A 57,006-nucleotide genomic window follows, 5' to 3' on the forward strand; every position below is an offset into this window, starting at 1 on the left:
GAAGGCGGGAGATTTCCGCCTGCAGGCGAAGCTTGTCGCCGCGGCTTGCGAAATAACGAAGGGCGCTTACGTCAACGACCGGCTGCTGGCCTGCTGCCGTGCCTGCCGGCGGCGGATTGGCCGGCGTTGTGGCGGCACCAGCAGGAGCCGCTGATGGTGTGGTCTGCGGGACGACCGGAACCGGAGCCGGCTGCTGGGGCTGATTTGTCTGGGCTTGGCTTGTCTGGATTAGGTCCGTCTGGGCCGGGCTCTGGGGCCGATCGGCGGAATTATCCTGTGTCGCGGCCTGGATTCGTTCCGCTACGGTCTGCACGTCGATCAGCTGATTGGAGGGCGTATCCGGCCCTTTGATGCGCCCCATCATCATGAGTTCGGGGGTCCTGCCACCAAAGCCGAAACGTTCCTGCAATGCTTCACGGTCCTTCAGCCCGGCGATGAGAGTCGCCACCAGGACTGCTGCCGTTACCGCCACAACAGAAGATTTCACAGACACTCCGGATGCTTCTCCCCGACATAGGCCAGCCCCAGAAGCTGAAGCGTTGATGGATAATAATAGGCGGGCGCAAATTGCAGCGCTTCGGCAGGAAGTTTGGTTCCGTCTAATACACAGGCCACAACGTGGTTAACAATTTCATAACCAGGATCGGAAAGCTCCGTCTTCGGCTGTCCGGTAGTCAGATCGATGGTGGCGGGCATGCCGTTTGCGGTCATGCCTTCTTTGAGACGCGTCAGCAAAGCCCTGTCGGTCACGCCGCCTCGCGCCAGATAGAGCGGGATGCGGATCGCATTGTAGCCGAACTCGACGTCGAAACCTTCGGCCGGCTGCGGCTGGCGCTTCAGGCTCACCCATTCCGCGGGCAGCTTGCGCGGGCCGAACTGCATGGCCTTGAGCAGTGAGAGACCATCGTCGGCGAGTTTCTGCCACTGATCGGACGGTGCAAGTGCTGCCATGACGGGAAGCGCTTCATAGACCCAGTAAGATGGGTTGATGACAGGGCCATCGTCACGATCCGCGCCGGAGAAGCCTTTCGCACCTGGCATCAGTAGGGTGCGGCCAGCAAAATCGGCTACGGTTTCCGACAGCGACGACTGCGCTATGCGGGTGGCGGCGGTGATATAGTCGGTTCGGTTCCAGGCGGAACCCGCCAGCGCAAGGGCATAGGCGATCAATATGTCGCCATCGGAGGCATTGTTGGTGTCGGTCACATGCGGGGTGGCGGACGGATCCCATTTCCAGACAGCAAGGCCGTCATTACGCAGCAGCAGTTCGGTGCGGGTGAAATACCAGATCTGCTCGAAATCGGCCGGGCTTGCAGCGAGATAGGCGAGCAGCAGGCCATAGCCCTGCCCTTCGCTATGGCTGATATTGCCGTTGCCGTTATCGACGATGCGGCCGCTCGGATCGAGGAACTTCGCCTTATAGGCTGCCCATGCCTCGCTGCTGATCCGCGGCTGCTGGGCAGAGGCCGGCCCACCGGCGAGCGCCAGCATTATCGTGCCTGCCAGCAATCTGGCGATCCAACCCCTCATTTCGACCTGCCGAGCCTTGAGAGCATTCTGGAAGTGGCCAGACCGATCAGCAGCGACAACACGACCAAAAGGAAGGAATAAGAGAGAATATTCGTCGACAGCCAATTGGCAGCAATCAGGCGATAGTTGGCGATCGACAAGCCGCCAGTGGGCACGAAATCGAAGCGCGTGACCGGCACGCTCTCGATTTTGCCGGTGCGGCTGGAATAGGTGGTGATATGGCCCGCGATTTGCGGCCAGTTCATCTGGGCGGTGAGCGCATTCAGCCCCTCGCGCAGGTCTTTGGCCGAGGGCGATGTCACGACGGTCCAGGCACCACCGCCATCCGGGCTCTTGCCCTGAGCGATCATCAAGGTCGTCGCATTCGACGGCGTGAATACTTGTTCGGCATTTGGGACGAACTGCAGCGAGCTAGCGGTGATGTCGAAGTTGCGGCGCAGCCATTCGCGGAACGCCTCTATGCGGCCCTGAAGTGCGCCGCCGGTGATGCGCGAGCGCCATTGCTCCAGCGCCTCGCGATTATCGATTTCCGTAGGCTGTGAATCCGTCACCGGACGCCAGGAAGCCTGGCTGGCGGTTGCGACATTGACCTGGGTGAGCACCGTTGCCGGCATTTGTGAAATCGAGCCGATGAAAATGGCGTTGCGGTCACCGATCACGCCCGGCGAGGCGACGGTCTCGATTGCAATCGGGTGGCCGGCCATGATCGCGAGCTGACCGAGCAGGGTCGCCGCAGCCGAGAGTGTGTCGGCATCGGTACGGTCGATGAACAGCGGCGTCGGATCGGGATTGCGCCCATAGGGGTAGGATGTGCCGGCCATGGCCGCGAGATTCGGACGCTGACCGACGCGGGCGAAATCCGGCATATGAAATTCGGACGTGTCAAAAAGCGCAAAGCGCGGCGCCTGCGAGGCCGTCGCACCGGGGACGCAGGCCGCATCGTCCTCAGTCATCAGAACTGCCTCAATGGCGATCGAATTCAGGCCAGGCTTGAAGTGCCGCATGGTCACGCGGATCGGAAGCTGGCGGAAAATACCGCCGTTGGTCGTGGCGATCGGCACCGTGGAGGCGATGTTGCCGTTCACATAGATGTCGATGTGGCTGCCGGGGAGCACTTTGCTGGAATAGGCGGCATCGAGCAGGATTTTCGCCTCGCCATAGGCATTGGCATAGAAATCGGCCGGCACGGCGACATTGAAGCCGGTGCGGAAGCGGCGGCCGGAGAAATCGACGGTGCGTATGCCGAGCTGCGAAAGCGGGATGCGCGTATCGGCAAAGAGAAGCGGCGCGTCGGGCGCCGTCCAGCGCTGCGTTGTCAGCACGTCGCGGCGTATTTCGGGGGCACGGTCGGTCGGAGACACGATGGTATCGATCGCTGTCGAAACCGCCTGCCAGGATGGACCGCTGATCAGCAGGACGGGCGAACCATTGCGCGGGTCAGTGACAAAGGCGGCGAGTGGTGCGCTTTCAGCGCCCTGGGGAAGGCTGGGGAAGATCGGCCGCAGCTCGGCCGCGGTACCGACGAGCACCGCCATTTTGCCGGGACCACCTGCCGGCAGCACGCCGGCACTGAAGGAAAAGACCTGGTTCGGCATGCCGCTCAGGAGCGACAGGCCCTGCGCCAGACGCAGAAGTGGCTTGGTGGTACCGGGCTGCTCCATGGCCGGAACGACCAGATCGAATTCCGTCTTGCCTGCGCTATCGACACCAATGGCGCGGATCGCATCCGTGCCGGAAAGCTGGCCGGCATCGCGACCGGCAAAGCTCAGATAGGTGCCGGCTGGATCGATGTTCGACCAGAGCTCATAGGTGGAGTCGATATTGCAATCCGTGCGGTGGCGCTGATTGGCTTCGAAGGTGATGAGGTTGGCACCGGGTTGCAGCAGGCCCGGAGGAACGTCGAAGCTGACCGCCGATGGGCTGTCGGGTGAACCGACCTGCTGCTGGCCGATAGCACGGTTGTTGATGAACACGGTCAGCTGCGACACTTCGGGAGCAACGACGATAGCGTTCTGATAGGTGAAAGTGAACCGCGCTTTCGCCGCCGCCTGCTCCGTCGTCAGATAGATCGACCATGATCTGCGGTCATATTCACCAGCGAGGCCGAGTTCGGAGAAGGGCACGATATAGCGCCTGAAATCACCGGTCTGCGGAGCGGCCGCGACAGGACGGACGGCAGGTGGCGCGGCCGGTTGCGGCTGAGCTTGTGCCGGGGCGGAAGGCGTTGCCGGCGCCGGTGCCGCAGGAATAGCGCTGACCGACGGCGCTGCCGGCGCGGGTGCGGGAGGCTGCACTGGCTGCGGAGCAACCGTCTGTGGCACGACGGGAACAGGAGCCGGCGCGGGCTGCGCAGGCTGGGCGGGCAGTCTCAGGCGCGGAGCAACCGGCGGCGCACCTGCCGGACGCTCGCCAGACATGTCGAAAGGGCTGATCTGCGCATAAGCGAGAACCGACGTGCCGACCAGAAAAAGGGAAGCGGCGAAGAGCTTTCTCATCCGGCGTTCACCTTTGCCGCCTGCTGCTGTCGATGCGCTTCACGCTCCGGCCGCATGCTGCGGAAGAAATACACCAGGCCACGGCTCGTCTGGTAGAGCGAGAGGCCGAGGAACCAGACGGTGCCCCTGATGAGGCCGGGATTACGACGGCGAGAGGCCTGGAACTGCGTCCACTGATCGGAATTGGCGAAGATCAGGTCGGCGATCAGGCGGTGATCCAGAGCGCTCTTCGGCTGATACTGGCAGCCGACATTGGTGATATCGCCTGACGGCTCGATGTTGCGGACGATGAGCGGCAAGGTTTCGAGATCGGCGCCGCTATAGGGGCGGAAGCGGATTTCGCCGAGCGCGCCGACCTGCACTGCATCGAAATGCTTGCTGAAGATGTGCAGGCGCGCGCCGTGGACGGAGACGTCCTCGATGGAGGCCGTGTACCACTGGTCGCCGACGCCGAATTCGCAGCGGCGGTTGACGCGCACGCGGCGGGAGGACGCCCTCTCCCCGCGCTCGGAGACGACGCCGAGCGCGCAGCCGGCAAGGATGAGGTTGATGATGTTCCAGCCGCCGACGACGAGGGTGACATCCGCCTTATAGGGTTCGGCATAGATCTTGTAGATGGTGATCGCCACCGCGATGATCTGCACCGCAAAGATCACGAAAAAGGGCCTGCTGATTTCCGACAGGCGGCTGATTGCAATGGATTCGTCCTTTGCAGTGACCTTGAAGGTCGGCTTGCGCGGATTGAGCATGACCGAGACGACAGCCGGCAACAGGTGCACTGTCTGCACATATTCGTAGAGTTCGGAAATCCATGGCCAGCGGAACGATCCGTAGAGATAGTTCTGCATCATCAGGTTCACGATCATATAGGCGAGCGTATAGGCCAGGAACTCGCCGCCGGAGGCTGTGAAGATTTCCAGATCGAAGAAGAGATAGAAGAGCGGCGCGAAGAGGAAGATCGTGCGTGGGAACGGAAACAGCCAGAACAGCGATGAGGACATGTAGCAGAAGCGCTGCGGCAGGGTGAGGCCGCGCTTGAGCAGCGGAAAGCGGAAGCGCAGGATCTGCATCATGCCCTGCGCCCAGCGGCTGCGCTGGCCGATGAAGCTTGCGAAGGTGGCCGGCTGCAAGCCGGCGATCAGTGGCTTGTCGAGATAGATGCTGTTCCAGCCGGCACCATGAAGGGCAAGCGCGGTCTCGCAATCCTCGGTGATGCTGACACCGCTGAAACCGTTGGTGGATTGCAGCGCGCGACGGCTCAGCACCGCTGCCGAACCACAGAAGAAGGCGGCGTTCCATTTGTCGAGGCCGCGCTGGATAATGCCGTAGAACATTTCGTTCTCGCTCGGCATCTTTTCGAAGGTGCGCAGGTTGCGCTCCAGCGGGTCCGGATTGATGAAGAAATGCGGTGTCTGGACAAGGAAGAGCTTCGGGTCATCGTCGAAATAGCCGACCGTCTCCAGAAGGAAGTCGCGCGCCGGCGCGTGGTCAGCGTCGAAAACGGCAATCAGCTCGCCGCTCGAATGCTGCATGCCGTTGTTGAGGTTGCCGGCCTTGGCATGTTCGTTGCGGTCGCGCGTCAGGTAATTGACATCGAGATCGATGCAGAGCTGCTTGAGCTCGGCATGGCGGGCCGCAGCGGCCTGCGCTTCGATCAGCTTACCGGAATTGCGCTTCTGCAACGTGCCGCCATCGTCCAGCAGCCAGACGTGCAGCTTGTCGGCCGGATAATCCATCGCCTTGGCGGCGGCGAGCGTATTGGCAAGAAGGCCGGAATCTTCGTTATAGGACGGCACGAAGACATCGACATGGGGGAAACGTTCGAGCTTGCCGGCGCGCGAAGGACGCGGCGGCAGCGGGGTCGCGACAATGAAGAGCGACAGCGCCAGCATCATCACGCTATACATTTCAGCGAGATAGAGCAGCAGGCCGGGAATGAAGTTGGCGAGCTGGTTGACCGGCGGCAGCGTATTGGTCGTGCGCCAGTAGACATAGCGCAGCACGATGGCCGTACCGAAGGCGAGCGCCACGAGACGCCATGTGCCCTCGCCCTTCAGCACCTTGATGAGCGCCATCACCGTGACGACGGTGATGCTAGCGATGAGCTGGGTCTGCAGATTGACGGGCAGCGTGATCAGCGCGATCACACAAAGCGACACCACAGCCCATATGACAACACTGCCAGCCTTACGCATGAACATTCCTTCGAAATGGCTCAACCGCTGCGCATCGGCGCATTGGGCATATTTGCTATCTCTGGCAGGCGGCCGTCATGGCCGCATCGCCTATGCAATCAGGCGAAGGCACGGTCACACCGATCGGCCTCGCCGTTTGTTGGATCGGCGCCGGCGCCTCTGCCGGCGGCTCTATCGCATTCGTCTGCGTGTCGTCGGTCGGCAGCGGCACCCGGGGGCCGACAGGCGGCTGCAGGACCGGGACGGCGGATGCCGGCTGCGCCTGCACGCGGCGTACGGTTACGGCCCGTGACTGGCGGACCGCGGCAGGAGCGGGCTCGTAACCGATCGGCATCGTGGTCGGACGATAGCCGCCTTCATCGGGATAGATCGGAGCGCCGGTCTGGCCGAGCGCCGGATTGGCCGGTGGCGGAGTGCCATAGGGATTCCAGATATCGCCGTCGAAAGTGCCGATGACGGTGTAGCCGTAGACTATACCGAGAAGCTGGCGCTCGGTAGCGCGCGCATCGCAAAGGCGCAGGCGGATCTGGATCATGCCGAAGTTGCGCGCCTGCGTCTGCGCGGACCGGCTGGAGCGGATCTGCTGCCAGGCATAAATGCAGGTATCGCCGGTGCGGCTATAGCCCGAGGCATAACCGAAGGGACCGTAGCTGTTCTGCAGGAAGGTCGCGGATGTCGCCATCGGAACGCCGGGAACCGAGCGCGCCATCTCGCGGGCGATATCCCCTTCCCGGATCATCCTGTAGGAGGCGCTACCGGCCCCGGGATTGGCGCCGGATGCGCCAAGGAATTGAGCTTTCAGGAAATTCTGGCCCTGAACGGATGAGGACGTGAAGAGCGATATCGTCTGCTCCACACCGTTTCCGCGCTTTTGTTCTACGACGCTGACGATCGACGGGCCACCGGGGGGCGGCAGCACAAGCGCCTTTTCCGGCTCCACGGTCTCAGGCCCGGCAGGCTGACGCACTCCACCTGTCGACGTGCAGCCGGCTATCATGGCCGCAACGGCCACCACCGATATCGTCTTCGGAAAATGCATGTCCTGGCCGTTGCTATCGTATTTTTGATCTTTGTCTGAAGGGACAAAGCGCGACGAATTTCCGAATCAACAACCCCTATGTCGTTCATTAGGAATAAACGATGCTTATGGTTAACAAATGGTCAACATCTCGCCCACAGTTGAACCGGGTAAAATTGGCAGACGCTCTACTTTTACGGGCACTACCACAGGAGAGGAAATGAACGGCATCCGGCAAAGGACGGTCCGGAGGCTCTCAATCTTGTCAGCACGGCAATGAGGCTCTTCCCGGGCCTCACGCCTGTTCCGCGGGAGGCTTGCTGTTCAGCACTTCGCGGACCTTGTGGGCCAGCTGTTCCAGGCTGAAGGGCTTGGCAAGCAGCGAGACGCCGTGGTCCAGCACACCATTGTGAACAATGGCGTTGCGGGTGTAACCGGTCGTGTAGAGTATCCGGATCTCCGGCCACTTTTCCATGACGGCATCGGCAAGCTGGCGGCCATTCATCTGCGGCATGACGATATCGGTGAAGATGAGATCGACGCGCTCGTTCTGCAGAACGTCCAGCGCCTCGGGACCTCCGGCGGCCTGCAGCACGCTATAACCGAGTTCGCGCAGGCTTTCGGCCGTCATTTCCCGCACACTCTCGTCATCCTCGACCACGAGGATGGTATCCTCGATGCTCCCCTGCGGGATCGGTGTCATCGACGGCGCCGAAAAACGTGCGTCGCCCGGACCGACATGGCGCGGGAGATAGATCTTTACCGTCGTGCCACGATCGATCTCGGAATAGATCTTGATGTGTCCCCTGCTCTGCTTGACGTAGCCATAGACCTGGCTGAGGCCGAGGCCCGTGCCCTTGCCGGGACCCTTCGTGGTGAAAAAGGGATCAAAGGCGCGTTCCAGAACCTCGGGCGACATGCCGATGCCGGTATCGGTGATGCTGATCATCACATATTGGCCAGCCTCCACCTCCTGGTGCATGCGCGCATAACGATCGTCCAGTTCGGTATTGGCTGTCTCGATGGTCAGATGCCCGCCTTCAGGCATGGCGTCGCGCGCATTGACCGAGAGGTTGAGGATGGCATTTTCAAGCTGGCTCAAATCGGCGAAGGTCGTCCAGAGGCCACCCGCCAGAACCGCTTCGATCCTGATCTGCTCGCCCAGCATCCGGCGCAGCAGTTCCGACATGCCGCCGACCAGCTTGTTTGCATCTATGATTTCCGGCGCCAACGGCTGCTGGCGTGAAAAGGCAAGCAGGCGCGCGGTCAGCACCGCCGCGCGCTGCGCGCCGTCCCTGGCGCTCTGGATCGAGTTCAGGAGGCGTGGATCTTCCTTGCCGTTCAGCCGCCTCTGGGCAAGATCGAGGCTACCGACGATGATCGCCAGCATGTTGTTGAAGTCATGAGCGACGCCGCCGGTCAGCTGGCCGATGGTTTCCATCTTCTGCAACTGGCGCACCTGCGCCTGGGCGGCGGCATGGTCCGCCATCTCGCGTTTCAGTTCGCCGGTGCGCTGCGCAACCGTCTCTTCCAGTTTCCTGTTGAAATCGTTGAGCTCTCCGCGCAGACGCGCCTGCCGGCCGTGCGAGACGACGATCGCCTGCATCAGTCCGACGATGATGAATGCATTGACGACGAAGGTCGACAGGCCGATCCATTGGCCGAAGGTGACGGGCCAGAAGATATCGTGCGGCTCGACGAAGAACTGCTGGACGATGAAACCCGACAGAATGGCGGCGACCGCCCCTGGTCCGGCACCGCCGATGAAACTTGCGATCAGGACGGCGGGCAAGAAGCTCAGAAAGGGAAAGCCAGAGAGATAATCACCGGCAGCAATGCGCAGCAGGAAGGTGAATGCAACGGCGGCGACAGCGAGCGGATAGGTCAAACCCGGCCTATGACGCAGCCAGTCCGTGGCGCTCAACAAATCCATTTCCCAGCCTCTTCCCTTCCGTTACGAAAACGGCCCTCCAGCTTTTGCATATCGAATCCGGCCGGGCAATATGCCGTTTCTCGCACTACGGCGATCCAGCCTTGACGAGCAGCCGGCTCGGGACAGATAAGCCATGACACCCGGCAAAGGGCCTGGCACGGTCTACGCGAGGGTAAAGGGTGGACGAAACCATGAAAGACATATTCATCGTCGAAGACGATGCGCTGATCGCCATGCTCCTTGAGGAGATGCTCGAGGATCTCGGCTACCGCGTCAGTGCGAACGTTCCGGATCTGGAGCAGGCGCTCGATGCAGCCCAGAACAAAGAGTTCGACGCGGCTATCCTCGATGTATCATTGGCCGGAAAGAGTTCGCTGCCGGTCGCAAAGCTGCTCGAGGCGCTCGGCAAGCCCTATGTCTTTGCGACGGGATATGGCAGCGCGCCCGAAGGCAGCAATTCAAGCCAGCCTGTCCTGCGAAAACCGTTCCAGCTCTCCGATCTCGAAAAAGCGCTCAAAGGCATGCAGGCCTAAAGCGAATTGCGATCTTTCAAGTGCGCTTGCCGCGCGTCAGGTTCTTGTCTCACGCATGTCGTTACCGCAAAACCGCTGCGCAGTTTTGCGCGAGCGAGGTGCTTTAGCGCACCTGATCGAGAAGGCGCTTGCATTCCAGGAGATCGTAAAGCGCTTCCTGGAGCAGCGCACGATCCTCCTTACCGACACTCGACTTGCCGACCGAAATTTCCGGCTGATCATCCTCGCCGCTGACGAAATTGAAGAAGCGGCGCGTGATCGGCGGCTTTGCACGGCCGACGATCTGGTCCTCTTCCGCCATGGCGACGCGCGGTTCACCGGTATCATTCACGTTGCCCGAGAGCGCTTCGACGCTTGCAAGATCGCCGTGACCGACCGCGACGACAAACTTGTTGCCGTTGGTCTTCAGGAGCTTCTGCACGCCCTTGATCGTATAACCGTGATCGTAGAGCAGATGGCGGATGCCTTTCAAAAGGTCGACATCTTCTGGCCGGTAATAACGCCGGCCACCGCCACGCTTCATCGGCTTTATCTGCGGAAAACGGGTCTCCCAAAAGCGCAGCACATGCTGCGGCAGGTCGAGATCATCGGCAACTTCGCTGATGGTGCGAAAGGCATCCGGGCTCTTGTCCAACGTCATACTGCTACGCGACCTCGCGGATCGATCCAAACGGCGACTCACCATATTTCAACGGTTTGGAGCCGCGAATTCAAGTCACGTCTTCGCGTTGCGCACAGCAGGTGGAGCTACGCGGCAAAAAATTTCCGTTCAGCGGGAAAAAGATGATCAGGCAGCCGGGTTTTGCGGCTTGGTTTTGCCCTTGCGGGCAACATGGGATTTGAGAATGCGCGTCTTGAGCACATTCGAGGCCTTAAAGGTCATGACGCGGCGGGGAGAAATCGGAACTTCCTCACCGGTCTTCGGGTTGCGGCCGATACGCTCGTTCTTGTCGCGCACCTGGAAGGTTGCAAAGGAGGAAAGTTTGACGGTTTCGCCGCGCACGATGGCGTTGCAGATTTCGTCGATAACCGTTTCAACCAGCTCAGCAGATTCTGTCCGGGAGAGACCGACCTTCCGAAAAACGGATTCCGCCAGGTCTGCTCGCGTCACTGTCTTTCCGGTCATGGTTTCCCCGCCCAATAGAAAATATTTTGTGAAAGTGGACGAAGATTATTTGTCTTGTGCCTCACGGTCAAGCTCTTGTTCGCCGCCAGTTTTTTAGGATTTGTGCCTACCAGCGCAGCAAAACCGCGCCCCAGGTGAAGCCGCCGCCCATGGCTTCCAGCATCACGAGGTCGCCCTTCTTGATGCGTCCGTCGCCGGCAGCGGTCGCGAGTGCCAGCGGAATGGAGGCAGCAGACGTATTGCCGTGCAGATCGACGGTAATGACAACCTTTTCCGGGGCAATGTTCAGCTTCTTGGCCGAACCGTCGATGATGCGGCGATTGGCCTGGTGGGGGACCAGCCAGTCGAGATCATCAGAAGTCGTTCCGGTCGAATCGAAAGCGGCCTGGATGACGTCGGTAATCATGCCCACGGCATATTTGAAGACCTCGCGGCCTTCCATGCGCAGCTTGCCGACCGTACCCGTCGAGGACGGACCGCCGTCGACGTAGAGTTTTTCCTTGTGCGAACCGTCGGAACGCAGATGTGCGGTCAGCACGCCGCGATCTGCCGTCGTCCCCTCGCCTTCGGCCGCCTCCAACACGATCGCGCCGGCGCCGTCGCCAAAAAGCACGCAAGTGGTGCGGTCATTCCAATCGAGGATGCGGGAGAAGGTCTCAGCGCCGATGACGAGCACGCGCTTGGCAAGACCGCCGCGGATATATGCGTCAGCCGTCGTCACCGCATAGACGAAACCCGTGCAGACGGCCTGAACGTCGAAGGCGAAGCCATGCGCCATGCCGAGACGATTCTGGATGTTGACGGATGTCGCCGGGAAGGTGTTGTCAGGCGTCGAGGTGGCACAGATGATCATATCGATATCATCAGGCGTCAGCCCGCCATTTGCGAGCGCGGCACGCGCTGCCGCCTCGCCGAGCGAGGCCGTCGTTTCATCATCGCCGGCAATGTAACGCTGCCGGATGCCGGTACGCTGGACGATCCATTCGTCCGACGTGTCGACGACACCTTCCATTTCGCGGTTGGTCATCACGCGTTTCGGAAGTGCAGCTCCGAAGCCACGAACCACTGATCGGATCATATTGCTTGAATCCCGTCGCTCACGCGGCTTCCGGCCCCATCGGGGGCAGCCGCTTGGCATGATATTTTTTGAGATCGTTTTCTATTTTCTGGGTCAGGCCATTCTTGGCCATGTCATAACCGACTTCGATGGCCGCGGCTATACCTTCGGCATTCGCTCCACCATGGCTCTTGATGACGATGCCGTTCAAGCCAAGAAACACGCCGCCGTTGACCTTGCTCGGATCGAGCTTCTCGCGCAGCATGTCAAAGGCGCTCTTGGCGAAGAGATAGCCGATGCGGGCAAGCAGCGTGCGCGACATGGCGGCGCGCAGATAGGCGCCGATCTGCCGGGCCGTGCCTTCGGCCGCCTTCAGCGCGATATTGCCGGAAAAGCCTTCCACCACCACGACGTCGACCGTGCCCTTGCCGAGATCATCACCCTCGACGAAGCCGGAATATTCGAGCGAATCAAGATTGGCCTCGCGCAGCAGGCGACCGGCCTCCTTGACCTCTTCCTGGCCCTTGATTTCCTCGACGCCGACATTCAGCAGACCAACGGTCGGACGCTCCACTTCGAACAGGGCTCGCGCCATCGCGCCGCCCATGAGAGCAAAATCCATGAGCTGCTGCGAATCGGCGCCGATCGTGGCGCCCACGTCGAGCACGATGCTTTCGCCCTTCATCGTCGGCCAGATGGCGGCGATCGCCGGGCGTTCGATATTGGCCATCGTGCGCAGACAAAACTTGGCCATTGCCATGAGCGCGCCGGTGTTGCCGGCGGAAACGGCGACATCGGCCTCGCCCGACTTCACCGCTTCGATGGTGCGCCACATGGTGGAGACATAGCGGCCGCGGCGCAGCGCCTGGCTCGGCTTCTCTTCCATGCTGACGGCAAGTTCGCAATCGTGAAAGGTCGACTTTTCCCTGAGCTTGGGAAACTTCGCCAGAACCGGGTCGCACTGTTCCTTGATGCCGTAAAAGACGAAGGAAATATCCGGGTGCCTGTCCAGCGCCTTGGCGGCACCGGGGATGACAACCTGGGGACCAAAGTCGCCACCCATGAGGTCGAGAGATATTCTGATCACGCGTCCCTGATCCTTCTCTTTCGCCTCAGGGGCGAAATTTCGGCCAAAATACCGGTTTTGGCGTCGCTTACAACTGAATTATGGCAAATGCCGGGGATGCTTCAGTCCTTTTTCCAGTCCTTGAGCGCGGCGAATGCAGAGGGCTTCCGGTCATTTTCCCCCGTATCCTCGATGTGGGCCGCGAACTCCACGCCTTCCTTGCGCGGATAGGGATCGATGGCAAGTGCTGCGAATTCCGCGACGACCTCACCGGCATCAATCGTATCGCCGGTAAAGATCTCCGGCAGGTCCGGACCATCGGGATCCAGCACCATCTCACCAGTATCATTAGCCGGATGGCGGGCAAGCTTGGAATTTTCAGGCACGAAGATCTGCTCGAAGCTCTCGTCGATCTCGGATTCGACGGGCTCGAGGGTGACGATGCAGGACTGGACGATCTTCGCCTGCACGCGTCCCTTGACGCGGATACCGTCGCGCTTCCACCTGTTGATCTGCAGATCGGCATGGAGATCGTCCACCGATACGACGTTCCAGCTTTCGGCCAGCGCCTTCAGCTCATCCTTGTCGGCGCTCACGCGGACCTCGACCGGATTGGCAGAGATGTGTCCGACCTTGACCGGATAGGAAAAGGGAATCTCGCTCAGATCTTTCTTCATGATTCTACTCCTCAGGCGACCTCAGGAATCGTCGCCGAACCGGTGGCGATCGCCTCTTCGGGAATGGCCGACAGATGGGCTTCCGTCGCCATCATCCATTGCGCGAGACCGCTCATGTCGGCGGCCCCGGCGGTTTCGGGATAGATATTGCGCTGAAGCGCTGCGGAAAGAGCAGCGGCATCAGCGGCATCCATGGCCTTCGAATAGGCTTCCAGCCGGCCATAGAACATGCCCGCGAGCTTCTTCATGCGCTTCGGCACGCTGTTGTCGCCGATGCCGAGTTCGCGAATCGAATAGTCGATATCCTGAAAGAAGGCATCGACGATTTCCTGGGCGATCTCCTGGCCGCTTGTCCCGGAGGTGCGGGTGCGGCGGAAAAACAGGATCATGACAATCGACAGCATCTCGAAGCGGCCCATGACGGTATCGGGCACGTCAAGGCGCTCATAGAGCTCCGGCATGCGGGCAGCGGCCGTAAGAGCCGCATATTGCCGCTCGACGATGGTCTGGTTGCTGTTTCTCTTACCGAAGAGCCCGAAGATCATTTGTTTTTTCCGGAAATGCCGCATTCTTGGCGCCGAGCGGCACCGGGCCTTGTTGCATGATTTCGAAAGCTGGTTTACCGAAGCAGGCGCGAATTGCAATGCTGTTCGTGGCCGGTTTCGGGACAGGTGCGCTCCGGTGCACAACGAGGCGGATCGGGAGAGTTCGACCCCGGAATGGCCACAATGGTTTTGCAGGAGGAAGCACGCAGTATTTGGAATGGCTGCTATCGATACTCAAGGGAGTAGATGTCGTTGAAGAAACGGTATTTCAAGTCAGACATGAAATTCTTCAGCAATGCGGCCATAGCCATCATAATCGCCTCCACCACCGCCCTTTCAGGCTGCCAGACGAGCACCGTGCTGAACGGCGGCTATATCGTCGACCAGCAGTCGCTGGCGCTGGTGCCTGAGGGTTCCAGCCGCGAGCAGGTGCTGCTGTCGCTCGGCACACCGTCCACGACAGCAACCTTCGACGGCGAAGTCTTCTATTACATCTCGCAGCGCCGTCAGCGCTCGATGGCCTACCAGAAGCTGCGCGTCACCGACCAGAGCATTCTCGCCATCTATTTCGACAAGGACGGCGTCGTGACCCGCCGCGCCAACTACACCCTGCAGGACGGCAAGGTATTCGACACGATTGCCCGCGTTACGCCGACCGGCGGCCGCGAACTCACCTTCCTGCAGCAGATGCTGTCCGGCGGTAGCGCGGCCAATGCAGCCAAGAGCCTCTTCGGCGGTGGCGCCGGCGGCACGCCGCAGAACCCGTCCAGCCTGCGCTAAAGCAAGCTGTTTCCGATACAGAAAAACCCGCCGGAGCGATCCGGCGGGTTTTTTCCTTCATTCGCTCAAATGTTTCAGCTTGCGAGAACCGCCAGCAGCAGCAGCGCCACGATATTGGTGATCTTGATCGCGGGGTTGACAGCGGGACCGGCCGTATCCTTGTAGGGATCGCCGACGGTATCGCCCGTCACCGATGCCTTGTGAGCATCCGAGCCCTTCATGTGGCGAACGCCGTCCTTGTCAACGAAGCCGTCTTCGAAGCTCTTCTTGGCATTATCCCATGCACCGCCACCCGAGGTCATCGAGATCGCGACGAAGAGGCCGTTGATGATGACGCCGAGCAGCGATGCGCCAAGTGCTGCAAAGGCTGACGCTTTGGAGCCGGAGATGATGAGCACGCCGAAATAGACGACGATAGGCGCCAGCACCGGCAGCAGCGACGGAATGATCATTTCGCGGATCGCGGCCTTGGTCAGAAGATCGACGGCGCGGCCGTAATCAGGCTTTTCCGTGCCCTGCATGATGCCCGGCTTTTCGCGGAACTGCTTGCGCACTTCCTCGACGATCGCGCCGGCGGCGCGGCCGACAGCGGTCATGGCGATGCCGCCGAAGAGATAGGGAATCAGGCCGCCGAACAGCAGACCGGCAACCACGTAGGGGTTCGACAGATCGAAGGAGATCGGGCCGATATTCTGGAAATACGGATACTGGTCGGGATGCGCGGCAAAATATTGCAGGTCGTTCGCATAGGCCGCAAAGAGCACCAGCGCGCCGAGACCGGCCGAACCAATCGCGTAACCCTTGGTGACGGCCTTCGTCGTATTGCCGACGGCATCGAGCGCGTCGGTGGACTTGCGCACTTCCGGCGGTAGGTGAGCCATTTCGGCGATGCCGCCGGCATTGTCCGTGACCGGGCCGAAGGCATCGAGCGCGACGATCATGCCGGCGAGGCCGAGCATGGCGGTGACCGCGATGCCGGTGCCGAAGAGGCCGCCGAGCTGATAGGTGGCAAGAATGCCGCCGACGATGACGATTGCCGGCAGGGCCGTCGATTCCAGGGATACCGCGAGGCCCTGGATGACGTTGGTGCCGTGGCCGGTGACCGATGCCTGGGCGATCGAGACGACCGGGCGCTTGCCGGTGCCGGTATAATATTCGGTGATGACGACAATCAGCGCTGTGACGACGAGGCCGACGAGACCGCAGAAGAACAGCTTCGTGCCGGTGACATCAAAACCGGCGACCTGACCGAGCGAACCCCAACCGACCGTCAGCGAGGTTGCTGCGCCAAGACCGATGATCGACAGAAGGCCGGTCACGATGAGCCCCTTGTAGAGGGCGCCCATGATCGAACCGTTGGGGCCGAGCTTGACGAAGAAGGTGCCGATGATCGAGGTGATGATGCAGGCGCCGCAGATTGCCAGCGGATAGATCATAGCCGACTGCAGGATAGGTGCCCCGGCAAAGAAGATTGCCGCGAGAACCATCGTGGCGACGACGGACACCGCATAGGTTTCGAAGAGGTCTGCCGCCATGCCGGCGCAATCACCGACGTTGTCACCGACGTTGTCGGCAATGGTTGCGGGGTTGCGCGGATCGTCCTCCGGAATACCGGCTTCGACCTTGCCGACGAGATCGCCGCCGACGTCAGCACCCTTCGTAAAGATGCCGCCGCCGAGGCGGGCGAAGATCGAGATCAGCGAAGCGCCGAAGCCGAGCGACACGAGTGCGTCAATGACTTCGCGCGAGCCGGCCTCATGGCCGAGCACGATCGTCAGCACATAATAATAGATGGAGACGCCGAGCAGCGCGAGGCCGGCAACCAGAAGGCCGGTGATCGCGCCCGACTTGAAGGCAATGTCCAGGCCGGCCTTGAGGCTCGCGGATGCTGCCTGGGCGGTGCGCACATTGGCGCGGACAGAAACGTGCATGCCGATGAAGCCGGCAGCACCCGAGAGGACGGCGCCAATCAGGAAACCGATCGCGGCCGTAGCGGAAAGAAGCAGCCATGCTGCAATGAAAACAACAATGCCTACGATGGCAATGGTTCTATACTGACGCGTCAGATAGGCCTGTGCGCCCTCGCGGATATAGCCCGCGATCTCCTGCATGCGGCTGTTGCCCTGATCGGCAGCAAGCACCGACCGGGTTGCCCAGATGGCATAGACCACCGAGAGCAGGCCACATGCGATTACCAATAAAAGAATGGTCATTCGCTCTTTCCTCCCATAAGCCGGAACTCACTCCTTCTCCGGCGACGAATGCTGCTGAATCGACTCCTCTCCACAGAAACGCTCAACAGGCGTGCGGAGATTGCGTGGTCGATAACGTCGCGTCAAGACTGCAAAACTTCAAAAGCCTTGCAGTTCCGAAGAAAGAAAGGGAAGGATCGTTTGGCGGCTAAGTGCCTATTTCTTCTGGTCGCCGCGCACCTGCTTGGCGATGCGGTCCAGAACGGCATTGACGAGCTTCGGCTCATCGTCGTCGAAGAAGGCACGAGCGATCTCGACATATTCGGTAACGATGACGGCGACCGGCACGTCCTTGCGGTCGACGAGTTCGAAAACGCCGGCGCGCAGGATGGCGCGGACAGTGCTGTCCAGGCGCGACAGCGCCCAATCGTCCTGCAGAGCAGAGGCGATCAGCGGATCGAGGCGGAGCTGGTCGCGCACGACGCCTGAGACGATCGAGCGGAACCAGCCGGCATCGGCCTTCAGATAGGTTTCGCCGTCAAGTTCCTGGCCGAGGCGGTGCGCCTCGTATTCCGCCACGATTTCCAGAACGCCGGTGCCGCCGATATCCATCTGATAAAGCGCCTGCACAGCCGCGAGGCGTGCAGCGCCTCGCTGGTTGGCAGCCTTGACCGGTCGTTCGGTATTTTCGTCAGTCATTCTTTATGCACCCAACTTCTTCTTCAGCTCGATCATGGTGAGAGCTGCACGGGCGGCGAAACCGCCCTTGTCCTTTTCCGAGCGGCGTGCGCGCACCCAGGCCTGTTCATCGTTCTCGACGGTCAGGATGCCGTTGCCGATGGCAAGGGATTCGCTGACGGCGAGATCCATAAGAGCGCGCGAGGACTCGTTCGACACGATGTCGAAATGATAGGTCTCGCCGCGGATGACCATGCCGAGTGCGACGAAACCGTCATACTGCGTGCCATCATTATCCGCGCCATCGAGCGCCATGGCAATCGTCGCCGGAATTTCCAGCGCGCCGGGCACAGTGACGACGTCAAAGGTTGCGCCCGCTTCTTCCAGCGCGAAGGTCGCGCCTTCCAGAAGAGCATCGGCCATGTCGTCATAGAAGCGTGCTTCGACGATCAAAATATGGGGAGCGGTCTCTTTCGGCATGGTTCACCTTCGGTTGGAGGGGCATTTTCCACTCGGGCAGGCCGCGGTCAAAACATGCCTTCGAGCGAATGGCAAGCAAATTCGGGCGACGCTCTGAAGGAAAGACAAAATATCTGCAATGGGATAGCTCGGCCGCACACTGTCGGGCGCAACCACGCAAAAAACATGCTTAGCCGGGTGACGCAATAACGGCAAATCCAAGGCAGAATTCATGAACAATTTGTAATTGATTTTCAGTGACTTAATCCATTGAAAGAACAATGCTGCAGCGCCAAATCTCAGTCGTAGCGCAGACGATCCCCTGTTGACAGCCGACCGTCGCAGCAGACGAAAGGATACCATCATGAACCGCCTTGCTAAAATCACCATTGCCGCCGCTTTCTCCTCCCTTGCATTTGCCGGCGTCAGCCGGGCTGAAAGCCTCGGCATGAATAGCGCCCAGGGTATCGAGCAGACGCTTCGCACCTTCCAGGGCGACTTCGACGTCCAACCGGTCTACAACTGGCACAATCTCGACGACGAGGACACCGGCCCGCGCTCTGTCCTTCAGCGCCCGCAAAGCGCTGTCCACGCCATCCAGGCCTCCATCGACGCCAACAGGTCGCTGGCACACAAGCTCAACAATGACGGCGTCAATATCCGTAATGTTGTGAACGCCGAACAGGCAGCCGACGGCAGCATTACGTTCTACGTTCGCTGAGGCTGCCAGCTTGGAAGGCGACATGGGCGGCTGATCTCCTCACCACCCATGCCGCCTTCTGTCGAAATCGCTGTTGCATTTTCCGCCTGATAGGATTGTCTTCTCGCCAAAACGGAGGACCCTATGGCGACGAACGCAAAACCGGTCATCAACACGGCCGATCTCTCCCTCGAACACTGGACCAGGGGAAGGCTCTTCGAGAGCCGCGACACGTCTTTCGGAAACGATTTGGGGCTTGCCAATCTCGGCATCAGCTACAGCGAAGTGCCACCAGGCAAATCCGGCTGCCCTTTTCACAACCACCATGTCGAGGACGAGCTCTTTTATATCATCGAGGGCACGGGCGAATATCGCTTCGGCGACCAGCGCTATCCGATCAAGAAGGGCGATGTGCTGGGCGCACCCTCGGGCGGACCGGAAACGGCGCATCAGATCATCAATACCGGATCAACGCCGCTCATCTATTTGGGCCTGTCGACCAAGGCGAAGACCGAGATCTGCGAATATCCCGATTCCGGCAAATTCCTCGCCAAGACCAATCGCGACGGCAGCTCCTTCGACCATATCGGCCGGGGAGAAAATGCGCTTGATTACTGGGACGGCGAGCCGGGCTTTTGATGAAAAGCACCGTCGTCACCCCTCACTTCAGAGCATCCTATCAATGATCGATATTCCGACACTGGAAACCGAACGGCTCATTCTGCGCGCGCACCGGCTCGATGATTTCGACGCGCATTTCGAACTCTGGCGCGACGAAGACGTCGTGCGCTTCATCGGCGGCGTGCCTTCTACCCGCGAACAAAGCTGGTCGCGCCTGCTGCGCCTTGCCGGCATGTGGCATCACATGGGCTTCGGTTTTTTCGCGATCGAAGAAAAGGATGGCGGCCGCTTCATCGGCGAAGCGGGTTTCCTCGAAGCGAAACGCGAGATGCAGCCTTCAATCGAAGGCACGATGGAGGTGGGCTGGGCGCTGATGCCTTCAGCCCATGGCAAGGGCTATGCCACGGAGGCGCTGAAGGCGATCATCGGCTGGGGCGAGAAGCAGTTTCCGGGACGGATGATGACCTGCATCATCAGCCCTGATAATGCGCCGTCGCTCAAGGTCGCGGACAAGCTCGGTTTCAGGGAAACGGCGCGGACCGACTATAACGGGCCGATCATTCAGTTTTCGCGGTAGGAAACTCGGCAAGACGAGCGGCATAACGCGCCATCGTATCGACCTCGAAATTGACGAAGTCGCCGGCCTTGCGCTCACCCCAGGTGGTGACCTCAAGCGTGTGGCGGATCAACAGTACGTCGAAATCCGTGCCATCGACGGTATTGACGGTGAGCGACGTGCCGTCGAGTGCGATGGAGCCCTTGGGTGCTACGAATTTCGCGAGATGGGCCGGCGCACGCAGACGATAGCGTGTGGCGTCGCCTTCTTCCGTCACCGACAGGATCTCGGCCTTGCCGTCGACATGGCCGGAGACGATGTGACCGCCAAGCTCGTCACCGATCTTCAGCGAACGCTCGAGATTGACATGGCTGCCCGCCTGCCAGGTGGAAATCGTGGTGAGCCGCAGCGCCTCTTCCCATGCCTCGACCTCGAACCAGCGGCCGTTGCTGCCATCCTGCGGCAGGCCGGTCACGGTAAGGCAGATACCGGAATGAGAGATGGAAGCGCCCATATCGATGGTCGCCGGGTCGTAATTCGTCGCGACGCGAAGCTTGATGCCTTCCTTCAGCGGCGAAACGGATTCGATCGTGCCGACATCAGTGACAATTCCGGTGAACATCAATTCTCTCTTTCGTATTCGTCCAGGCGATCCGCGCCGAATATGTAAGTGCCCCTGTGGGCGAAACCGGATGGTATGTCGGTTGCCTGCAGCGGGGATTCAATACCGCCCTCGCCGATGACGACAGGCGCCTGATAAAGCTGGATGCGATCGACTAGACCGGCTTCGAGGAAAAGCTTCGCGGTTTTCGCGCCGCCTTCGACCAGGAGCGAGGAAATACCGCGCGTGGCAAGCGCCGGCAGCAGGACTTCGGGGTGATAGGGATTGCAGTAGAGGATCTCGACGCCGGCGGCTTCGAGCGCGGCGCGGCGGGAGTCCATCTCGGTGGGGTCTGTGGGTGTGTTACCCCCCTCTGTCCTGCCGGACATCTCCCCCATAAGGGGGGAGATTGGCTGGGGGCTGGCTCGCCGTCCTACATCGTTGCTCGAAGCAGAGCCATCGTCACCAGAAGCTAGAGAATTCGGAGCGTGCTCCTTGCCGATCTCCCCCCTTGTGGGGGAGATGCCCGGCAGGGCAGAGGGGGGTAACCCTTCCTCCGACCCTAGCGGTGAAATCTCTTCGCTCGCCACCACAATCACCGGCACCTCCCGCGCCGTTTCGACAAGCTTGCTCGTCAGCGGCAGGGCCAGATTGGGGTCGAGCACGATGCGAACGGGTGATTGCTCCTCAAGACCCGGCATGCGCACGGTCAGCAATGGATCGTCAGCTATCGCCGTACCGATGCCGACAAGGATCGCATCGGTTTCTGCTCGCAGCGCCTGCACCTGGGCACGCGCTTCCGGACCTGTGATCGCCACCTGCCCTACCCCCTCGCGGCCGATCATGCCATCAGCGGAAACCGCAAGCTTGAGAGTCACATAGGGGCGGTTCTTCGTCTGGCGGGTGAGATAGCCTGACAGCGATTGCCTGCCCTCTTCCTCCAGCACGCCCGAGGTCACCTCGATGCCGGCATTGCGCAGCATGGAAATGCCGCGGCCGGAAACTCTGACATCGGGATCGGTGACGCTGATGACGACGCGGCCGACGCCATAAGCGATCAGGGCCTCGGCGCAGGGTGGCGTCTTGCCGTGATGCGAGCAGGGTTCGAGCGTGACATAGGCCGTCGCACCGCGGGCAAGTTCGCCGGCTTCGGCGAGCGCCTGCGGCTCGGCATGCGGGCGGCCGCCAAGCGCGGTCACGGCACGGCCGACGATCACGCCATCTCGAACGATGACGCACCCAACGGATGGGTTCGTGGAAGTCTGGCCAGTATGCCAGCGCGACAGGCGGATCGCGGCTGCCATGAAGCGTTCGTCCTCAGGCCGCGCGATCCCCTCGCCCATGGTCAGACGTCCAGTGGATCGCGGGCGATCTTGGCGTTGAGCTCGGCGATCAGTTTTTCGAAATCCTCGGCATGCGAGAAATCGCGATAGACCGAGGCGTAGCGCACGAAACCGACATCATCGAGGCTCTTCATGGCTTCGAGCACCTGCAGGCCGATCTGCTCGGAGGAGATTTCCGTCTCGCCCGAGCTTTCCAGCCGGCGCACGATGCCGGAGACGGCACGCTCGATACGGTCGCGGTCGACGGGCCGCTTGCGCAATGCCACATCGAAGGATCTGACCAGCTTATCACGATCGAAGGGAACCTTTCGGCCGGTCTTCTTCGTGACCATCAGCTCGCGCAGCTGCACACGCTCGAAGGTCGTGAAGCGGCCGCCGCAGTCCGGACAGATGCGGCGCCGGCGGATGGAGGTGTTATCCTCCGCCGGGCGTGAATCCTTGACCTGCGTATCTTCCGAACCGCAATAGGGGCAGCGCATGCCTACTCCTTAGCCCATGTAGTCATACATGGGGAAGCGATCAGTCAGATTCACTACCTTGCCGCGGACGGCAGCTTCGACGGCGGCATTGCCCTCGTCAGAATTGGCGACCTTCAGGCCATCGAGAACCTCGACGATGAGGTTGCCGATTTCGCGGAATTCCGCTTCCTTGAAGCCGCGCGTCGTGCCGGCCGGGGCGCCGAGGCGCACGCCCGAGGTGACGAAGGGCTTTTCGGGATCGAACGGGATGCCGTTCTTGTTGCAGGTGATGTAAGCGCGGCCGAGTGCGGCTTCCGCGCGCTTGCCGGTGGCGTTCTTCTTGCGCAGGTCGACCAGCATCAGGTGGTTATCCGTGCCGCCCGAGACGACGTCGAGACCGCCGGCAACGAGCGTTTCGGCCAGTGCCTTGGCATTCTTGACGACCTGGGCGGCGTATTCCTTGAACTCAGGCTGCAGGGCTTCGCCGAATGCAACGGCCTTAGCGGCGATAATGTGCATCAGCGGGCCGCCCTGGAGACCGGGGAAGACGGCCGAATTGAACTTCTTGGCCAGATCCTCGTCATTCGTCAGGATGACGCCGCCGCGCGGGCCACGGAGAGATTTGTGGGTTGTGGTGGTCGCGACATGGCAGTGCGGGAACGGCGACGGATGCACGCCACCGGCAACCAGACCAGCAATATGGGCCATATCGACCATCAGGTAGGCGCCGACCGAGTCAGCGATCTCGCGGAAGCGCTTCCAGTCCCAGATGCGGGAATAGGCGGTGCCGCCGGCGATGATGAGCTTCGGCTTGGTTTCCTTGGCCTTGCGCTCGACTTCGTCCATGTCGAGCAGGTTGTCGCCTTCGCGCACGCCGTAGGACACGACATTGAACCACTTACCGGACATGTTGACTGGCGAACCATGCGTCAGGTGACCGCCGGAGTTCAGGTCGAGACCCATGAACGTATCGCCCGGCTGCAGCAGCGCCAGGAACACGGCCTGGTTCATCTGCGAACCGGAATTCGGCTGAACGTTGGCGAAATTGACGCCGAAGAGCTTCTTGGCGCGCTCGATCGCCAGTTCCTCGGCGATATCGACGAACTGGCAGCCGCCGTAATAGCGCTTGCCCGGATAACCCTCGGCGTATTTGTTGGTCATGATGGAGCCCTGGGCTTCCAGAACGGCGCGGGAAACGATGTTCTCGGATGCGATCAGTTCGATCTCATGCCGTTGACGACCGAGTTCCTTTCCGATCGCGCCGAAGATTTCCGGATCGACGTCCGCAAGCGAGCGATTGAAGAAGGATTCGGTGGAAGCATTGGTCATGGGCTGGCTCCTTCACTGGAATGCGGAAGGTATTAGCCTTCCGCCGATGCGAGGGCAATACGAAGAACGACATTTGCTGGGCTAAGCGCGCGCGCCGAACAGTTTGCGTTGGCATGGTCCGCTGGAATGAAAAAAGCCGCGCACATGGCGCGGCTTTTCGGGATCGTTTGATGTCCGGATTACTGGACCGGCTGTTCCGTACCCGAGGTCGTGTCGAGCGCCAATTCGGCATTGCCGTCCATCTCGTAAATGTCGTCACGGAACTGGACGACGCCGTCGGGCATGCCCCAGGCGGAGATATAGACGAAATAAACAGGAACTTCGACGGCGAGCTTGATCGGCGTGTTGGTGCCGCTCGCGATCACCTGTTCCATCTGCTGGCGGTTCCAGCCGGGGGTCTCGCGCAGCAGCCAGTTCGACAGATCGCGCACGTTCTGGACGCGCACGCAGCCGGACGATTCGAAGCGCATGAGCTTGTTGAACAGGCCCTGCTGCGGCGTGTCGTGCATGTACTCGCCGTTCTTGTTGTAGAAGTTGATCTTCGTGGACGCCATGGCGTTGATCTTGCCCGGGTCCTGACGGAACATCAGGTTCGGCGCCTCGCCGTTCCAGTCGACGGTCTCGGGGGCGACTTCGTTGCCCTTGCCGTCGATCAGGCGGATGGCGTTCTTTTCGAGATAGGTCGGATCCTTGCGCATCAGCGGCACGATGTCCTTCTCGACGATCGAGCGGGGTGCCGTCCAGTACGGGTTGAGGATGACTTCGTAGACCTTCGAGTTGACGAGATGCGTCGGGCGGCTAAGACGGCCGACAACCGCGGTATGGCGCGTCGCAACGCTGCCGTCTTCGACGGCTTCCACATAGGCGGCCGGAATGTTGACCATCAGGTGACGGCGGCCCAGATCTTCCGGGAAGGTCTGCAGGCGGATGAGGTTGGTGTTCAGCTGCTGCAGGCGCACATCGGCCGGGATGTTCATCGCCTTCAGCGTGAATTCGCCGAGCACACCATCGGCCGGCAGGCCGTGGCGGGCCTGGAAGCGCTTGACGGCGCCATCGACATAAGAATCGAAAGCATTGGAAAGACCAGCCTCACGCGGCAGGTCGCCGGTGATCGCCAGACGCTGTCGCAGGGCCTGGACGGTGGGGGAGCTGACGCCGAGCTGCAGGCGCTGATCGCCCGGATTGACCTCGGGCCAGCCGCCGGCGGACGCGATCTGCTGATACTGCATGATCGCCTGCTGCGTGCTCGGCACCGACTGGGGGCTGAGGATCGGCGTATTGGAGAGAACGGCAGTCGCCGTGCGCGAGGCTGCCTTGGCATCGAACTGGTCGTCCCAATTGCCGCGTTTCGGGGCATTCAGGAGCCCATCGAGCGCCGATTGCGCGAATGCAGGTGCGGCAAGCGCGCCGGCACCAACCGTTGCCGCCGACGCCAGGAAGGCGCGGCGCGAGAGAGCTTCAATTCCGTTTTTTTTAGACATTCGTCCCAACCACTCAATGCCACGGTGGAGGAAGCCGCGGCCCTTTGCGATATCCTGCGCCTTAACGCAGATCCCTATCCGTTCGTTCTTCCGGCGCACCTGGAAATTCCGCCAGTCCCATCACAAGATCGCGAGGAGCAAACTTGGATGGTGCCAATGGTCCATCGAGGACGCCGGCTATAGAATATTCCGCTGTCACACCAATATGGCCAATTCGTGTTTCCGGACCGCAAGACAGACTGCCGGTTGCCGGAGACCGCACTCAACGAACCATAAGACGGGTAAACTGTGCTGGTTAATAACGACTAAAAAACGGCTTGAATACCGGGCTTTGCGCTTGTCTGGCGTGCGTTGCAAAGATGCCACGCAGGGGTGAGCGGATGCCTTTGAGCGTTATCAAGGTGTCCGGCCGAGCGGAAGGCCGGCACGCTTCCGCCTCACCAACAGTAGGTCTGCAGCGCAACGGCAGAAAAGCGCGTCGCGGAGGGAAACCGCGCGCGCTTCAGGTGCCGATTGGAGGTCGGAAATCGCCGGCATTCAAGCGGCGCGCAATCCGCGCCACCTGTGCCATTTCGTGCCCCGTTGATGCGGCCAGCGCCGGTCGGGACATTCTGCTATTCATGCCTGGAGACAGATCGTCGCCATCTTACAGGCGATAAAGGATCTGATCGTTCCAGAAGCGATCCAGACGCTGCAGGAGCTTGTTCATCTGGGTGAACTCGTCAGTGCCGATGCCGCCAACCTTGTCGATCGAGGCGATGTGGCGTTCGTAGAGCCGGGCCACCGTTTCGGCGATGTCCTGGCCGGTTTCGGTCAGGCTGATGCGGACCGAGCGGCGGTCAATGCGCGAGCGCTGGTGGTTGATGAAGCCGAGGTCGACCAGTTTCTTGACGTTGTAGGAAACGTTCGAGCCGAGATAGTAGCCGCGGGAACGCAGCTCGCCGGCGGTCAGCTCGGAGTTGCCGATATTGAAGAGGAGAAGCGCCTGGATGGCGTTGACGTCGCTGCGGCCCTGACGGTCGAACTCGTCCTTGATGACGTCGAGAAGACGGCGATGAAGACGTTCAACAAGATGAAGGGATTCCATGTAAAGATCACGGATGCCCTGATCCTGCGCATGGAAAGTCGATGCCGCCTGCGGCTTGATTTTCGTGTTCATTTGACTGCCTCACTGTTTTGTTTGGCGGTGTCGTTTTCTTCCCGCCTTGAGTGAGACCCTATCGAATACATATAAAATTCGACTTAAACCGCAGGCTTAACAGAGGCTTACGAAAAGCTCTCGATGTATCAGGGTAAATCAACGCTTACCTGACGCCGCTGCCGGCGCCGCTCCAGCCACAGGGAAAGCCTGAAAATCCAGTAGATTACGGCCACGATCACATGCAGCAGGATGATCAGCCGGTTGGGTCCGAAGATTTGCGGCAGCAGGCCGTACATGAGGATCTGGCCGCCGGCGGCCAGCACCCAGATGACCGGTCCCCAGGAAACGGTGAGCCAGAGGCCGAGCGAGGCGACTGGGAAAAGAACGGCAAGGGAGGTGCTTGCGACCTTCCACGGCAGGCTCAGCAGATCGAAGCGGCCGGCGCCAACGAGCGAGTAGCCGACGAGCATCGCCCAATATTGCAGGCCGAACCAGAAGCAGGAAACGGCAACGAGCCGCAAGAAGAAGATAAAGAGGATATCCGTCAGCGTCCGCTTCGGTATCGTCGGAGAATCGGTTTCCATGGCGGGACATCACACTCGAGTTGCGGCTTCAGTTGTTCGGCTTTCATCCGCCGCGGCCAATCGTCCGGTTTGGATTTTCCGGGGCGCATGATAATGAGCGCTCCGATAAATGGAATGGCCCAGGGACAGATATCATGCAGGACAAGACGCATCTCGTCGATGAAATCACCGGTCACCGCCGTATGCGGCGCAACCGCAAGGCGGACTGGACGCGCCGGCTGGTGCAGGAAAACCGCCTGACGGTTGACGATCTGATCTGGCCGATCTTCATCGTTCCGGGGACCGGCATCGTCGATCCGATCGCCGCCATGCCGGGCGTGAACCGCATGAGCGTCGACAAGGCGGTCGAAGCGGCGAAGGAAGCTGCCGATCTCGGCATCCCGGCGCTTGCCACTTTCCCCGACATCGAGATGGAATTGCGCGACGAAACGGGCTCCAACAGCCTGGTTGCCAATAACCTCATCAATCAGACGACGGCCGCCATCAAAAAGGCGGTACCCAATATCGGCATTATTACCGATGTGGCGCTCGACCCCTTCACCAGTCACGGGCATGACGGCATCCTGCGCGATGGCGAGATCGTCAATGACGAAACGGTCGACCAGGTGGTCAAGGCGGCGATCCTGCAGGCCGATGCCGGCGCCGATATCATCGCCCCTTCCGAGATGATGGACGGGCGCATCGGCGCGATCCGCCGCGGGCTCGATGCCGCCGGACACCAGAGCGTCGGCATCATGTCCTATGCCACGAAATTCTCCTCCGGCTTTTACGGTCCCTATCGCGAAGCGATCAACACCAAGGGCCTGTTGAAGGGCGACAAGAACAGCTATTACATCAATCCGGCAAACGGCACCGAAGCCATCCGCGATGCCGCCCTCGATGTCGAGGAAGGCGCAGACATGCTGATGGTCAAGCCGGGGCTTGCCTATCTCGATATCTGCTGGCGCGTGAAGGAGGCCTTCGGCCTGCCGACCTTCGCCTATCAGGTCTCAGGCGAATATTCGCAGATCAAGGCTGCGGCGATGAACGGCTGGATCGATGGCGAGCGGATCATGATGGAGACGCTGCTTGCCTTCAAGCGCGCAGGCTGCGACGGCATCCTCACCTATTTTGCGCCGGAAGTGGCGAAAATCCTCGCAAAAAGGTGATTTTCTGGCGAATTATTGTATTTCCCCCTGACGATACCATATCAGCGGCATCGTCTTTCGAAGGGAGATATGGATGAGCTACAACCCCAATCCGCTTTATGCCGCACCGGAGGACTGGCGCGCCTATAGTGGTGTGCTCAGCCGTCGCGTCTTCGCATTCATCCTCGACTATGTCATCGTCGCCCTGCTCTGCATTCCAGCGGCGATCGTGGTGTTCTTCCTGGGAATCGTGACTCTCGGGCTCGGCTTCATTCTTTATCCGGCGCTGTTCGTCATCGTCGCCGGCCTCTATTTCGGCATGACCGTCGGCGGCCCCTCGCAGGCCTCGCTGGGCATGCGCGCGATGGGCATCGCGATCGTGCGTGTCGACGGACGGCCAATGGACTTCTTCATGGCGATTGCGCATCTGGCGCTGTTCTGGATCCTGAACTCGGTGCTGACGCCGCTGATTCTGCTGGTCGGCCTCTTCACGGAACGCTCGCGCCTGCTGCACGATTTCCTCGTCGGCACGGCAACGATCCGCACCAGCTGATTCTCCTCCCGGCGGGGACGAAATAAAGTCTCCGCCCGCCCTTTGCCGGCCACAAAAGGACGCCATATCCAAGAAATCGAATATTCGATTGCGCGGCACTGAATGCCGTGCTGTTGACGTTTTTTATTCTTGCGTCATGCTGTCAGAAATGACAGGCGCCCCGAAAGGAAATCTCCGCAAGAGATGAATACGCAGACCACGCCATCCCCTCAGTTTTATCTGACGGCTCCGGCTACCTGTCCGTATCTGCCGCATGAGATGGAGCGTAAGGTCTTCACCCATCTCGTCGGCCCCCGGGCGGCGGAGATGAACGATATCCTGACCCAGGGTGGCTTCCGCCGTTCGCAGAACATCGCCTACCGTCCCGCCTGCGAGGCCTGTCGCGCCTGTGTGTCCGTGCGCATCCTGACGCAGGAATTCGAACCCACCAAATCGATGAAGCGGGTGATGGCGAGCAATTCCGATATCATCGCCACGGAATTTCCGGCCCAGCCGTCAAGCGAGCAATATTCCCTCTTCCGCCGTTACCTCGACTATCGTCACCAGCAGGGCGGCATGTCCGACATGACCGTGCTCGATTATGCGATCATGGTGGAAGACACGCATGTGAACACCAAGATCATCGAATACCGCCGGCGCGAGGAAGGCTCCGGGCTGGAAACGCGGCCGAAGGGCGAGTTGCTCGCCGCCGCGCTGACCGACACGATGAACGACGGTCTCTCCATGGTCTATTCCTACTTCAATCCCGATCTCGACCGCCGTTCGCTCGGCACCTTCATGATCCTCGATCATGTGCGCCGCACGAGAGCGCTCGGCCTGCCGCATGTCTATCTCGGCTACTGGGTTCAAGGTTCACGGAAGATGGATTACAAGACACGCTTCCAGCCGCAGGAACATCTGACGCCGCGCGGCTGGGAACGCTTCGACCCCTCTTCCCTCCAGGACGACCCGCAGGACTGATGCCCCTTCCCCACCTTTCCGATCATCGGAAAGGCCTGCTGCTGACAGCAGTCGGCGGGCTGGCGCTTTCCATGGACATTCCGCTCGTTCGCCTTGCCGATGGCGAGATCTGGTCGATCCTCACCGCGCGGAGCGTGGCGACGGTTCTTGCCACGTTCGTCATCCTGATTGCGATGCGCCTTTTCTCCGGCAGGTGGCCACTGCTCGTTCCGGGTCGCCCCGGTCTGCTGGCCGGGTTGCTCTACTGCCTCTCTTCCGTGACCTTCGTATTGGCAGTCTTCAACACGGCCACCGCCAATGTCGTTTTCATCGTCGCCTTCAATCCGATGTTCGGGGCGCTGCTGTCCTGGCTGTTTCTCAAGGAGAAGCCGCAGCCGGTAACTTTGATCACCATGCTGTTCATGTTCTTCGGCGTCGGGCTGATCGTACGCGAGGGACTTTCGAGCGGCCACGCCTTTGGCGACGCCATGGCACTTTTGAGCGCGCTGGTGCTTGCCGCCGCCATCACTGTCGGACGGGCCTCGCGCCGAGAGATGGGTTTCGTTCCGCTGCTTGCGGCAATCTTGCCAGCGGCACTCGGCCTGGCGCAGGTCCTGCCTTCAGGACTCTCAATCACTCATCCCGTCTGGATCGTCTTCAACGGCGCCATCATGATGCCGGTCGCCTTCTGGTGCCTCGCAACGGGACCGCGCTACCTCTCCGCGCCCGAGGTCGGCATGTTCTACCTGCTGGAAACGGTGCTTGCGCCGATCTGGGTCTGGCTAATCTTCGCTGAAACACCCGCCACCATGACGCTCGTCGGTGGTGCGATACTGGTTGCGGCGATTGCCGCCCATTCCGTCTGGATGGCGAAAGGCAAGAGCGTTCAGCCCGCTTGATCGGCGAGTGATTATGACCTATCTTCTGTTATAACTCTGTTATTACGGGAAGCGGCTATGAACGTCACCATCCGCAAAATCGGCAATTCGGAAGGGGTCATCATTCCGAAGGAGGTTCTGGACCGTTTCGGCCTGAAGGCTGGGGATTCCCTTGAGCTTCAGACCGAGGGCGGGACGCTCTACCTCACGCCCGTTGATGAAGATATTTCAGAAGAGCTAAATGCAGCCCGTCTGTTCATGGAAAAATATAAGGTCGCTCTCAAGAAGCTTGCAGAATAATGGCTTTTAAGTTTCTGAGCCGGCGACTTGTCGAGCAGATGCATGCGATGCAGATCGAACGCTTCGGCGGCCTCGCCGGCCTTCGGGATGAAGGTTCGCTGGAATCCGCACTCGGATGCCCGATCAACAAGGCAAACTACGGGTGTGACGACGTCATCGAACTGGCGGCCGCATATCTCTTCGGACTAGGACGCAATCACGCCTTTCTTGACGGAAATAAACGGATCGCCATTGTCAGCTGCGGCGTTTTTCTGCTTCGGCACGGTCATTCGATAGAAACCTCCGATGCGCTCCTCTACACCTTCGCCATGGGGATCGCCACGGGCGAAATCGACGAGGACGGCGCGACGCGCTTCCTACACGATCACACGATCCTGCTCATGCCATAGCGCCGGCGGACTGGCCTGCTTCGGGATTCGATCGTTTCGAACCGGCGGAAAGCTCCAGTTCCCGATCCAGCCCTTCGACAATATGCGTCCAGCCCTGGCGGGTCTTTTCCTCGTATTCCGCCCATTCCGCGCACATTTCATGCGTGAGGGTGAGGCGGCTGCCGCTGCCGAGCGGTTCGATATCGATTTCGACCCGATCGCAATTGTGGTCATGCTCCTCGACCGAAAAGCAGAAAACGATGTGTCTGGGGCGTTTCAATTCCAGGAATACGCCGTGATGAAAGGCGTCGCCGGTCGGGCGGCGGTCGACGATGATGAAGCGGCCACCAACGCGCGGCTCGATATCGGCGCGGATGACATGGCCGTCGTCGGTCGCGAATAAAAAGCGGCGGGCGATTTCGGGATTGAGCCAGGCATCATAAATCGTGGCGGGCGGCGCCCTGTAGCTGTGGGAGACATGCAGTTTGATGGTATTGGCGGTAGACATCGGCGTTCCTCCGTTGGTGGGCCTCCGTTGTTGGGGCCTCCATTGTTCGCGCGCGCTCCCAAGCGCACGGCTTATTGCCATCCCGCCCGCCCACGGAACGACACTGCCCTTCTTGTTGGCCCTTCTTTTTGGTGACAGGACTGAGATAGAGGAATTGCTCCGCCCGCCAAGGGCGGAGCCTCAAAATTCCCGGATCAGCCGGCGAATTTACCGCTGCGCGGGAAGCCCTTCGGCACGGTGCGGCCGGCGGTGGCGCGGTCGGCCAGCCATTCGGCAAGCTCGTCCTTGTTCTTCGTGAAGGTGCGGCCAGCGCTGTCTTCCCAGCTCAGGCCATCGGCGATGGCAAAGCAGCGAACGTCGGAAATGCCGCCATCCTTGTAGCGCTGCATGCGTACGCCCTTGCCACGCGTCATTTCCGGCACTTGGCTGAGCGGGAAGACCAGCATCTTGCGGTTCTCGCCGACGACGGCAACATGATCGCCGGTGACGGGAACGAGAAGCTTGGTCTCGTGCGGCATGGAGACGTTCATGATCTGCTTGCCCTTGCGGGTATTGGCGACCATTTCCGTTTCCGGAACCACGAAACCATTTCCTTCCGTGGAGACGATCAGCATCTTGCGCGCAGCATCGTGGACGAAGGCGGTCAGCACGTCCTGATCGTTTTCCATGTCGATCATGATGCGCAGCGGCTCGCCGTGGCCGCGGCCGCCGGGCAGCTTGTCGCCACCGAGCGTGAAGACCTTGCCGCCGGTCGTGACGATCAGGATCTTGTCCGTCGTCTGCGCCGGGAAGGCCACCTTCAGGCCGTCGCCTTCCTTGAAGGTCAGCGCCGAAGTATCGGAGATGTGACCCTTCAGAGCGCGAATCCAGCCCTTATCCGAGACGACGACGGTGATCGGTTCCTTCTCGATCATCGCGTGCTGGATGGCTTCCTCGTCTGCGTCAGGCGCTTCGGCGAATTGCGTGCGGCGACGGCCGACCTCGGTGGCCTTGGCGAATTTCTTCTTCACCTCGCCGATTTCCCAGGCAACCGTCTGCCACTGCTTTTCGTCGGACGCGAGCAGCGCTTCGATATCGGCCTTTTCCCTGGTGAGTTCGTCGTGTTCCTTGCGGATCTCGAATTCTTCGAGCTTGCGCAGGGCGCGCAACCGCATATTGAGGATCGCCTCGACCTGGTTGTCCGTCAGGTCCCAGCGCGCCATCATGACGGGCTTCGGCTCATCTTCCTCGCGGATGATGCGGATCACCTCATCGATGTTGAGGTAGGCAATCAGCAAACCGCCGAGGATTTCGAGCCGCTTGTCGATGGCCGCCAGACGGAAGCGCGAGCGGCGCTGCAGGACCTCGCGGCGGTGCTCCAGCCACTCCTTCAGCACCTCGTTCAGTGCCATGACGCGTGGGATCACGCCCATCGACAGGACGTTCATGTTCAGCGGGAAGCGGCTTTCCAGCTCCGTCAGCTTGAACATCGATTCCATGAGGATGGTCGGATCGACGGTGCGGCTCTTCGGCACCAGGACGACGCGGATGTCCTCGGCCGACTCATCCCTTATGTCTTCCAGCAGCGGCAGCTTGCGGGCGATCAGCAGTTCGGCGATCTTTTCGATCAACCGCGACTTCTGCACCTGGAAGGGAATTTCGGTGATGACGATCTGGTAGCCGCCGCGGCCGAGATCTTCCGTCTCCCATTTCGCACGCACGCGAAAACCGCCGCGGCCGGTGCGGTAGCTCTCGATGATGCTTTCTTTGTTGTCGATGATGATGCCGCCGGTCGGGAAATCCGGGCCGGGAATGAATTCGACGAGCTTCTCGATGGTGGCATCGGGATGCTTGATCAGATGCAGCGCGGCGTCGCAGACCTCATGCACGTTGTGCGAAGGAATGGACGTCGCCATGCCGACTGCGATGCCCGAGGAACCGTTCGCCAGAAGGTTCGGGAAGGCGCCGGGAAGAACGATCGGCTCGGAATTGGATTCGTCGTAGGTGTCGCGGAAATCGACGGCATCCTGATCGATGCCTTCTAGCAGCAGCTCGGAAACCGCGGTCATCTTCGATTCGGTGTATCGCATGGCGGCGGGACTGTCGCCGTCGATATTGCCGAAGTTGCCCTGCCCGTTCACCAGCGTGTAGCGTTGTGAAAAGTCCTGCGCCAGGCGCGCCAGCGCGTCATAGATCGACTGGTCGCCGTGCGGGTGATAGTTACCCATCACTTCGCCGACGATCTTGGCGCATTTCCTGAAGGCCGCAGTCGGCCGCAGGCCCATGTCGTGCATCGCATAGACGATGCGGCGATGAACCGGCTTCAGGCCATCGCGCACGTCAGGCAGCGCGCGGTGCATGATGGTCGACAGCGCATAGCGAAGATAGCGCTCTTCGAGCGCCGCCTTCAGGTCGACCGGTTGAATATTGTCGCCGTCTCCGCCAGAAGGCGGTAAAATCTCTTGTCCCATGGAACCTTGACTAACTCAGAAGTGCCTGTGGGGCAAGGAATCCGGGCATTCCGGCTGTGGATGACGTCTTTCTGCTGACATGAAAGATGGGAAAAGTATCGCCCGAATTTGGACTTTGTTTGCCGAGCCCTTCAACAGAAATTTAGGGGTCTGCAAAATATAAAGCCGGACCGTTTCGCAGTCGCTTCATTGCAATATTCAACGGCACACACCACCAGGGGACTTTCTCATGACCTTTTACCGCACAACGCGGCTGATGCTGTCGAGCGCAGCCCTTCTTTCGTTCGCCGGCTCCGCATTCGCTCTCGACGGCCAGGACCTACTGAAGAAGATCAATGCCGCCTACAGCCAGCAGGGCGGGATGATTGTCGCCGCGGATAGCGTCGATATCGACGGCACGACCGTCACGCTCAAGAACCTCAGCATCAAGCCGGCTGGCGGCGAACCGGTCTCCATCGGCGAGGTCACCCTCTCCGGCGTGGAAGAGCAGGATGACGGCAGCTACTATATCGAAGAGGCCGCCTTCCCCGACATCAACTCGTCCAAGGACGGCGTGACCGTGAGCGCCCAGGAGCTGACGCTCGGCGGTATCTCCGTTCCCGCCCAGCCCGGCGACACTATTGACTCCATGTTCTTCGCCGAAAGCGCCCATACCGGTGCGATCAAGATCGTCAAGGATGGTGCGGAGGTCTTCTCGGTGCTCCAAAGCGACATGAACGCAACGCTGCGCGAAGATGAATCCGGCTTCGATTTTGACGGCGCTTTCAAGAGCATGAAGGCCGATCTCAGCCAGGCCGGAGACACTCCGGACAGCAAGGAAGCGATCGAAAAGCTGGCGCTTCAGCACCTCCAGGGTGACATTACCATGAAGGGCGCCTGGGATATCGAACCCGGCACGATCGATCTCTCCGAGGTTTCCTTCGACATCACCAATGTCGGCAAGCTGAACCTCGGCTTCAAAATCTCCGGCTACACGCTAGCCTTCATGAAGTCGATGCAGGACGCGGTCAAGCAGTCGGAAGCCAACCCGAACAAGGAAGAAGCACAGCAGGCGCTTGGCCTTGCCATGCTCGGCCTTGCCCAGCAGCTGACATTCGATTCCGCCCAGATTCGCTTCGAGGATGCCTCGATTACCAAGCGCGCGCTGGACTATGCCGGTTCGAAGCAGAATGTTTCGGGCCAGCAGATGGCGGATTCGCTGAAGGCCATGACGCCGATTATGCTGGCGCAGCTCAATATTCCGGAACTGCAGAATGCGATTTCGGCTGCCGTCAGCACTTTCCTCGACAATCCGAAGAGCCTGACCGTCAAGGCCACGCCGGACAAGCCGGTCGCCTTCCCGATGATTGTCGGCGCTGCCATGGGTGCACCCAACACGGTGCCGCAGATGCTCGGCGTGAAGGTTTCGGCGAACGATTGAGCCTGTTCTGGATCCAACAAAAAAGCCCGGCGATGATCTCGCCGGGCTTTTTTGTTGAAGAGCTTGCGCCTCAGTCTTTCTTTTGCGGCGGAATCGGGCGGATCGCCAGTTCGCGCAGCTGGGTGGGCGTTGCCGGGGTCGGCGCACCCATCAAGAGGTCCTGAGCCTGCTGGTTCATCGGGAAGAGCGAGATTTCGCGCAGGTTCTTGGCGCCGACGAGCAGCATGACGATACGGTCGATACCGAAGGCAGCACCACCATGCGGAGGCGCGCCGTACTGGAAGGCACGGTAGAGACCGCCGAAACGATCCTCGACGTCCTGCTGGCTCAGGCCCACCTTTTCGAAGGCGGCGACCATGGTTTCCGGCGACTGGTTACGGATCGAGCCCGAGGCGATTTCGAAGCCGTTGCAGACGGCGTCGTATTGGAAGGCCTTGATCGTCAACGGATCCTGATTGGTCAGCGCATCGAGACCGCCCTGCGGCATCGAGAACGGGTTGTGGGCGAAGTCGACCTTCTTTTCTTCTTCGTTCCATTCGAAGAACGGGAAGTCGACGATCCAGCACAGTTCGAAGCGGTCGCGGTCGACAAGGTTCAGTTCCTCACCCGCCTTGGTGCGCGCTTCACCGGCGAACTTGTAGAACTTGGCGGGATCGCCTGCAACGAAGAAGCAGGCGTCGCCGTCACCAAGGCCGAGCTGCGTGCGGATCGCGTCGGTCCGCTCCTCGCCGATGTTCTTGGCAAGGGGACCTGCGCCCTCGAGCTTTTCGCCTTCCTTGCGCCAGAAGATATAGCCGAGGCCTGGCTGGCCGGTCGACTGCGCCCAGGCGTTCATACGGTCGCAGAAGGCGCGGGAACCGCCGGTCTTGGCCGGGATAGCCCAGACCTGAACCTTCGGGTTCGAAGCGATCATGTTGGCGAAGACCTTGAAGCCGGAGCCGGCGAAATGGTCTGTCACGGCTTCCATGACGATCGGGTTGCGCAGGTCCGGCTTGTCGGAACCATATTTGCGGATCGCTTCGTCATAGGGAATGCGCGGCCATTCCTTGGTGACCGGCTTGCCTTCGGCAAATTCCTCGAAAATGCCGGTCATCAGCGGACCCATCGTGTTCCAGACGTCTTCCTGGGTCACGAAGCTCATTTCGAGGTCGAGCTGGTAGAATTCGCCCGGCAGGCGGTCGGCACGCGGGTCTTCGTCGCGGAAGCAGGGCGCAATCTGGAAGTAGCGGTCGAAGCCGGCGACCATCAGCAGCTGTTTGTACTGCTGCGGAGCCTGCGGCAGCGCGTAGAAAGTGCCGGGATGAATACGGCTCGGCACGAGGAAGTCGCGCGCGCCTTCCGGCGAGGATGCCGTCAGGATCGGCGTCGTATATTCGGTGAAGCCGACATTACCCATTTCGCGGCGCATGGCGGAGATCACCTGCGTGCGCTTGACGATGTTCTTGTGCAGCGTTTCACGGCGCAGGTCGAGGAAGCGGTATTTCAGGCGAACGTCTTCCGGATAGTCCGGCTCGCCGAAGACCGGCAGCGGCAGTTCCTTGGCGGCGGAGAGAACTTCGATCTCCTGCGCATAAAGCTCGATCTCGCCGGTCGGCATGTTCTTGTTGACGGTGTCGTCTGTACGTGCCTTGACGAGACCGTCGACACGGATGACCCATTCGCCGCGAACGGTCTCGGCCTGCTTGAAGGCAGGCGAATCCGGGTCGGCAACGATCTGCGTCGTGCCGTAATGGTCGCGAAGGTCGATGAACAGCACGCCGCCATGATCTCGGACACGATGGACCCAGCCGGAAATACGGACAGTCGAGCCGACGTCCGACTTGCGAAGAGCGGCACATGTGTGGCTGCGGTAGCGGTGCATGATCTCAAATCCTGGCATTTGGCTTAAGACGGCGGCATGGCCGAAGACCTGCAGCGCCGACAAGAAAATCGGGCGGAAAAGCGCATGGACGCTCTGATTTGTCAAGGCTTGGCGCAGCCGACAGGCTGTTTGCCCCCTCGTTTCCTGGGGAGTTGGGGCGCGCTCGCTGCGGCAGTTTGGCCGAAGGCGGCATATTGCTGAAGACGACGGTCAACTTTAAAAGGAGGCATCATCAAGATGGAACCTGCCGATGCCCCTCCTCACACGCCGCAACCTGCTCAAGGCTTCCGCCGTCGCCGGCGCCTATGGCGCGGGCATGGCGATCGCAGGGCGGTTCGGGCTGGCGGAGGCCGCCCCGGAGCCGCGTGTGCTGACGGCACGCAAGACCGCGGCGCAGATCATCGACGCCGCGCCGACCCGGGACATCATGACATGGGGCGATGACGGCCTGCCGCCGGTGCTGCGGATGCCACGGGGAAAACCCTATGCGGCACGGCTAAGCAACAGCCTCGACGAGCCGACGACGATCCACTGGCATGGGCTGCGCATCGACAACAAGATGGACGGGGTGCCCTTCATGACGCAGCCCTACGTCTATACCAATGACAGCTTCGACTATCTCTTCACGCCGCCGGATGCCGGCACCTTCTGGTATCACCCCCACTGCAACACGCTGACCCAGATGGGTCACGGCATGACGGGCGTGCTTGTAGTGGAAGATCCTGATGATCCGTTCTTCGATGCGGAGGTCGTGCTCAACCTGCGCGACTGGCGGCTTGGCGGCGACGGGCAGTTCATCGCCCCCTTCCGGCCGCGCGATGCGGCCAAGGCCGGCACGTACGGAACGACACGCACGGCGAACTGGCATCAGGAGCCGAAATATGATGCGCCAGCCGGCGGGCTGATCCGCCTGCGCATCGCCGTCACCGATGTGACCCGCATCTTCCAGCTGAAAATGGAAGCCGCCGATGCGACTGTTATCGCGATCGACGGCAATCCGGTGCCGAAGCGCTTCCCGCTGGACATCTTGCAGATCGGACCGGGCCAGAGGCTCGACCTCGCGGTTCGAATGCCTGATAGCGAGGGCGTAGTCGCGACGCTTGAAGATATCAGGGGCACGACGCCGAAGGTCATCGCGAGCTTGCGCGCCACCGGGCAGTCACTGAAGCGCAATATCGGCGATCTCGGCGCACTCGCAGAAAACCCGGTGTCAAAGGCTGATCTCACTTCGGCAGAAACAATACCACTTGTGCTTTCCGCCACAGCGGAGAATGCGGCTGTCGAAAGCATCTGCGGCACGCTCGGCTACAGCTTCTGGGCTATCAACAAGGTACCGTGGCCAGGCGATACGCCCGATCCGACCGCACCGCTTGCCGAACTGAAACTCGGCAAGAGCTACGTCTTCAATCTGGAAAACGTCACACCGCATGCGCATCCGATCCATCTGCACGGCATGAGCTTTACTGTCATCTCGTCTTCGACGCGCGAGGTGATGCCGCTCGTGTCCGATACCTATCTCATCCAGCCGGACGAGAAGGTGCAGCTCGCTTTTGTCGCCGACAATCCCGGTGACTGGATGCTGCATTGCCATATCATCGAGCACCAGAAGACGGGCATGACGAGCTATCTTCGCGTTGTTTGATACTGTGCCGCGATTATCGCGCCGGCGACACAGCAGCCGCAGAAAACATCACCTGCATCCTGACGAATAAGACTTCATAAAGGTGAAGCCCGCTGACCGTATTGACATATCTCTTCGAAAGGGGAAGGAAGGTTTAACTGACCTCTTCCTTGCGAATGAATTGATATGATCGAAACCACCGCCGATCTGGCGGCCGCCTGCAAAGAGCTGGCCAAGTCCGATTTCATTACCATCGATACTGAATTCCTGCGTGAGACAACCTTCTGGCCGGAATTGTGCCTGATCCAGATGGCGAGCCCGACGGTAGAGGTGCTGGTCGATCCTCTGGCGAAAGACATCGATCTTGCGCCCTTCTTCGAGCTGATGGCCAATCCAAACGTGCTGAAGGTGTTTCACGCGGCGCGGCAGGATATTGAAATCATTTTCAATCGCGGCAACCTGATCCCTCACCCGATCTTCGATACGCAGGTCGCCGCCATGGTCTGTGGTTTTGGCGACAGTGTTTCCTACGACCAGCTCATCAGCCGCACGAAGAACGTTCATATCGATAAGTCCTCGCGTTTCACCGACTGGAGCCGCCGGCCGCTATCCGACAAGCAGCTCGAATATGCGCTGGCTGACGTCACCCATCTGCGCGACGCCTATCTCTACCTCAAGACCGAACTGGAGCGCGAAGGCCGCGCCTCCTGGCTGCGCGAGGAAATGGACATTCTGGAATCGCGCGAGACCTACGATATCCATCCTGACGATGCCTGGCAGCGGCTGAAGCTGCGCCTGCGCAAGCCGCAGGAGCTGGCGATCCTGAAATATGTCGCCGCCTGGCGAGAGCGCGAGGCGCGTTCGCGCAATGTGCCGCGCTCGCGCGTGCTGAAGGACGATGCGATTTATGAGATTGCCCAGCAGCAGCCGAAGGACGCCGAAGCGCTCGGCCGCCTGCGCACGATTCCGAAGGGATGGGAGCGATCGGCCACGGGTGCCGCAGTGCTCGAAGCGGTCAACACCGCGCTGGCGCTGCCACGCTCCGAAATGCCGCATGTGCCGCGACAGGCGCAGCCGCCGGAGGGTGCGGCAGCGGCCGTCGAACTTCTCAAGGTGCTGCTCAAGCTGATTTCCGAAAAGCACGGCGTGGCGCCGAAGGTAATCGCCAACAGCGACGACCTGGATAGAATTGCGGCTGAGGGCGAAACGGCCGAGGTTGCAGCCATGCATGGCTGGCGGCGCGATCTTTTCGGCGAACCGGCGCTGCAGCTCATCCGCGGCGAGATCGCCCTGCGCTTTGCCGGCCGCAAGGTCGAGACTGTCGCTCTCCCAGCTTAAAGCCTTCAGGTCCGCCTGCCGCACTTCAAATCGTTGTTTGACGCATGTCGTTGTCGCAAACCAACTGCACAGTTTTGCGCGACCTGCCTTAAATTCGAAATGTCTTGACCATAGCACTGCGCGGGAAACAATAGCCGAATGAAGTGCTTCGGCGAAAGGGCGGCATGAGAGAGATATCCCCAACGCAGAACTGGATCCTGATTGCGCTCGTCCTGGCGCTCAGCGGCGTGGTCTATGATCTGTACTTCTTTACCGGCCAGACGCCCATCATCGGAGCGATCTTCGCGCTCTTCATCGGCATGCCCATTCTCGCCTTCGAGCGCAGGGTATTTTTGCGCGGCCTCTACCGACGCATTCAGAGATTGCCGACACTGCTCTTCATCATCTCCGAACTCGTGATCTACGAAATCCTGATGAGCATCGGCTTTGCGGCGGCCGGTTTCCTTCTCGCATTGCTTGGCGCTCTGAAGCCACCAAAGATGATCGACGTGCTGATCATGCCGTTCGATGTCTTCCTCTATGCGCTCGCCGTCTGCGCCACATTGATCTTCCTGCTCAGGGTGCGTGAACTACTGGGGCGCGAGGTCTTCATCAGCATGCTGATCAGCCGCTATCGCAGACCGATGAAGGAAGAGCGGGTCTTCCTGTTCATCGATCTCGCCGAATCCACCGCCTTTGCCGAAAAGCATGGGGACCTGCGCGCGCAACAGCTTCTGAGTTCACTGTTTGCGGCCTTCGCGGAGCCGGTGCGACGCCACAAGGGCATGATCAACGACTATGTCGGCGATGCCGCGATCATCACCTGGCCCTTAGCGCGCGGCGTCAAGGATGCACGCTGCGTGCGCTGCCTTTTCGATATCCTCGCCGATATCGAAGCCAATGCCGCAAGCTGGAAGAAGAGTTATGGCCAGGTGCCGAAACTGAGGGCCGCCCTTCATGGCGGCAGCGTCATCACCGCCGAAGTCGGCGTCGATCATCACAAGATCAGCTTCTTCGGCGATACGGTGAACACCACCTCGCGGCTGGAGTCGCTCTGCCGGACACTCAACCGGCCGGTGCTGATCTCCGCCGAGCTCGCCCAGCGCATGACGCTGCCTGAGGAGATTATCGGCGAAAACCTTGGCAATCACGCCGTGCGTGGCCGTGGCCAGGGGCTTGATGTCATCGCACTTTCCTCGCGCGCGGTGACCGTCCTCAATCAGCCAGCGACCCTCCGGCGCGGTTGAGGCGGGGCTTTATCCGGCCGTCACCAAAGCTTCACTCAATCGTCAATGTGGCGACATGAATGCCCTGCTAAGCGGATGGCGCTTTTGCACTCCGTTCTATGGGGACATCATGAAGAACGTTCTTTTCGCTTCCGTATCACTTTTCATGCTCGTCGCAGGCTCCGCCTCCGCCGACCAGCAGCTTTTCCCGGCGAAGCTCACCGGCCAGGCCATCCTGCCTGCCAACACGCTGACCCCGGCTCCGGCCGATGCGCCGGCTTTTCTCAAGACCTCCGGCAAGTTCACCACCCCGGACCGCAAGCGCACCGAAAAGCTCGGCACGGTTGACGGCAAGGACGGCGCCCGCGTCACTGACGTCAAGCTGCCGCTCGATGGCCAGCCGATCCAGGGCTTCTCCGGCATCAAGACCATGCCCGACGGCACCTTCTGGACGCTCTCCGACAACGGCTTCGGCTCGAAGTTCACCTCGTCCGACTCCATGCTGTTCCTGCATCAGCTGAAGTTCGACTGGAACGCCAACAAGGTTGACGTCGTCAAGAACGTGTTCCTGTCCGACCCGAACAAGATCGCTCCGTTCCCGATCGTCACGGAAGCCTCCGACACCCGTTATCTGACCGGCGCTGACTTCGACATCGAATCCGTACAGCCGGTTGCCGACGGCTTCTGGCTCGGAGACGAATTCGGCCCCTACCTCCTGAAGATCGACACCGAAGGCCGCCTGACCGACGTCATCCCCACCACGCTCGACGGCAAGCCGGTCCTGTCTCCCGACAATCCGCTGATCCAGCTGCCGGGCAACCCGGCTGCCAAGATGCCGGCCTTCAACCTGAAGCGCTCCGGCGGTTTCGAGGGCCTGGCCATGTCGAAGGACGGCTCCAAGCTCTACGGCCTGCTCGAAGGCGCCATCTACACTGACGGCCAGATGGAAACGGTTGACGGCCATACCGCCATCCGCGTCATCGAGTTCGACATCGCTTCAAAGAAGTGGACCGGCCGCAGCTGGCTCTACCCGTTCGAAGATAAGGGTGCCTCGATCGGCGACTTCAACATGCTCGACGAGACCACCGCTCTCGTGATCGAACGCGACAACGGCGCCGGCACGAAGGACAAGGCTTGCGTCGATCCCAAGCAGCCGAAGCCGGACTGCTTCGAGGCTCCGGCCGAGCTGAAGCGCGTCTACAAGATCGAGTTCAATGATGCCAACGCCGGCAAGGCCGTTCGCAAGATCGGCTATATCGACCTCCTGAACATCCAGGATCCGGACAACAAGAAGAAGGCCGGCGATATCGCTGGCGTTTACAACATGCCGTTCGTTACGATCGAAAACGTCGACCGCGTCGACGCCACGCACATCATCGTCGGCAACGACAACAACCTGCCGTTTTCGGCCGGCCGCGCCGTCAACAAGGCTGACAACAACGAGTTCAGCATCCTCGAAGTTGGCGAGTTCCTGAACGCGAAGTAATTCGAGTTTGATGTCAGATTGGGAGGGCGGCGCCGCAGGTGCCGCCCTTTTTGTTTGCCAACTGTGTCGGCTGTCTTCGCTGGAGGGTCTATTCGAACCGGAACGCCAGCCGCTTGTTCGTCAGCTTCGACAATTGCTGCAGGCGGCCATCCAGCCGCTCGCCGGCGAAATCGCGGTATTCGTGCGGCACAACGAATTCCAGATCGAGATCGGGGGACGACGCCTTGCGGAAGGTCAGGTTGCGCACGATACCCGGCATGGAGGCCGAGAATAGGTAGACGACGCGCAGCATGCCGCCGAGCAGTTTGGCGCGCTCGATGAAGGCCGGGCCAGCGATCGTCGCAAGCGGCGCCGTGGAACCGTCGTCGTGCAGGCCTTCGAAGCGGTAGTAGTTCGTCAGGGCGATGAAGGCGCGGCCGGGGTGGCTGATGCCGACGAAGGAGGAGTGAGCAATGACGTTCAGCGCCTGAGCGCCGCGATAATCAGGATGCGCGCGCCAGCTGATATCGGCCAGCAGACAGGCTGCCTGGCGATAGCGGCTTTCTTCATCGGTTTCCTGAACGCCGAAGAACGGCATCATGCGGCCGGTCCAATCGGCCAGTTCGCGGGCATGTTCCGGCGAACGGGCACGCAGGATGGCAAGTTCGCTGGCAGCGGCCAGCAACGGATCCGCGCGGCGTTCGGATTCGGACAGCAGCGAAAAGAGATAGCCTTCGCGCACACCCTGCGCGGAGAAGGAGATCACCGAAGGCTTCATGGCGTTCAGCACTTCCTTCATGGCGATGGCGCCGAAGGGCAGCAGCGAACGGCGGTGCTTGGAAACGGCCTGCAGAGCCGGCTCCTTGGAATCCTTGGCGGTGACGACCTGATCCAGGAACTGCGTCAGGCCTTCAAGAGACACCTCGTAGCCCTGCATCATATGCAGCGGATAACGGGTGATCTCCATATGCAGCTTGGCAATGTTTCGCCAGGTGCCGCCAACGGCGTAGAAGGTGCGCCCTTCCCCCTTGGAGAGAAGCTTGGCAGTTTTGACCTGCTTGCGGGCAAAGGCTCGCGCTTTGGCGAGCGACCCGCCGGCATATTCGGACAGGCGCAGACCGCCAAGCGGCAGGGTGATACCGCCGCTGACATCCTTGCCCCTGATATCGATCAGCTCCAGAGAACCGCCGCCAAGATCGCCGGCAATGCCATCGGGATTGTAAAAGCCGCTGATGATGCCGAGCGAGGCGAAGCGCGCCTCTTCCTCACCGGACAAAATACGGACGTGCCGCTGCAGGATCGTCTCGGCCTGGTGGATGAAGTCGGGACCGTTGCTCGCCTCTCGCGCTGCAGCCGTCGCCAGCACATACATTGTGGCGGCGCGCGCCTGATCAGAAAGCGCCTTGAAGCGATGAAGGGCCTGAAGGGCCCGGGCGACGCTTTCTTCATCCATCTTGCCGGTCAGGGCTATGCCCTTGCCGAGGCCGCAAAGAACCTTTTCGTTGAAGAGAATGGTCGGCGAACGAGACAGGCCTTCGTAGACGACCAGACGAATGGAGTTCGATCCGATATCGACAACGGAGACCGGGGCGATTCCCGGAAGTCGCCCCTGGGCTTCAGATTCAACCATTAGGTCCAGTTTACTTGTTGTTTCGGCCTTCGAGCAGACCGGCGATCAGCTTCGGCGCACTCGATTTCAGAGCTTCACCGCGGCCGGACAGGCTGGGATTGGTCATGAAATATTGCTGCGCATTAAACGGTTCTTCGCCCTTGCGCACTTCCATGCGCCGTGACGTACCGTCGGGCAATATCTCGTAGCTTTGTTGATTGTCAATCACATTGCCGAGCATAATCTGTGACAAAACCTGCTCGTGGACGGTGGGATTCGTCAGCGGAACGAGGGTTTCGACGCGGCGATCGAGGTTTCTCGGCATCATGTCCGCCGAGCCGATATAGACGAGAGCCTTGTCGGACGGCAGGCCATGACCATTGCCGAAGCAGAAGATGCGGCTGTGCTCGAGGAAGCGGCCGACGATCGATTTGACGCGGATCTTGTCGGAGAGGCCAGGCACCTGGGGACGCAGGCAGCAAATGCCGCGCACGACGAGATCGATCTCGACACCGGCACGGCTCGCCGTATAGAGCGCATCGATGATATCAGGGTCGACCAGCGAGTTCATCTTCATCCAGATCGCCGCCGGACGGCCGCTGCGGGCATGCTCGATCTCTTCGTTGATGTGGCGAAGGATGCGCGGGCGCAGCGTGTAAGGCGAAACGGCAAGCTGCATCCCTTCTTCCGGCTCACCGTAACCGGTGATGAAGTTGAAGATGTTCGCCATGTCGTGGGCGATCACAGGGTTGCAGGTGAAGAAGGACAGGTCGGTATAGATCTTCGCGGTGATCGGATGGTAGTTGCCGGTGCCGAGATGGCAGTAAGTGCGCAGCTTGCCTTCCTCACGGCGCACGACCAGCGACATCTTGGCGTGGGTCTTGAGCTCGATAAAGCCGAACACGACCTGCACGCCGGCGCGTTCCAGATCGCGCGCCCAGCGGATATTGGCCTCTTCGTCGAAGCGGGCCTTGAGCTCGACCAGCGCCGTCACCGACTTGCCGGCTTCGGCGGCGTCGACCAGGGCGCGCACGATCGGGCTGTCGTTGGAGGTGCGATAGAGCGTCTGCTTTATCGCCAGAACGTCAGGATCGCGCGCAGCTTGGAGAAGGAATTGGACCACCACGTCGAAAGACTCGTAGGGGTGGTGAACCACCATGTCCTTTTCTCTGATGGCGGCGAGGCAATCACCGGCGTGTTCACGGACACGTTCTGGAAATCGCGCATTGTAGGGCGGAAAGCGCAGGTCGTCGCGCGGCGCCTTGGTGATTTCAGAGAGGGTGTTGAGCGCCAGCAGGCCGGGCAGAACCGCAACGCGGTTATCCGGAATGCTGAGTGCCTGCACCACGAACTGGCGCAGCGAAGCCGGCATTTCGGAATCCGTCTCGATGCGGATGACCTTGCCGCGACGGCGGCGCTTCAGCGCGGTTTCGAAGAAGCGCACGAGATCCTCGGCCTCTTCCTCGACTTCGATATCGCTGTCTCTGATGACGCGGAACGTACCCGAGCCCTGCACCTCGTAGCCCGGATAAAGCCGGTGGATGAAGATGTTGGCGACATCTTCCAGCGTGATGTAGCGGATCGTGTTGCGGTCATCCGGCAGGCGGATGAAACGATCGAGCGCCGGCGGCAGGCGCAGCAATGCCGTCATCGGCTCGCGGCCGCTGCGGCTGACGAGCTGCAGGCCGATCGAGAAGCCGAGGTTCGGAATGAACGGGAATGGATGGGCCGGATCGATGGACAACGGCGTCAGCACCGGGAAGATCGACTGCTCGAACTCGTTTGCCAGCCACTGGCGATCGGCATCGCTGAGCGCACCCGGACGTACGATCAGAATGTCCTCCTTGGCGAGATACTGCTGCAGGACGGCGAGCGAGGCCTGCTGCTCCATCTGCAGATGATCGATCTCGCTCAGGATCGAATCGAGCTGCTCGGCGGGTGTGCGGCCATCCGGGCTCTTGACGACGATGCTCTGGCGCACCTGGCCTTCGAGGCCGGCGACGCGCACCATGAAGAATTCGTCGAGGTTGGCGGCCGAGATCGATAGGAAGCGCACGCGCTCCAGGAGCGGGTGCTCAGTGTTCAGCGTCTCCTCGAGGACACGGCGATTGAACTGCAGCCAGGAGAACTCGCGATTGATGAAGCGCTCGGGGCTGGAGAGAAGCTGCTCCAGCGGCGGCTGGTCTGCGCTGTTGTCTGGAGTGGGTTCCTGATGTTCCTGGTATGCGCTGTCCATGGTCCACTCACCCTGCTTTCAATCGCTTTCGGCGAATATATCAGTTTCACGACGGAACTGTGACAGTCAATCGCCCGAGCCGGAATTTCCCAATTCATTCAATACTTCAGCAGCAAGCGAACGGGTGATCCCTGTGCCTCTGGAAAGCGCCAGCCGATCGAGCCTTTCGACAATCGTCTGGGCGGCGTTGAGCGAGCGCTCCATGCGATTGACGATATAAAGGACGAGTTTGTCATCTATATAAAGCTGCCGGTCAGCAAAGAGCTTGACGATGACCTGCGACAGCAATTCCTCATCAGGTTCGCCGATCTCCACGACCGTCGCGGCCTTCAGGCGCGAGCGCAGATCGGGCAGCGTAACCGGCCAGGACATGGGCCAGAGACGGCTCGTCATCAAAAGGCTGGTGCCGTTTTCCCGCACGCTGTTGATGACATGGAAGAGCGTGGCGTCATCGAAGTCTGTCCGGTCGACATCCTCGAAAAGAACGGGACCGTTCGCAGCTGTGATCGCGGCATCGGAACCGGCAATGGGATGGACGGCCTCCGCCCCGCTCAACTCCTTCCAGATGCCGGCGAGATGCGATTTTCCAGAGCCGACGGGACCGGCAAGGATGACGACCGGCGACGGCCAGTTCGGCCAGGCATCGACGATCGAAACGGCGGCAGCGAGACGTTCCGACATCAGGAGGTCGTCGCGGCCGGTTGCAGCGTCATGCGAAAAGGCCAAAGGAAGCTGTTCTCCGGCCCTGCGCTTCGGATCAGCGTTCTTCACGTCATTCATCGGAAACAGGTTTCGTCTTCCCGGCCCGGCCGCTTGGCAGCCTGCCATAGTAGAGATCGCTTTGAAGGTAGCGCGAAAGCGCAAAGCGGACAAGGACGCCGACAGCGGCAGCGGCCGGCACCGCGATCAGCAGGCCGACGAAACCAAAGAGGGCGCCGAAGGCAAAGAGCGCGAACATCAGCCAGACGGGATGCAGGCCGACGCTGGAGCCAACGAGCTTCGGCTGGAGGATGTTACCTTCGAGAAACTGGCCGCTGAAAAAGACGGCGAGAACAGCGACGATCCAGACATAATCCGGCCAGAACTGGACAATCGCCACGCCGATTGCGAGCACAAGCCCTACCATCGAGCCGACATAGGGGATGAAACTGATCATGCCGGCGAAAAGCCCGATGAGCAGGCCGAAATTCAGGCCTACGATCGAGAGGCCGACAGCATAATAAATGCCGAGGATGAGGCAGAGCGAACCCTGCCCTCTGATAAAGCCGGCAATCGCCTGATCCATCTCCCTTGCGATCTGGCGGACGTCTTTCACATAATTGCGCGGAACCCATTCATCGACCTTGGCAACCATGCGGTCCCAGTCGAGCAGGATATAGAAGGCGACAACAGGCGTGATGACGAGCAGAGAGATGACGTCGACGATCGCCTTGCCGGAATTCCAGATCTGGGCAAAGAGCCCCGTCAGGAAACCCATGCCTTCCGACAGGATGCTGGAGAAATTATTCTTGATGGTGCCGAGCTGGCTTTTGATCCAGCCGGGCAGCACGGAATCCTGATAATCGGTGATGAATTGCTGCAGCAGGGTGATATAGCCCGGCAGGCGCTGGGCGAAATCGTTGAACTGGGTGATGAGCACGGGAATGAGGATCATCAGCGCCAGCGCAAAGACGATGACGAAGGCCACCAGAATGACGATAGTCGCCATCAGGCGGCTCAGGCCCAGCCGCTCCAGCCTGTCGGCCACCGGATCGAGAAAATAAGCGATCGTCATGCCGGCAATGAAGGGCAGCAGGATCGAACTGAAAATGTAGAGGAAAGCGACGAAAACGAGCAGAACCGTTGCCCAGAAGATGACCTGGCGCTTTAATATCGTTCCGCTGACCTGTTGTGGCATCGCTTCCCCGCTGATCGCTCGCCCTGCCCATGCCGCTTTAGAACGACCAGGGCCGCTCCAGCACATAGGATGGAGGCGCAAAGATGGTCAACCCTGTTGCACCGAATCCGGAAAGCGCACAGGGATTAGCTGGAAAATGGGGGCTTTTCCCTTGCAACGCTTGCATAAAGCGCACTCTCATGCAATTGCGACCGGCATGTGACGCGGTCCTTTATCCGCAGCTTTAAATCCTCCGGAGATCAGCATGAGCCAGTCTGGAAAAAACGGTCTGACCTATAGCGATGCAGGCGTCGACATCGATGCCGGAAACCTGATGGTGGAGAAGATCAAACCAGCCGTGCGCTCCACGCGCCGTCCGGGCGCCGATGGCGAGATCGGTGGCTTCGGCGGGCTCTTCGATCTCAAGGCCGCGGGCTTTACCGATCCGGTTCTGGTTGCCGCCAATGACGGCGTCGGCACCAAGCTGAAGATCGCCATCGACGCGGACTATCACGACACCGTCGGCATCGACCTCGTCGCCATGTGCGTCAACGACCTCGTCGTGCAGGGCGCCGAGCCGCTGTTCTTCCTCGACTATTTCGCGACCGGCAAGCTCGACCCGGACCAGGGTGCAGCGATCGTCGGCGGTATCGCTGCCGGCTGCCGCGAGGCGGGCTGCGCGCTGATCGGCGGCGAAACGGCGGAAATGCCGGGCATGTATTCCTCGGGCGATTACGATCTCGCCGGTTTTGCTGTGGGTGCCGCCGAACGCGGCAAGCTGCTGCCGTCGGGCGATATCGCGGAAGGCGACGTCATTCTCGGCCTCTCCTCTTCCGGCGTCCATTCCAACGGCTTCTCGCTGGTGCGCAAGATCGTTTCGCTTTCCGGCCTCGGCTGGGATGCACCGGCGCCGTTTGCCGAGGGCAAGAAGCTCGGCGAAGCGCTGCTGACACCGACCCGCATCTATGTGAAACCGCTTCTGAAGGCGATCCGCGAGACGGGCGCGCTGAAGGCGCTTGCCCACATCACCGGCGGCGGTTTTCCTGAAAATATTCCGCGCGTACTGCCGAAGCATCTCGCCGCTGAGATCGATCTTGCCGCCGTCGAGGCGCCGGCCGTTTTCTCCTGGCTTGCCAAGACGGGCGGCGTCGAGGCCACGGAAATGCTGCGTACCTTCAATTGTGGCGTCGGCATGATCGTCGTCGTTGCCGAAGAGAATGTCGCCGCCGTCTCCAAGGTGCTTGAAGCGGAAGGTGAGAAAGTAGTGACGCTCGGCCGCATGGTCGCCCGCGCAGAAGGCGACGCCGGTACGATCTACAAGGGTACGCTCGCCCTATGACTTCGCCGCGCAAACGCACCGTCGTCTTCATTTCCGGCGGCGGCTCCAACATGATGGCGCTGGTGCAGGCGGCAAAGGCTGAGGATTATCCGGCCGAGATCGTCGGCGTGATCTCCGACAAGGCCGATGCGGGCGGGCTCGCCAAGGCGGCGGCCGAGGGCATTCCGACTTTCGCTTTCGTGCGCAAAGACTATGCCAGCAAGGACGCGCACGAGGCAGCGATCCTTGCCGCGCTTGACGAGCTTTCACCTGATATCATCTGCCTTTCCGGCTATATGCGGCTGCTCTCGGGCGCCTTCATCCAGCGCCATGAAGGCCGGATCATCAATATCCACCCGTCCCTGCTGCCGCTCTTTCCAGGGCTGCACACGCACCAGCGGGCGATCGACGCAGGCATGCGGATCGCCGGCTGCACCGTGCATTTCGTCACCGAAGGCATGGATGAAGGCCCTGTTATCGGCCAGGCGGCCGTGCCTGTGCTTGCGGGTGATACCGCCGATGCGCTAGCGGGACGCGTGCTGACCATCGAACATCAGCTCTATCCGCAGGCTCTGCGGCTCTTTGCTGAGGGTAAGGTGAAGATGGAAGGCGGGAAAGCGGTTGGGGCCACCGCTTCCGCAACCGCCCCTAAATCCCAGCTTATTTCGCTGATCGGCGACTAGATTCAGGCCGCAAGGGCCTGAAGCGGATGCAATGTGCCGTCGCTATAGACGAACTGGCCGTCACGGAAGGTGGCGCGGATGCGGTGGACGTCGCGCGGCTCGACCGCCACCAGATCGGCACGCTGGCCGATGGCGATCTCGCCACGATCCAGGAGGCCGGCAGAACGGGCCGCATTACCGGTCGCCATGGCAACGGCTGCCGACGGGCCGCCCTCCACGATATCAGCAAGCTTGAAGATGCCAGGCGCGAAGGCGGCCGGATGATAATCGGCGGCGATGACGCTGAGCAGTCCGGCTCTCGCGGCATCGAGCGCGCTCGGATTTCCCGACATTGACTGGCCACGCAGCGCGTTCGACGTGCCATCGCCGGGAACCACCGACCCCGTGGCCATCGCATTGAATAGTTATAAACTAACTAGTAATATTATTACTATGACATCAATCAAACGTTCCCCAATCGCGCTCGCTGTCCTTGCAATGCTCATGGAAGAGCCGCTGCATCCTTACCGAATGCAGCGTCTCATCAAGGAGCGCGGCAAGGACGAGGTGATCAATGTCACGCAGAGGGCGAGCCTTTATCAAACAATCCAACGGCTCGAACGCGAGGGTTTGATCACTCCGCAGAAAACTGTCCGGGACGACAAGCGCCCCGAGCGGACGGTGTATGAGATAAGCGAGAAGGGCCGTAACGTCGCGCTGGACTGGATACGGGCGATATTGTCGACCTTAACGCGGGAATATCCGGAATTCCCGGCAGCCATATCATTTCTTCCTCTGCTTACGCCTGATGATGTGGCGAGCCAGCTTGAGCTCAGGGCAAAAGCCATCGAGTCGGAGCTTCGCCGGATCGACGAAGCCCTGCAAGAAGCGCAGGCCGTTCCAAGGCTCTTCCTTCTCGAGATGGAATATCTCCGGTCGCTTCACGCAACCGAATTGTCCTGGGTCAACAGCATTGTCGAAGACCTGCGCGCCCAGCGCATTACCTGGACAGAAGAGTGGCTGAGGCAGATCGCCGCGAAATTCTCTATCGATCCTAAACTCGATCAGGACTAGCACCATGAAGGTTTTGATTATCGGCGCCGGGACTGGCGGTCTGGCACTTGCTCATCTGCTCAAGCAGGCTGGCGTTTGCATTGCGGTGTATGAGCGCGACCTCGCGCCGAACGCCAATACCGGCGGTTATCGTGTCGGCATCAGCCCGGCTGGAAGCCGAGCGCTGAAAGCCTGTATCCCCAGCGAGCTCTACGATCTCTATATCGCCACCTGCGCCAGGTCGCCGCGCTATTTCAACATGCTCACTGAACAGCTGGGCGAAGTGCTGAGCTTCGATATCGATGATGTAGGCCCCAACGCTCTCGACGGTGAAAAGAACGTCATTCGAAAGACGCTGAGGCGGGTTCTGCTCAGGGGACTGGAAGACGACGTTTTCTTCGGGAAAGCGCTTGAAGGTTACATAAGTAACGCCGACGGGTCGGTCACCGCCTGCTTTCAGGATGGAAGCCTCGCGACAGGTGATGTCCTTGTGGGGGCTGACGGCATGAGTTCGACCGTACGCAAACAACGTCTGCCGGAAGCGAGTCTGGAAGACACGGGGATCGTATCGCTCGGGGGCAAAATTCCTATGACGGCCGAGACGAAAGCTCTGCTGTCGGACAAGATGTTCAAAGGCATGTCGCTGATCATGGCACCGATGGGCTTCGGTGCAATCGTCCACTCGCTCGAGTTTGCCAACATCAGAAGCGGCTCTGGTTTTGCTGCTCGTTGGCCGGATTTCGTCGAAGCACTCGACGAGGACAGTATTGGCTGGGGGATATGGGGCGCTCGGCAGAATTTCCCGTGGGACCCTACCGGCCTGAGCGGCGAACAGTTGCGAGAGCTGGGCTTGGAGATCACTCGGGACTGGCACCCGCATTTGTGTGCACTCATCCGCATGACGGAGCCCTCGACGATCCACGATGTCAAGATGAGGACTTCCGTGCCGCTCACGCCTTGGATGAGTTCGAATGTCACCCTGCTCGGTGACGCCGTCCATACGATGACACCCGGACGAGGCGCGGGCGCCAATACAGCGCTTCGCGATGCCGCTCTGCTTGGACGCATGCTGGTCGAAGCGGATCAAGGGCGAAAGCCGCTCCTCGAAGCCATACATGCCTACGAAGTCGAGATGCTTCGCTATAGTGCCGAAGCAGTCCAGGAATCGAAAAAGCAGATGGATGCCAACGATCTGGTCCATCGGCCAATTGTCGGCAGACTTCAGCTGGCTGTCACGCGCGGCGCCATGCGCACCATCAACGCAATACCTGCACTAAAGCGGCGCGCCTTTCGGCAGATGATGCACGTTCGCGGGGAAACTAAGACCGTCGAGGATAATATCGATCCGCCTCAGAGGTAACTCGACGAATCAGGCGTCGATCGCCTCATCCCGCTATCGAAGTTTGCCCTTGTTCAACAGCGCCCATTGCAGCAGCGTGATCGTCTTGAGATCGATGATCTCGCCCTTTTCGACCATCGCAAGGGCTTCCGGGAGCGGGATTTCCAGCACCTCGATATCCTCGTGCTCTTCCTCAAGGCCGCCGCCGTCGGATGTGCGATCGGCGGTATCGATCCTTGCTGCGAAGAAATGCACGACTTCGGTAATGGAGCCCGGAGCCGGATAAGACTTGAAAAGGAAGCGGATGTCGCGGACCGTATAGCCGGTCTCCTCCATCGCCTCGCGGCGGATCGCGGCCTCGGGCTCATCGCCGTCGAGCAGGCCGGCCGGGACTTCAATCATCCAGGCGGGATCGTCGTTTACGTAGGCCGGCAGACGGAACTGCTTCACCAGCACGACGACATCGCGCTTGGGATCGTAAAGCAGAATGCAGGCGGCGGGCGTGCGGTGATAGACCTCGCGCGGCAAGCGATGCGTCACGCCATTCCGATCGGTGTAATCGATCCGGTAACCGGTCAGCTTCGTCCAGCCGTCGGACAGGATCTCCTTGCCGACGATTTCCACTTTTGCCTTAGATTGCATCATATGACGTCCTTGCGAAGCCAGACCTTGTTGTCATGGACGGCAGCGCCGCCATAGGGCGCCACGGGATCGGCGCCGGTGAGTACGTTGATGCCTTCGCCATCGACATGCGCCTTGTTGGGCCAGAGGCCTTCGGCAATCAGCACACCGGGTTTGACTTCCGTCGTGACGCGAGCATGGAGGCGCAGATCGCCGCGCATATTGCCGATGCGGACGAGATCGCCGTTGCCGATACCGTTTTCCTCGGCATCGACAGGGTTGATCATCACTTCCGGGCGGCCTTCCTTCTGACGTGAGGTCTTGGTTTCCGAGAAGCTCGAATTCAGGAAGTTGCGCGCCGGCGAGGTCGCCAGGCGGAAGGGATGTTCGGGATCGGTGAGCTCGATGACATCGACCTGATCCGGGAAAGGCGGCAGTTCGGCATAGGGACCGAGCGCGCCGACCGAGGCCGGTGGCTTGTTCGGGGCGGGATCGTTCACCCAATCCGGTCGGAAGTGGAACTTGCCGTCGGGATGGGCGAAACCATTGAGATAATGTGCTTCCTCGAAAGCCGGCTGGTGGTCGAACCATTTATGCTCGAGGAAATGGTCATAGTCCGGCAGGCCGCTAGCCGCCAGAACGCGGTCAACCATTTCGCGCGCCGTGAAGCCGAAGCCGGGGCGATCGGCGACGCCGAGACGTTTTGCCAGTTCTTCGATGACGAAAAGATTGGTGCGCACTGTCGGTGGCGGCTCGACGAGCTTCGGCCCAAGCAGGATATGGTTCTGACCGCCAGCGCGGTAGATATCGTCATGCTCGACGAACATGGTGGCGGGAATGACGATATCGGCCATTTCGGCCGTCTCGGTCATGAATTGTTCGTGGACGGCGACGAAGAGATCGTCGCGGGCAAAGCCGCGCTTCACCAGCCGCTGTTCCGGGGCGATATTCACCGGGTTGGTGTTCTGGATCAGCATGGTCGTCACTGGTCCGCGATAGCGGAGTGCGACGGCATCGCCGGTCAGCGCACGGCCGATCTGCGACTGGTCGATCATGCGGATATCGGCGTCCTTCATCGACTTGCCGGTCAGCTCCGCATTGTTCATGCGGAAGATATCGCTGTTGGAATGGAAGGCGCCGCCGCCCTCATATTGCCAGGAGCCGAGCACGGTGGCGATCGAGGCGGCCGCATGCATGGCGACCGCACCATTGCGCTGGCGGGTGAAGCCGTAGCCGAGGCGGAAGAAGGTCTTCTTGGTCGTGCCGACGAGCTTGGCGAAGGCTTCGATCTCATCGACCGAAAGGCCGGTGATGGCGGCCGCCCATTCCGGCGTCTTTGCCTTCAGATGCACTTCGAGGCCGGCGGGATCGTCGGCATATTTGGCCATATAGTCACGATCGGCATAACCGTCGCGGAAGGCAATGTGCATGACGGCGCAGGCAAGCGCTGCATCGGTGCCGGGCTTGACGATGAGAGCGATGTCCGCCTGCTTCATCGTCGGATTGTCGTAGATGTCGATGACGACGATCTTCGCGCCGCGCTCCTTGCGCGACTTGATCGCGTGGGTCATCACGTTGACCTGGGTGGCGACCGCATTGGTGCCCCAGATGACGACGCAGTCGGTGCGCGCCATCTCGCGCGGGTCCGGGCCCCGCAGCATGCCGGTCGCCATGGTGAAGCCGGTCCAGGCGGGATTGGTGCAGATCGAGGAGAAGAAGCCGGAATAGCGCTTGGCATGGCGCAGGCGCTCGATCGAGTCGCGCTGCACCCAGCCCATGGTGCCGGCGTAGAAATAGGGCCAGATGGCTTCGCTGCCATCCTTTGCCTCGGCCTTCACGAAAGCTTCGGCAATCTCATCCAGCGCATCGTCCCAGGAAATCTGCTGCCATTGCCCTGCCCCCTTGGCGCCGGTGCGGCGCAACGGATGCATGAGACGATCGGGATGGTAGAGGCGCTCGGCATAGCGGGCGACCTTGGCGCAGATGACGCCTGACGTATAGGAATGGTCATTGGCCCCCCGGACACGGCCAATCCGGCCGTCTTCCGTCAGGTCTATCTCCAGTGCGCAGGTGGAGGGACAGTCATGCGGACAGGCCGTGTGGCCGATCCGGGATTTGGCATGGATGGGGGTCGCAATGTTCATGCGATTTCTATATGCCAAGGCACGATCGCCCAAAAGGCACAAAAACTCCCAATGATCCGAATTCATAACAGGCATCAGCGAAAATGAATTATCGCCACATCTACCATGCAGGCAATTTTGCCGATGTGCTGAAGCATGCGGTGCTGGCGCGGCTGGTCCGCTACATGCAGAAAAAGGACGCCGGTTTTCGGGTGCTCGACACACATGCCGGCATCGGCCTCTACGATCTCTCTTCCGAGGAAGCGCAGAAGACCGGCGAATGGCATGATGGTATCGGCAAGCTCCTGGAGACCGATCTTGGGCCGCAGGTCTCCGAGCTTCTGGAGCCCTATCTCTCCGCCATCCGAGAACTGAACCCGCAGGGCGGCCTGCGCTTCTATCCCGGCTCGCCGAAGCTTGCCCGCATGCTCTTCCGCCCGCAGGACCGGCTTTCGGCGATGGAGCTGCACCCAGAAGATTTTGTCCGGCTGCATCGAGTCTTCGAAGGCGATCACCATGCGCGCATCACCGAGCTCGACGGCTGGCTGGCGCTCGGCGCGCATCTGCCGCCCAAGGAAAAGCGCGGCATCGTGCTCGTCGATCCGCCCTTCGAAGAAGACGGCGAATATGAGCGCCTGGTGGATGGTCTTGCCAAGGCCTACCGGCGTTTCCCGGGTGGCACCTATTGCCTCTGGTATCCTTTGAAAAAAGGCGCGCCGATCAAGGAATTTCACGAGGCGCTGCAAGCGACGGAAATCCCGAAGATGCTCTGCGCCGAGCTTGCCGTGCGCAGCGACCGCGAGACGACGGGGTTGACGGGCTCCGGCCTCATCATCGTCAATCCGCCCTTCACCCTGAAAGACGAGCTGCACCAGTTGCTGCCGGCGCTGAAGGACCATCTGGCGCAGGACCGCTTCGCCTCACAGCGGGCCTTCTGGCTGCGCGGCGAGACGAAGCCCGCCAATGCTGATTGACCGACTCTCGGCGCTCAGGAATAGTCCGGCGCCATCAGCATTTCCAAAAGGTGCCCCATGAAGC

The 57,006-nt window shown here is 60.6% G+C and carries 52 protein-coding genes and 2 pseudogenes (2 of these 54 only partly in view); 22 read left to right on the plus strand and 32 right to left on the minus strand.

All coding sequences use genetic code 11. From position 1 onward, the window contains the following. From PMI11_RS18550 to PMI11_RS18575, 6 genes are all read right to left on the minus strand, one after another. On the minus strand, positions 1–487 hold the 5' portion of the coding sequence (locus tag PMI11_RS18550) for a tetratricopeptide repeat protein (protein ID WP_007819944.1). Its footprint begins 1,934 nt before the window's first position; 487 of the gene's 2,421 nt are visible here — the first part of the coding sequence; its start codon is at positions 485–487; the stop codon falls past the left edge of the window. Continuing rightward, positions 484–1,530 carry a glycosyl hydrolase family 8 gene (locus PMI11_RS18555; RefSeq protein WP_007819947.1) on the minus strand — a complete coding sequence of 349 codons (1,047 nt, stop codon included), beginning with the start codon at positions 1,528–1,530 and terminating at the stop codon, positions 484–486. Before PMI11_RS18555 ends, PMI11_RS18550 begins: the two co-directional genes overlap by 4 nt. Beyond that, a complete protein-coding gene (locus PMI11_RS18560; RefSeq protein WP_007819950.1) occupies positions 1,527–4,025 on the minus strand; it encodes a cellulose biosynthesis cyclic di-GMP-binding regulatory protein BcsB in 2,499 nt (832 codons plus the stop codon). The genes PMI11_RS18555 and PMI11_RS18560 overlap by 4 nt, the downstream gene beginning before the upstream one ends. Beyond that, positions 4,022–6,220, minus strand: a complete 2,199-nt coding sequence (bcsA, locus tag PMI11_RS18565) for a UDP-forming cellulose synthase catalytic subunit (protein ID WP_007819952.1) — start codon at positions 6,218–6,220, stop codon at positions 4,022–4,024. Before bcsA ends, PMI11_RS18560 begins: the two co-directional genes overlap by 4 nt. Positions 6,221–6,275: 55 nt before the next feature. Continuing rightward, positions 6,276–7,259 carry a cellulose biosynthesis protein BcsN gene (bcsN, locus tag PMI11_RS18570; protein ID WP_007819954.1) on the minus strand — a complete coding sequence of 328 codons (984 nt, stop codon included), beginning with the start codon at positions 7,257–7,259 and terminating at the stop codon, positions 6,276–6,278. Positions 7,260–7,533: 274 nt separating this feature from the next. Further along, positions 7,534–9,171, minus strand: a complete 1,638-nt coding sequence (locus PMI11_RS18575) for a response regulator (RefSeq protein WP_007819956.1) — start codon at positions 9,169–9,171, stop codon at positions 7,534–7,536. Between the two features lie 191 nt (positions 9,172–9,362). On the opposite strand from PMI11_RS18575, the gene PMI11_RS18580 reads away from it, so the two are divergent. Next, complete coding sequence (locus PMI11_RS18580; RefSeq protein WP_007819959.1) at positions 9,363–9,704, plus strand: response regulator; 342 nt, start codon at positions 9,363–9,365, stop codon at positions 9,702–9,704. Between the two features lie 103 nt (positions 9,705–9,807). Here the strand turns inward: PMI11_RS18580 and PMI11_RS18585 are convergent, their stop codons facing one another. The 6 genes and pseudogenes from PMI11_RS18585 to PMI11_RS18610 all read right to left on the minus strand — a co-directional run bounded on the left by PMI11_RS18585 (position 9,808) and on the right by PMI11_RS18610 (position 14,233). Beyond that, positions 9,808–10,344, minus strand: a complete 537-nt coding sequence (locus tag PMI11_RS18585) for a MerR family transcriptional regulator (RefSeq protein ID WP_007819961.1) — start codon at positions 10,342–10,344, stop codon at positions 9,808–9,810. A 147-nt stretch (positions 10,345–10,491) separates the two neighbouring features. After that, positions 10,492–10,830, minus strand: a complete 339-nt coding sequence (locus PMI11_RS18590) for an integration host factor subunit alpha (protein ID WP_007819963.1) — start codon at positions 10,828–10,830, stop codon at positions 10,492–10,494. 106 nt (positions 10,831–10,936) lie between these two features. Continuing rightward, positions 10,937–11,908 (minus strand): beta-ketoacyl-ACP synthase III, encoded by a 972-nt coding sequence (locus PMI11_RS18595; RefSeq protein ID WP_007819965.1) that lies wholly within the window; start codon positions 11,906–11,908, stop codon positions 10,937–10,939. A gap of 19 nt (positions 11,909–11,927) precedes the next feature. Then, positions 11,928–12,974, minus strand: a complete 1,047-nt coding sequence (gene plsX, locus PMI11_RS18600) for a phosphate acyltransferase PlsX (RefSeq protein ID WP_007819967.1) — start codon at positions 12,972–12,974, stop codon at positions 11,928–11,930. Between the two features lie 101 nt (positions 12,975–13,075). Beyond that, entirely contained in the window at positions 13,076–13,630 is a 555-nt protein-coding gene (locus PMI11_RS18605; protein WP_007819968.1) for a YceD family protein, read from the minus strand. Positions 13,631–13,641: 11 nt separating this feature from the next. Further along, positions 13,642–14,233: pseudogene (locus PMI11_RS18610) on the minus strand (ubiquinol-cytochrome C chaperone family protein). A 188-nt stretch (positions 14,234–14,421) separates the two neighbouring features. Between PMI11_RS18610 and PMI11_RS18615 the strand changes: the two are divergent. After that, the gene (locus PMI11_RS18615; protein ID WP_007819972.1) at positions 14,422–14,955 is read left to right on the plus strand and encodes an outer membrane protein assembly factor BamE; all 534 of its coding nucleotides are present in this window, start codon (positions 14,422–14,424) and stop codon (positions 14,953–14,955) included. Positions 14,956–15,029: 74 nt separating this feature from the next. Here the strand turns inward: PMI11_RS18615 and PMI11_RS18620 are convergent, their stop codons facing one another. The 3 genes from PMI11_RS18620 to ribH form a co-directional block, all read right to left on the minus strand. Beyond that, a complete protein-coding gene (locus PMI11_RS18620; RefSeq protein ID WP_007819974.1) occupies positions 15,030–17,168 on the minus strand; it encodes a sodium-translocating pyrophosphatase in 2,139 nt (712 codons plus the stop codon). A 195-nt stretch (positions 17,169–17,363) separates the two neighbouring features. Beyond that, on the minus strand, positions 17,364–17,846 hold the full coding sequence (gene nusB, locus PMI11_RS18625; protein WP_007819976.1) for a transcription antitermination factor NusB: 483 nt from the start codon (positions 17,844–17,846) through the stop codon (positions 17,364–17,366). Between the two features lie 3 nt (positions 17,847–17,849). After that, entirely contained in the window at positions 17,850–18,305 is a 456-nt protein-coding gene (ribH, locus tag PMI11_RS18630; protein ID WP_007819979.1) for a 6,7-dimethyl-8-ribityllumazine synthase, read from the minus strand. Positions 18,306–18,648: 343 nt separating this feature from the next. Here ribH and PMI11_RS18635 point away from each other — a divergent pair, with 343 nt between their 5' ends. From PMI11_RS18635 to PMI11_RS18645, 3 genes are all read left to right on the plus strand, one after another. Beyond that, complete coding sequence (locus PMI11_RS18635; protein WP_007819981.1) at positions 18,649–19,005, plus strand: hypothetical protein; 357 nt, start codon at positions 18,649–18,651, stop codon at positions 19,003–19,005. Positions 19,006–19,128: 123 nt separating this feature from the next. Then, complete coding sequence (locus tag PMI11_RS18640; protein ID WP_007819989.1) at positions 19,129–19,623, plus strand: cupin domain-containing protein; 495 nt, start codon at positions 19,129–19,131, stop codon at positions 19,621–19,623. Positions 19,624–19,666: 43 nt separating this feature from the next. After that, the gene (locus PMI11_RS18645; protein WP_007819990.1) at positions 19,667–20,182 is read left to right on the plus strand and encodes a GNAT family N-acetyltransferase; all 516 of its coding nucleotides are present in this window, start codon (positions 19,667–19,669) and stop codon (positions 20,180–20,182) included. On the opposite strand, the gene PMI11_RS18650 is transcribed toward PMI11_RS18645, so the two are convergent. The 7 genes from PMI11_RS18650 to PMI11_RS18680 form a co-directional block, all read right to left on the minus strand. Next, positions 20,163–20,783, minus strand: coding sequence for a riboflavin synthase (locus PMI11_RS18650; protein WP_007819991.1), 621 nt, complete (start codon positions 20,781–20,783; stop codon positions 20,163–20,165). The two genes, PMI11_RS18645 and PMI11_RS18650, sit on opposite strands and share 20 nt — an antisense overlap. Beyond that, positions 20,783–22,105: a bifunctional diaminohydroxyphosphoribosylaminopyrimidine deaminase/5-amino-6-(5-phosphoribosylamino)uracil reductase RibD gene (ribD, locus tag PMI11_RS18655; RefSeq protein ID WP_007819992.1), complete on the minus strand. Its 1,323-nt coding sequence runs from the start codon at positions 22,103–22,105 to the stop codon at positions 20,783–20,785. Before ribD ends, PMI11_RS18650 begins: the two co-directional genes overlap by 1 nt. A 2-nt stretch (positions 22,106–22,107) precedes the next feature. Further along, positions 22,108–22,584 (minus strand): transcriptional regulator NrdR, encoded by a 477-nt coding sequence (gene nrdR, locus PMI11_RS18660; protein ID WP_007819993.1) that lies wholly within the window; start codon positions 22,582–22,584, stop codon positions 22,108–22,110. Positions 22,585–22,593: 9 nt separating this feature from the next. After that, entirely contained in the window at positions 22,594–23,892 is a 1,299-nt protein-coding gene (glyA, locus tag PMI11_RS18665) for a serine hydroxymethyltransferase (RefSeq protein WP_007819994.1), read from the minus strand. A 179-nt stretch (positions 23,893–24,071) separates the two neighbouring features. Continuing rightward, positions 24,072–25,373: a L,D-transpeptidase family protein gene (locus PMI11_RS18670; RefSeq protein ID WP_037071669.1), complete on the minus strand. Its 1,302-nt coding sequence runs from the start codon at positions 25,371–25,373 to the stop codon at positions 24,072–24,074. A 646-nt stretch (positions 25,374–26,019) separates the two neighbouring features. Then, positions 26,020–26,532 carry a transcriptional regulator LdtR gene (locus PMI11_RS18675; protein WP_007819996.1) on the minus strand — a complete coding sequence of 171 codons (513 nt, stop codon included), beginning with the start codon at positions 26,530–26,532 and terminating at the stop codon, positions 26,020–26,022. Positions 26,533–26,660: 128 nt separating this feature from the next. Beyond that, the gene (locus PMI11_RS18680) at positions 26,661–27,098 is read right to left on the minus strand and encodes a DUF6163 family protein (protein WP_007819997.1); all 438 of its coding nucleotides are present in this window, start codon (positions 27,096–27,098) and stop codon (positions 26,661–26,663) included. A 134-nt stretch (positions 27,099–27,232) separates the two neighbouring features. Between PMI11_RS18680 and hemB the strand changes: the two genes are divergently transcribed. The 6 genes from hemB (at position 27,233) to PMI11_RS18710 (ending at position 31,284) form a co-directional block, all read left to right on the plus strand. After that, positions 27,233–28,246, plus strand: a complete 1,014-nt coding sequence (gene hemB / locus PMI11_RS18685; protein ID WP_007819999.1) for a porphobilinogen synthase — start codon at positions 27,233–27,235, stop codon at positions 28,244–28,246. A 73-nt stretch (positions 28,247–28,319) separates the two neighbouring features. Then, a complete protein-coding gene (locus tag PMI11_RS18690) occupies positions 28,320–28,778 on the plus strand; it encodes an RDD family protein (protein WP_007820001.1) in 459 nt (152 codons plus the stop codon). Between the two features lie 183 nt (positions 28,779–28,961). Beyond that, entirely contained in the window at positions 28,962–29,738 is a 777-nt protein-coding gene (locus tag PMI11_RS18695) for an arginyltransferase (RefSeq protein ID WP_007820003.1), read from the plus strand. Beyond that, positions 29,738–30,616 carry a DMT family transporter gene (locus PMI11_RS18700; protein ID WP_007820005.1) on the plus strand — a complete coding sequence of 293 codons (879 nt, stop codon included), beginning with the start codon at positions 29,738–29,740 and terminating at the stop codon, positions 30,614–30,616. Before PMI11_RS18695 ends, PMI11_RS18700 begins: the two co-directional genes overlap by 1 nt. Before the next feature lie 57 nt (positions 30,617–30,673). Beyond that, the gene (locus tag PMI11_RS18705; protein ID WP_007820007.1) at positions 30,674–30,895 is read left to right on the plus strand and encodes an AbrB/MazE/SpoVT family DNA-binding domain-containing protein; all 222 of its coding nucleotides are present in this window, start codon (positions 30,674–30,676) and stop codon (positions 30,893–30,895) included. After that, positions 30,895–31,284, plus strand: a complete 390-nt coding sequence (locus PMI11_RS18710) for a type II toxin-antitoxin system death-on-curing family toxin (protein ID WP_007820008.1) — start codon at positions 30,895–30,897, stop codon at positions 31,282–31,284. Before PMI11_RS18705 ends, PMI11_RS18710 begins: the two co-directional genes overlap by 1 nt. Here the strand turns inward: PMI11_RS18710 and PMI11_RS18715 are convergent. Together PMI11_RS18715 and parC are read right to left on the minus strand one after the other, a co-directional pair. Then, positions 31,274–31,771: an SRPBCC family protein gene (locus tag PMI11_RS18715; protein ID WP_007820009.1), complete on the minus strand. Its 498-nt coding sequence runs from the start codon at positions 31,769–31,771 to the stop codon at positions 31,274–31,276. The genes PMI11_RS18710 and PMI11_RS18715 overlap by 11 nt on opposite strands. Before the next feature lie 194 nt (positions 31,772–31,965). Further along, positions 31,966–34,221, minus strand: coding sequence for a DNA topoisomerase IV subunit A (gene parC, locus PMI11_RS18720; protein ID WP_007820011.1), 2,256 nt, complete (start codon positions 34,219–34,221; stop codon positions 31,966–31,968). A 229-nt stretch (positions 34,222–34,450) separates the two neighbouring features. Between parC and PMI11_RS18725 the strand changes: the two genes are divergently transcribed. After that, a complete protein-coding gene (locus tag PMI11_RS18725; protein WP_007820012.1) occupies positions 34,451–35,641 on the plus strand; it encodes a hypothetical protein in 1,191 nt (396 codons plus the stop codon). A gap of 70 nt (positions 35,642–35,711) precedes the next feature. Here PMI11_RS18725 and aspS read toward each other — a convergent pair whose 3' ends face one another. Next, complete coding sequence (gene aspS / locus PMI11_RS18730) at positions 35,712–37,502, minus strand: aspartate--tRNA ligase (RefSeq protein WP_007820013.1); 1,791 nt, start codon at positions 37,500–37,502, stop codon at positions 35,712–35,714. Positions 37,503–37,752: 250 nt separating this feature from the next. Between aspS and PMI11_RS18735 the strand changes: the two genes are divergently transcribed. From PMI11_RS18735 to PMI11_RS18750, 4 genes are all read left to right on the plus strand, one after another. Beyond that, positions 37,753–39,144 carry a multicopper oxidase family protein gene (locus tag PMI11_RS18735; RefSeq protein WP_007820014.1) on the plus strand — a complete coding sequence of 464 codons (1,392 nt, stop codon included), beginning with the start codon at positions 37,753–37,755 and terminating at the stop codon, positions 39,142–39,144. A gap of 165 nt (positions 39,145–39,309) precedes the next feature. Continuing rightward, positions 39,310–40,461, plus strand: a complete 1,152-nt coding sequence (gene rnd, locus PMI11_RS18740; RefSeq protein WP_007820015.1) for a ribonuclease D — start codon at positions 39,310–39,312, stop codon at positions 40,459–40,461. A gap of 164 nt (positions 40,462–40,625) precedes the next feature. Further along, positions 40,626–41,687, plus strand: coding sequence for an adenylate/guanylate cyclase domain-containing protein (locus PMI11_RS18745; protein WP_007820017.1), 1,062 nt, complete (start codon positions 40,626–40,628; stop codon positions 41,685–41,687). Between the two features lie 109 nt (positions 41,688–41,796). After that, on the plus strand, positions 41,797–43,152 hold the full coding sequence (locus tag PMI11_RS18750; RefSeq protein WP_037071670.1) for an esterase-like activity of phytase family protein: 1,356 nt from the start codon (positions 41,797–41,799) through the stop codon (positions 43,150–43,152). Positions 43,153–43,240: 88 nt separating this feature from the next. On the opposite strand, the gene ppx is transcribed toward PMI11_RS18750, so the two are convergent. From ppx to PMI11_RS18770, 4 genes are all read right to left on the minus strand, one after another. Next, on the minus strand, positions 43,241–44,761 hold the full coding sequence (gene ppx, locus PMI11_RS18755; protein WP_007820021.1) for an exopolyphosphatase: 1,521 nt from the start codon (positions 44,759–44,761) through the stop codon (positions 43,241–43,243). A gap of 10 nt (positions 44,762–44,771) precedes the next feature. After that, the gene (locus PMI11_RS18760) at positions 44,772–46,976 is read right to left on the minus strand and encodes an RNA degradosome polyphosphate kinase (protein ID WP_007820023.1); all 2,205 of its coding nucleotides are present in this window, start codon (positions 46,974–46,976) and stop codon (positions 44,772–44,774) included. Positions 46,977–47,042: 66 nt separating this feature from the next. Beyond that, complete coding sequence (hdaA, locus tag PMI11_RS18765) at positions 47,043–47,756, minus strand: DnaA regulatory inactivator HdaA (protein ID WP_007820025.1); 714 nt, start codon at positions 47,754–47,756, stop codon at positions 47,043–47,045. Continuing rightward, on the minus strand, positions 47,749–48,873 hold the full coding sequence (locus PMI11_RS18770; protein WP_007820026.1) for an AI-2E family transporter: 1,125 nt from the start codon (positions 48,871–48,873) through the stop codon (positions 47,749–47,751). The genes hdaA and PMI11_RS18770 overlap by 8 nt, the downstream gene beginning before the upstream one ends. Before the next feature lie 244 nt (positions 48,874–49,117). On the opposite strand from PMI11_RS18770, the gene purM reads away from it, so the two are divergent. After that, the gene (purM, locus tag PMI11_RS18775; protein WP_007820028.1) at positions 49,118–50,191 is read left to right on the plus strand and encodes a phosphoribosylformylglycinamidine cyclo-ligase; all 1,074 of its coding nucleotides are present in this window, start codon (positions 49,118–49,120) and stop codon (positions 50,189–50,191) included. After that, the gene (gene purN, locus PMI11_RS18780; protein WP_007820029.1) at positions 50,188–50,853 is read left to right on the plus strand and encodes a phosphoribosylglycinamide formyltransferase; all 666 of its coding nucleotides are present in this window, start codon (positions 50,188–50,190) and stop codon (positions 50,851–50,853) included. Before purM ends, purN begins: the two co-directional genes overlap by 4 nt. A 2-nt stretch (positions 50,854–50,855) precedes the next feature. On the opposite strand, the pseudogene PMI11_RS18785 reads toward purN, so the two are convergent. Beyond that, a pseudogene (locus PMI11_RS18785) lies at positions 50,856–51,206 on the minus strand (amidohydrolase family protein); the annotation flags it as partial. A 79-nt stretch (positions 51,207–51,285) separates the two neighbouring features. Between PMI11_RS18785 and PMI11_RS18790 the strand changes: the two are divergent. After that, positions 51,286–51,906 (plus strand): PadR family transcriptional regulator, encoded by a 621-nt coding sequence (locus PMI11_RS18790; RefSeq protein ID WP_007820038.1) that lies wholly within the window; start codon positions 51,286–51,288, stop codon positions 51,904–51,906. Positions 51,907–51,910: 4 nt separating this feature from the next. Beyond that, complete coding sequence (locus PMI11_RS18795; protein ID WP_007820039.1) at positions 51,911–53,245, plus strand: FAD-dependent oxidoreductase; 1,335 nt, start codon at positions 51,911–51,913, stop codon at positions 53,243–53,245. A 33-nt stretch (positions 53,246–53,278) separates the two neighbouring features. Here the strand turns inward: PMI11_RS18795 and PMI11_RS18800 are convergent, their stop codons facing one another. Next, entirely contained in the window at positions 53,279–53,869 is a 591-nt protein-coding gene (locus PMI11_RS18800; protein ID WP_007820040.1) for an NUDIX domain-containing protein, read from the minus strand. Beyond that, positions 53,866–56,055, minus strand: coding sequence for a molybdopterin-containing oxidoreductase family protein (locus PMI11_RS18805; RefSeq protein WP_037071672.1), 2,190 nt, complete (start codon positions 56,053–56,055; stop codon positions 53,866–53,868). Before PMI11_RS18805 ends, PMI11_RS18800 begins: the two co-directional genes overlap by 4 nt. Before the next feature lie 17 nt (positions 56,056–56,072). Here PMI11_RS18805 and PMI11_RS18810 point away from each other — a divergent pair, with 17 nt between their 5' ends. Both PMI11_RS18810 and PMI11_RS18815 read left to right on the plus strand, forming a co-directional pair. Continuing rightward, positions 56,073–56,942, plus strand: a complete 870-nt coding sequence (locus PMI11_RS18810) for a 23S rRNA (adenine(2030)-N(6))-methyltransferase RlmJ (protein WP_007820043.1) — start codon at positions 56,073–56,075, stop codon at positions 56,940–56,942. Positions 56,943–56,999: 57 nt separating this feature from the next. Beyond that, positions 57,000–57,006 carry the 5' portion of a glutathione S-transferase gene (locus PMI11_RS18815; RefSeq protein WP_007820045.1) on the plus strand. It continues 590 nt past the right edge of the window, so only the first 7 of its 597 coding nucleotides appear in the window; its start codon is at positions 57,000–57,002; its stop codon lies off the right edge, out of view.

Origin of the sequence: Rhizobium sp. CF142, from assembly GCF_000281145.1 — a bacterium.
Classification (GTDB): domain Bacteria; phylum Pseudomonadota; class Alphaproteobacteria; order Rhizobiales; family Rhizobiaceae; genus Rhizobium.

Bases quoted from the DNA above. Each gene is read 5' to 3' on its own strand.
- PMI11_RS18750 (WP_037071670.1), top strand. From the start codon at position 41,797: ATGAAGAACGTTCTTTTCGCTTCCGTATCACTTTTCATGCTCGTCGCA.
- parC (WP_007820011.1), bottom strand. From the start codon at position 34,221: ATGGGACAAGAGATTTTACCGCCTTCTGGCGGAGACGGCGACAATATT.
- ribD (WP_007819992.1), bottom strand. From the start codon at position 22,105: ATGGGCGAGGGGATCGCGCGGCCTGAGGACGAACGCTTCATGGCAGCC.
- nusB (WP_007819976.1), bottom strand. From the start codon at position 17,846: ATGACTGACGAAAATACCGAACGACCGGTCAAGGCTGCCAACCAGCGA.
- PMI11_RS18670 (WP_037071669.1), bottom strand. From the start codon at position 25,373: ATGTCTAAAAAAAACGGAATTGAAGCTCTCTCGCGCCGCGCCTTCCTG.
- glyA (WP_007819994.1), bottom strand. From the start codon at position 23,892: ATGACCAATGCTTCCACCGAATCCTTCTTCAATCGCTCGCTTGCGGAC.
- hemB (WP_007819999.1), top strand. From the start codon at position 27,233: ATGCAGGACAAGACGCATCTCGTCGATGAAATCACCGGTCACCGCCGT.
- rnd (WP_007820015.1), top strand. From the start codon at position 39,310: ATGATCGAAACCACCGCCGATCTGGCGGCCGCCTGCAAAGAGCTGGCC.
- PMI11_RS18710 (WP_007820008.1), top strand. From the start codon at position 30,895: ATGGCTTTTAAGTTTCTGAGCCGGCGACTTGTCGAGCAGATGCATGCG.
- PMI11_RS18800 (WP_007820040.1), bottom strand. From the start codon at position 53,869: ATGATGCAATCTAAGGCAAAAGTGGAAATCGTCGGCAAGGAGATCCTG.
- PMI11_RS18725 (WP_007820012.1), top strand. From the start codon at position 34,451: ATGACCTTTTACCGCACAACGCGGCTGATGCTGTCGAGCGCAGCCCTT.
- PMI11_RS18700 (WP_007820005.1), top strand. From the start codon at position 29,738: ATGCCCCTTCCCCACCTTTCCGATCATCGGAAAGGCCTGCTGCTGACA.
- ppx (WP_007820021.1), bottom strand. From the start codon at position 44,761: ATGGTTGAATCTGAAGCCCAGGGGCGACTTCCGGGAATCGCCCCGGTC.
- PMI11_RS18640 (WP_007819989.1), top strand. From the start codon at position 19,129: ATGGCGACGAACGCAAAACCGGTCATCAACACGGCCGATCTCTCCCTC.
- PMI11_RS18590 (WP_007819963.1), bottom strand. From the start codon at position 10,830: ATGACCGGAAAGACAGTGACGCGAGCAGACCTGGCGGAATCCGTTTTT.
- PMI11_RS18680 (WP_007819997.1), bottom strand. From the start codon at position 27,098: ATGGAAACCGATTCTCCGACGATACCGAAGCGGACGCTGACGGATATC.
- PMI11_RS18615 (WP_007819972.1), top strand. From the start codon at position 14,422: ATGTCGTTGAAGAAACGGTATTTCAAGTCAGACATGAAATTCTTCAGC.
- PMI11_RS18810 (WP_007820043.1), top strand. From the start codon at position 56,073: ATGAATTATCGCCACATCTACCATGCAGGCAATTTTGCCGATGTGCTG.
- PMI11_RS18645 (WP_007819990.1), top strand. From the start codon at position 19,667: ATGATCGATATTCCGACACTGGAAACCGAACGGCTCATTCTGCGCGCG.
- PMI11_RS18650 (WP_007819991.1), bottom strand. From the start codon at position 20,783: ATGTTCACCGGAATTGTCACTGATGTCGGCACGATCGAATCCGTTTCG.
- PMI11_RS18770 (WP_007820026.1), bottom strand. From the start codon at position 48,873: ATGCCACAACAGGTCAGCGGAACGATATTAAAGCGCCAGGTCATCTTC.
- PMI11_RS18585 (WP_007819961.1), bottom strand. From the start codon at position 10,344: ATGACGTTGGACAAGAGCCCGGATGCCTTTCGCACCATCAGCGAAGTT.
- PMI11_RS18595 (WP_007819965.1), bottom strand. From the start codon at position 11,908: ATGATCCGATCAGTGGTTCGTGGCTTCGGAGCTGCACTTCCGAAACGC.
- PMI11_RS18735 (WP_007820014.1), top strand. From the start codon at position 37,753: ATGCCCCTCCTCACACGCCGCAACCTGCTCAAGGCTTCCGCCGTCGCC.
- nrdR (WP_007819993.1), bottom strand. From the start codon at position 22,584: ATGCGCTGCCCCTATTGCGGTTCGGAAGATACGCAGGTCAAGGATTCA.
- hdaA (WP_007820025.1), bottom strand. From the start codon at position 47,756: ATGAATGACGTGAAGAACGCTGATCCGAAGCGCAGGGCCGGAGAACAG.
- bcsN (WP_007819954.1), bottom strand. From the start codon at position 7,259: ATGCATTTTCCGAAGACGATATCGGTGGTGGCCGTTGCGGCCATGATA.
- ribH (WP_007819979.1), bottom strand. From the start codon at position 18,305: ATGCCGAAAGAGACCGCTCCCCATATTTTGATCGTCGAAGCACGCTTC.
- PMI11_RS18560 (WP_007819950.1), bottom strand. From the start codon at position 4,025: ATGAGAAAGCTCTTCGCCGCTTCCCTTTTTCTGGTCGGCACGTCGGTT.
- PMI11_RS18805 (WP_037071672.1), bottom strand. From the start codon at position 56,055: ATGAATTCGGATCATTGGGAGTTTTTGTGCCTTTTGGGCGATCGTGCC.
- PMI11_RS18795 (WP_007820039.1), top strand. From the start codon at position 51,911: ATGAAGGTTTTGATTATCGGCGCCGGGACTGGCGGTCTGGCACTTGCT.
- PMI11_RS18575 (WP_007819956.1), bottom strand. From the start codon at position 9,171: ATGGATTTGTTGAGCGCCACGGACTGGCTGCGTCATAGGCCGGGTTTG.
- aspS (WP_007820013.1), bottom strand. From the start codon at position 37,502: ATGCACCGCTACCGCAGCCACACATGTGCCGCTCTTCGCAAGTCGGAC.
- PMI11_RS18635 (WP_007819981.1), top strand. From the start codon at position 18,649: ATGAACCGCCTTGCTAAAATCACCATTGCCGCCGCTTTCTCCTCCCTT.
- PMI11_RS18760 (WP_007820023.1), bottom strand. From the start codon at position 46,976: ATGGACAGCGCATACCAGGAACATCAGGAACCCACTCCAGACAACAGC.
- PMI11_RS18715 (WP_007820009.1), bottom strand. From the start codon at position 31,771: ATGTCTACCGCCAATACCATCAAACTGCATGTCTCCCACAGCTACAGG.
- PMI11_RS18705 (WP_007820007.1), top strand. From the start codon at position 30,674: ATGAACGTCACCATCCGCAAAATCGGCAATTCGGAAGGGGTCATCATT.
- PMI11_RS18745 (WP_007820017.1), top strand. From the start codon at position 40,626: ATGAGAGAGATATCCCCAACGCAGAACTGGATCCTGATTGCGCTCGTC.
- bcsA (WP_007819952.1), bottom strand. From the start codon at position 6,220: ATGCGTAAGGCTGGCAGTGTTGTCATATGGGCTGTGGTGTCGCTTTGT.
- PMI11_RS18690 (WP_007820001.1), top strand. From the start codon at position 28,320: ATGAGCTACAACCCCAATCCGCTTTATGCCGCACCGGAGGACTGGCGC.
- purN (WP_007820029.1), top strand. From the start codon at position 50,188: ATGACTTCGCCGCGCAAACGCACCGTCGTCTTCATTTCCGGCGGCGGC.
- purM (WP_007820028.1), top strand. From the start codon at position 49,118: ATGAGCCAGTCTGGAAAAAACGGTCTGACCTATAGCGATGCAGGCGTC.
- PMI11_RS18605 (WP_007819968.1), bottom strand. From the start codon at position 13,630: ATGAAGAAAGATCTGAGCGAGATTCCCTTTTCCTATCCGGTCAAGGTC.
- PMI11_RS18695 (WP_007820003.1), top strand. From the start codon at position 28,962: ATGAATACGCAGACCACGCCATCCCCTCAGTTTTATCTGACGGCTCCG.
- PMI11_RS18555 (WP_007819947.1), bottom strand. From the start codon at position 1,530: ATGAGGGGTTGGATCGCCAGATTGCTGGCAGGCACGATAATGCTGGCG.
- PMI11_RS18675 (WP_007819996.1), bottom strand. From the start codon at position 26,532: ATGAACACGAAAATCAAGCCGCAGGCGGCATCGACTTTCCATGCGCAG.
- PMI11_RS18580 (WP_007819959.1), top strand. From the start codon at position 9,363: ATGAAAGACATATTCATCGTCGAAGACGATGCGCTGATCGCCATGCTC.
- PMI11_RS18790 (WP_007820038.1), top strand. From the start codon at position 51,286: ATGACATCAATCAAACGTTCCCCAATCGCGCTCGCTGTCCTTGCAATG.
- PMI11_RS18620 (WP_007819974.1), bottom strand. From the start codon at position 17,168: ATGACCATTCTTTTATTGGTAATCGCATGTGGCCTGCTCTCGGTGGTC.